The sequence below is a fragment of the Nocardia sp. NPDC056611 genome (genome assembly GCF_042792755.1).
GTDB lineage: Bacteria > Actinomycetota > Actinomycetes > Mycobacteriales > Mycobacteriaceae > Nocardia.
On sequence record NZ_JBHTVV010000004.1, the window covers coordinates 58,130 to 115,135 of the forward strand.

50 protein-coding genes and 1 riboswitch (2 of these 51 only partly in view) are annotated in these 57,006 nt (G+C 69.5%); of the genes, 19 read left to right on the forward strand and 31 right to left on the reverse strand.

Going from position 1 to position 57,006, the window contains the following annotated elements:
• The 6 genes from ACFRAQ_RS21700 to ACFRAQ_RS21725 all read right to left on the reverse strand — a co-directional run.
• On the reverse strand, positions 1 to 340 hold the start of the coding sequence (locus tag ACFRAQ_RS21700; RefSeq protein ID WP_379102346.1) for an enoyl-CoA hydratase family protein. It extends 455 nt beyond the left edge of the window; only the first 340 of its 795 coding nucleotides appear in the window; the start codon lies at positions 338 to 340; the stop codon falls past the left edge of the window.
• 83 nt (positions 341 to 423) lie between these two features.
• Positions 424 to 1,587: an acyl-CoA dehydrogenase family protein gene (locus ACFRAQ_RS21705; RefSeq protein ID WP_379102349.1), complete on the reverse strand. Its 1,164-nt coding sequence runs from the start codon at positions 1,585 to 1,587 to the stop codon at positions 424 to 426.
• Between the two features lie 3 nt (positions 1,588 to 1,590).
• The gene (locus ACFRAQ_RS21710; RefSeq protein WP_379102351.1) at positions 1,591 to 3,579 is read right to left on the reverse strand and encodes an acetyl/propionyl/methylcrotonyl-CoA carboxylase subunit alpha; all 1,989 of its coding nucleotides are present in this window, start codon (positions 3,577 to 3,579) and stop codon (positions 1,591 to 1,593) included.
• An 8-nt stretch (positions 3,580 to 3,587) separates the two neighbouring features.
• Entirely contained in the window at positions 3,588 to 5,192 is a 1,605-nt protein-coding gene (locus tag ACFRAQ_RS21715) for an acyl-CoA carboxylase subunit beta (protein WP_379102353.1), read from the reverse strand.
• Positions 5,189 to 6,337: an acyl-CoA dehydrogenase family protein gene (locus tag ACFRAQ_RS21720; protein ID WP_379103680.1), complete on the reverse strand. Its 1,149-nt coding sequence runs from the start codon at positions 6,335 to 6,337 to the stop codon at positions 5,189 to 5,191. The genes ACFRAQ_RS21715 and ACFRAQ_RS21720 overlap by 4 nt, the downstream gene beginning before the upstream one ends.
• An 82-nt stretch (positions 6,338 to 6,419) precedes the next feature.
• Positions 6,420 to 8,135, reverse strand: a complete 1,716-nt coding sequence (locus tag ACFRAQ_RS21725; protein WP_379102355.1) for an acyclic terpene utilization AtuA family protein — start codon at positions 8,133 to 8,135, stop codon at positions 6,420 to 6,422.
• A gap of 168 nt (positions 8,136 to 8,303) precedes the next feature.
• Between ACFRAQ_RS21725 and ACFRAQ_RS21730 the strand changes: the two genes are divergently transcribed.
• On the forward strand, positions 8,304 to 8,462 hold the full coding sequence (locus ACFRAQ_RS21730; RefSeq protein ID WP_357284743.1) for a hypothetical protein: 159 nt from the start codon (positions 8,304 to 8,306) through the stop codon (positions 8,460 to 8,462).
• An 18-nt stretch (positions 8,463 to 8,480) separates the two neighbouring features.
• Here the strand turns inward: ACFRAQ_RS21730 and ACFRAQ_RS21735 are convergent, their stop codons facing one another.
• From ACFRAQ_RS21735 to thiO, 6 genes are all read right to left on the reverse strand, one after another.
• The gene (locus ACFRAQ_RS21735; RefSeq protein ID WP_379103682.1) at positions 8,481 to 9,248 is read right to left on the reverse strand and encodes an adenylate/guanylate cyclase domain-containing protein; all 768 of its coding nucleotides are present in this window, start codon (positions 9,246 to 9,248) and stop codon (positions 8,481 to 8,483) included.
• 573 nt (positions 9,249 to 9,821) lie between these two features.
• On the reverse strand, positions 9,822 to 10,640 hold the full coding sequence (locus tag ACFRAQ_RS21740; protein ID WP_379102357.1) for an ABC transporter permease: 819 nt from the start codon (positions 10,638 to 10,640) through the stop codon (positions 9,822 to 9,824).
• Positions 10,640 to 11,584, reverse strand: coding sequence for an ABC transporter ATP-binding protein (locus ACFRAQ_RS21745; protein WP_379102359.1), 945 nt, complete (start codon positions 11,582 to 11,584; stop codon positions 10,640 to 10,642). The genes ACFRAQ_RS21740 and ACFRAQ_RS21745 overlap by 1 nt, the downstream gene beginning before the upstream one ends.
• Before the next feature lie 119 nt (positions 11,585 to 11,703).
• The gene (locus tag ACFRAQ_RS21750) at positions 11,704 to 12,468 is read right to left on the reverse strand and encodes a thiazole synthase (RefSeq protein ID WP_379102361.1); all 765 of its coding nucleotides are present in this window, start codon (positions 12,466 to 12,468) and stop codon (positions 11,704 to 11,706) included.
• Positions 12,461 to 12,673, reverse strand: coding sequence for a sulfur carrier protein ThiS (thiS, locus tag ACFRAQ_RS21755; protein WP_357284752.1), 213 nt, complete (start codon positions 12,671 to 12,673; stop codon positions 12,461 to 12,463). Before thiS ends, ACFRAQ_RS21750 begins: the two co-directional genes overlap by 8 nt.
• Positions 12,670 to 13,737 (reverse strand): glycine oxidase ThiO, encoded by a 1,068-nt coding sequence (gene thiO, locus ACFRAQ_RS21760; protein ID WP_379102363.1) that lies wholly within the window; start codon positions 13,735 to 13,737, stop codon positions 12,670 to 12,672. The genes thiS and thiO overlap by 4 nt, the downstream gene beginning before the upstream one ends.
• 154 nt (positions 13,738 to 13,891) lie before the next feature.
• Between thiO and thiE the strand changes: the two genes are divergently transcribed.
• Together thiE and ACFRAQ_RS21770 are read left to right on the forward strand one after the other, a co-directional pair.
• A complete protein-coding gene (gene thiE, locus ACFRAQ_RS21765) occupies positions 13,892 to 14,593 on the forward strand; it encodes a thiamine phosphate synthase (protein WP_379102365.1) in 702 nt (233 codons plus the stop codon).
• Between the two features lie 118 nt (positions 14,594 to 14,711).
• Positions 14,712 to 15,641: a hypothetical protein gene (locus ACFRAQ_RS21770; protein ID WP_379102367.1), complete on the forward strand. Its 930-nt coding sequence runs from the start codon at positions 14,712 to 14,714 to the stop codon at positions 15,639 to 15,641.
• An 88-nt stretch (positions 15,642 to 15,729) separates the two neighbouring features.
• Here ACFRAQ_RS21770 and ACFRAQ_RS21775 read toward each other — a convergent pair whose 3' ends face one another.
• Positions 15,730 to 15,930, reverse strand: a complete 201-nt coding sequence (locus ACFRAQ_RS21775; RefSeq protein ID WP_379102369.1) for a 4-oxalocrotonate tautomerase family protein — start codon at positions 15,928 to 15,930, stop codon at positions 15,730 to 15,732.
• An 88-nt stretch (positions 15,931 to 16,018) separates the two neighbouring features.
• Here ACFRAQ_RS21775 and ACFRAQ_RS21780 point away from each other — a divergent pair, with 88 nt between their 5' ends.
• Positions 16,019 to 16,468, forward strand: a complete 450-nt coding sequence (locus tag ACFRAQ_RS21780) for a winged helix-turn-helix transcriptional regulator (protein ID WP_379102371.1) — start codon at positions 16,019 to 16,021, stop codon at positions 16,466 to 16,468.
• A 7-nt stretch (positions 16,469 to 16,475) separates the two neighbouring features.
• Here ACFRAQ_RS21780 and ACFRAQ_RS21785 read toward each other — a convergent pair whose 3' ends face one another.
• Together ACFRAQ_RS21785 and ACFRAQ_RS21790 are read right to left on the reverse strand one after the other, a co-directional pair.
• A complete protein-coding gene (locus ACFRAQ_RS21785; RefSeq protein ID WP_379102374.1) occupies positions 16,476 to 18,659 on the reverse strand; it encodes a molybdopterin-dependent oxidoreductase in 2,184 nt (727 codons plus the stop codon).
• 4 nt (positions 18,660 to 18,663) lie between these two features.
• Complete coding sequence (locus ACFRAQ_RS21790; protein WP_379102376.1) at positions 18,664 to 19,338, reverse strand: NUDIX domain-containing protein; 675 nt, start codon at positions 19,336 to 19,338, stop codon at positions 18,664 to 18,666.
• A 133-nt stretch (positions 19,339 to 19,471) separates the two neighbouring features.
• Between ACFRAQ_RS21790 and ACFRAQ_RS21795 the strand changes: the two genes are divergently transcribed.
• The 3 genes from ACFRAQ_RS21795 to ACFRAQ_RS21805 are packed head-to-tail and all read left to right on the forward strand — an operon-like array spanning position 19,472 to position 24,269.
• On the forward strand, positions 19,472 to 20,803 hold the full coding sequence (locus ACFRAQ_RS21795) for a hypothetical protein (protein WP_379102378.1): 1,332 nt from the start codon (positions 19,472 to 19,474) through the stop codon (positions 20,801 to 20,803).
• Complete coding sequence (locus ACFRAQ_RS21800; RefSeq protein WP_379102380.1) at positions 20,800 to 21,786, forward strand: transporter substrate-binding domain-containing protein; 987 nt, start codon at positions 20,800 to 20,802, stop codon at positions 21,784 to 21,786. Before ACFRAQ_RS21795 ends, ACFRAQ_RS21800 begins: the two co-directional genes overlap by 4 nt.
• A 2-nt stretch (positions 21,787 to 21,788) precedes the next feature.
• Complete coding sequence (locus tag ACFRAQ_RS21805) at positions 21,789 to 24,269, forward strand: tetratricopeptide repeat protein (protein WP_379102382.1); 2,481 nt, start codon at positions 21,789 to 21,791, stop codon at positions 24,267 to 24,269.
• Positions 24,270 to 24,467: 198 nt separating this feature from the next.
• Here the strand turns inward: ACFRAQ_RS21805 and ACFRAQ_RS21810 are convergent, their stop codons facing one another.
• The 3 genes from ACFRAQ_RS21810 to fgd all read right to left on the reverse strand — a co-directional run bounded on the left by ACFRAQ_RS21810 (position 24,468) and on the right by fgd (position 28,869).
• Positions 24,468 to 25,664: an acetate kinase gene (locus tag ACFRAQ_RS21810; protein ID WP_379102384.1), complete on the reverse strand. Its 1,197-nt coding sequence runs from the start codon at positions 25,662 to 25,664 to the stop codon at positions 24,468 to 24,470.
• Positions 25,665 to 27,743, reverse strand: coding sequence for a phosphate acetyltransferase (gene pta, locus ACFRAQ_RS21815; protein ID WP_379102386.1), 2,079 nt, complete (start codon positions 27,741 to 27,743; stop codon positions 25,665 to 25,667).
• Positions 27,744 to 27,855: 112 nt separating this feature from the next.
• Positions 27,856 to 28,869 (reverse strand): glucose-6-phosphate dehydrogenase (coenzyme-F420), encoded by a 1,014-nt coding sequence (fgd, locus tag ACFRAQ_RS21820; protein ID WP_379102389.1) that lies wholly within the window; start codon positions 28,867 to 28,869, stop codon positions 27,856 to 27,858.
• Positions 28,870 to 29,062: 193 nt separating this feature from the next.
• Here fgd and ACFRAQ_RS21825 point away from each other — a divergent pair, with 193 nt between their 5' ends.
• Positions 29,063 to 29,821, forward strand: a complete 759-nt coding sequence (locus ACFRAQ_RS21825) for an HAD-IIA family hydrolase (protein ID WP_357094669.1) — start codon at positions 29,063 to 29,065, stop codon at positions 29,819 to 29,821.
• Here ACFRAQ_RS21825 and ACFRAQ_RS21830 read toward each other — a convergent pair whose 3' ends face one another.
• The 6 genes from ACFRAQ_RS21830 to ACFRAQ_RS21855 form a co-directional block, all read right to left on the reverse strand.
• Positions 29,822 to 30,283, reverse strand: a complete 462-nt coding sequence (locus tag ACFRAQ_RS21830) for a MarR family winged helix-turn-helix transcriptional regulator (protein ID WP_379102392.1) — start codon at positions 30,281 to 30,283, stop codon at positions 29,822 to 29,824.
• Entirely contained in the window at positions 30,280 to 30,921 is a 642-nt protein-coding gene (locus ACFRAQ_RS21835) for a type 1 glutamine amidotransferase family protein (RefSeq protein WP_379102394.1), read from the reverse strand. The genes ACFRAQ_RS21830 and ACFRAQ_RS21835 overlap by 4 nt, the downstream gene beginning before the upstream one ends.
• Positions 30,922 to 31,088: 167 nt before the next feature.
• Positions 31,089 to 32,849, reverse strand: coding sequence for a leucine-rich repeat domain-containing protein (locus tag ACFRAQ_RS21840; protein WP_379102396.1), 1,761 nt, complete (start codon positions 32,847 to 32,849; stop codon positions 31,089 to 31,091).
• Positions 32,850 to 33,013: 164 nt separating this feature from the next.
• Positions 33,014 to 34,228, reverse strand: a complete 1,215-nt coding sequence (locus ACFRAQ_RS21845; RefSeq protein ID WP_379102398.1) for an O-succinylhomoserine sulfhydrylase — start codon at positions 34,226 to 34,228, stop codon at positions 33,014 to 33,016.
• A complete protein-coding gene (locus ACFRAQ_RS21850) occupies positions 34,225 to 34,647 on the reverse strand; it encodes a rhodanese-like domain-containing protein (protein WP_379102400.1) in 423 nt (140 codons plus the stop codon). Before ACFRAQ_RS21850 ends, ACFRAQ_RS21845 begins: the two co-directional genes overlap by 4 nt.
• A gap of 14 nt (positions 34,648 to 34,661) precedes the next feature.
• Positions 34,662 to 34,777, reverse strand: a riboswitch (SAM riboswitch).
• 63 nt (positions 34,778 to 34,840) lie between these two features.
• Entirely contained in the window at positions 34,841 to 35,275 is a 435-nt protein-coding gene (locus ACFRAQ_RS21855; RefSeq protein WP_379102402.1) for a hypothetical protein, read from the reverse strand.
• Between the two features lie 222 nt (positions 35,276 to 35,497).
• Here ACFRAQ_RS21855 and ACFRAQ_RS21860 point away from each other — a divergent pair, with 222 nt between their 5' ends.
• The 3 genes from ACFRAQ_RS21860 (at position 35,498) to ACFRAQ_RS21870 (ending at position 39,045) form a co-directional block, all read left to right on the forward strand.
• A complete protein-coding gene (locus ACFRAQ_RS21860) occupies positions 35,498 to 36,889 on the forward strand; it encodes an FAD-dependent oxidoreductase (protein ID WP_379102404.1) in 1,392 nt (463 codons plus the stop codon).
• A gap of 91 nt (positions 36,890 to 36,980) precedes the next feature.
• Positions 36,981 to 37,847 carry an amidohydrolase family protein gene (locus ACFRAQ_RS21865; RefSeq protein ID WP_379102406.1) on the forward strand — a complete coding sequence of 289 codons (867 nt, stop codon included), beginning with the start codon at positions 36,981 to 36,983 and terminating at the stop codon, positions 37,845 to 37,847.
• 100 nt (positions 37,848 to 37,947) lie between these two features.
• Positions 37,948 to 39,045, forward strand: coding sequence for a CaiB/BaiF CoA transferase family protein (locus ACFRAQ_RS21870; protein ID WP_379102408.1), 1,098 nt, complete (start codon positions 37,948 to 37,950; stop codon positions 39,043 to 39,045).
• A gap of 84 nt (positions 39,046 to 39,129) precedes the next feature.
• On the opposite strand, the gene ACFRAQ_RS21875 is transcribed toward ACFRAQ_RS21870, so the two are convergent.
• Entirely contained in the window at positions 39,130 to 39,666 is a 537-nt protein-coding gene (locus tag ACFRAQ_RS21875) for a YceI family protein (RefSeq protein ID WP_379102410.1), read from the reverse strand.
• 94 nt (positions 39,667 to 39,760) lie between these two features.
• Here ACFRAQ_RS21875 and ACFRAQ_RS21880 point away from each other — a divergent pair, with 94 nt between their 5' ends.
• The 3 genes from ACFRAQ_RS21880 to ACFRAQ_RS21890 all read left to right on the forward strand — a co-directional run bounded on the left by ACFRAQ_RS21880 (position 39,761) and on the right by ACFRAQ_RS21890 (position 44,679).
• On the forward strand, positions 39,761 to 40,591 hold the full coding sequence (locus tag ACFRAQ_RS21880; RefSeq protein ID WP_379102412.1) for a helix-turn-helix domain-containing protein: 831 nt from the start codon (positions 39,761 to 39,763) through the stop codon (positions 40,589 to 40,591).
• 64 nt (positions 40,592 to 40,655) lie between these two features.
• Positions 40,656 to 43,268: a LuxR C-terminal-related transcriptional regulator gene (locus ACFRAQ_RS21885; protein WP_379102414.1), complete on the forward strand. Its 2,613-nt coding sequence runs from the start codon at positions 40,656 to 40,658 to the stop codon at positions 43,266 to 43,268.
• A gap of 334 nt (positions 43,269 to 43,602) precedes the next feature.
• Positions 43,603 to 44,679 carry a hypothetical protein gene (locus ACFRAQ_RS21890; RefSeq protein WP_379102416.1) on the forward strand — a complete coding sequence of 359 codons (1,077 nt, stop codon included), beginning with the start codon at positions 43,603 to 43,605 and terminating at the stop codon, positions 44,677 to 44,679.
• A gap of 63 nt (positions 44,680 to 44,742) precedes the next feature.
• Here ACFRAQ_RS21890 and ACFRAQ_RS21895 read toward each other — a convergent pair whose 3' ends face one another.
• Together ACFRAQ_RS21895 and ACFRAQ_RS21900 are read right to left on the reverse strand one after the other, a co-directional pair.
• On the reverse strand, positions 44,743 to 45,303 hold the full coding sequence (locus tag ACFRAQ_RS21895) for a methylated-DNA--[protein]-cysteine S-methyltransferase (RefSeq protein WP_379102419.1): 561 nt from the start codon (positions 45,301 to 45,303) through the stop codon (positions 44,743 to 44,745).
• A gap of 52 nt (positions 45,304 to 45,355) precedes the next feature.
• A complete protein-coding gene (locus ACFRAQ_RS21900) occupies positions 45,356 to 45,658 on the reverse strand; it encodes a hypothetical protein (protein ID WP_379102421.1) in 303 nt (100 codons plus the stop codon).
• Positions 45,659 to 45,720: 62 nt separating this feature from the next.
• Between ACFRAQ_RS21900 and ACFRAQ_RS21905 the strand changes: the two genes are divergently transcribed.
• Complete coding sequence (locus ACFRAQ_RS21905) at positions 45,721 to 47,214, forward strand: PLP-dependent aminotransferase family protein (protein ID WP_379102423.1); 1,494 nt, start codon at positions 45,721 to 45,723, stop codon at positions 47,212 to 47,214.
• A gap of 72 nt (positions 47,215 to 47,286) precedes the next feature.
• Here ACFRAQ_RS21905 and ACFRAQ_RS21910 read toward each other — a convergent pair whose 3' ends face one another.
• On the reverse strand, positions 47,287 to 48,576 hold the full coding sequence (locus ACFRAQ_RS21910; protein WP_357094375.1) for an adenylosuccinate synthase: 1,290 nt from the start codon (positions 48,574 to 48,576) through the stop codon (positions 47,287 to 47,289).
• Between the two features lie 296 nt (positions 48,577 to 48,872).
• On the opposite strand from ACFRAQ_RS21910, the gene ACFRAQ_RS21915 reads away from it, so the two are divergent.
• A complete protein-coding gene (locus tag ACFRAQ_RS21915) occupies positions 48,873 to 49,532 on the forward strand; it encodes a hypothetical protein (protein ID WP_379102426.1) in 660 nt (219 codons plus the stop codon).
• 78 nt (positions 49,533 to 49,610) lie between these two features.
• Positions 49,611 to 50,393 (forward strand): site-2 protease family protein, encoded by a 783-nt coding sequence (locus tag ACFRAQ_RS21920; RefSeq protein WP_379102428.1) that lies wholly within the window; start codon positions 49,611 to 49,613, stop codon positions 50,391 to 50,393.
• A gap of 1 nt (position 50,394) precedes the next feature.
• Here the strand turns inward: ACFRAQ_RS21920 and ACFRAQ_RS21925 are convergent, their stop codons facing one another.
• Both ACFRAQ_RS21925 and ACFRAQ_RS21930 read right to left on the reverse strand, forming a co-directional pair.
• Complete coding sequence (locus tag ACFRAQ_RS21925; RefSeq protein ID WP_379103684.1) at positions 50,395 to 51,489, reverse strand: aromatic acid exporter family protein; 1,095 nt, start codon at positions 51,487 to 51,489, stop codon at positions 50,395 to 50,397.
• A 58-nt stretch (positions 51,490 to 51,547) separates the two neighbouring features.
• Positions 51,548 to 51,991: a DUF3151 domain-containing protein gene (locus tag ACFRAQ_RS21930; protein WP_379102430.1), complete on the reverse strand. Its 444-nt coding sequence runs from the start codon at positions 51,989 to 51,991 to the stop codon at positions 51,548 to 51,550.
• 84 nt (positions 51,992 to 52,075) lie between these two features.
• Here ACFRAQ_RS21930 and ACFRAQ_RS21935 point away from each other — a divergent pair, with 84 nt between their 5' ends.
• A complete protein-coding gene (locus tag ACFRAQ_RS21935) occupies positions 52,076 to 54,589 on the forward strand; it encodes a hypothetical protein (protein WP_379102433.1) in 2,514 nt (837 codons plus the stop codon).
• 207 nt (positions 54,590 to 54,796) lie between these two features.
• Positions 54,797 to 55,933 carry a fused (3R)-hydroxyacyl-ACP dehydratase subunits HadA/HadB gene (locus ACFRAQ_RS21940; RefSeq protein ID WP_379102436.1) on the forward strand — a complete coding sequence of 379 codons (1,137 nt, stop codon included), beginning with the start codon at positions 54,797 to 54,799 and terminating at the stop codon, positions 55,931 to 55,933.
• Between the two features lie 120 nt (positions 55,934 to 56,053).
• Here ACFRAQ_RS21940 and ACFRAQ_RS21945 read toward each other — a convergent pair whose 3' ends face one another.
• A protein-coding gene (locus ACFRAQ_RS21945) for a DUF4185 domain-containing protein (protein ID WP_379102438.1) crosses the window boundary here: on the reverse strand, positions 56,054 to 57,006 show its 3' portion. Its footprint extends 514 nt past the window's final position; the window shows 953 of its 1,467 coding nt (coding positions 515-1,467); its start codon lies off the right edge, out of view; it ends in the stop codon at positions 56,054 to 56,056.

Consider the following 57,006-nt stretch of genomic DNA (forward strand, 5'->3'; position numbering starts at 1 on the left):
CGTTCACCTGCGCCACCACGGGTTTGGGCATGGCCAGGATATTGCGCAGCACCGAGATCATCCACTGCGTGCGGATCTCGGCGGCGGCCGCCGGATCGGCGTCCACCGCCTCCTTGAGATCGGCTCCGGCGCAGAAGGTATTGCCGGTGTGGGTGAGCACCACGCCGCGCACCGCGTCGTCGGCGGCGGCCCGTTCCAGGCCGGCGAGCAGTTCGGTCACCAGCCGCGAGGACAGGGCATTGCGATTGTGCGGCGAATCCAGGGTCAGTACCGCGAACCCGTCGCTCACCTCGTAGCGCACGAACGGCGCGTCCGCGGTGGCACCGGCTGTGTCGGTCATCGAATACTCCTGCTGCTGAGTGACTTACGGAAAAGCGGGACGAGTAGCGGTGGCCGCGCGCACACCGCCACTCGTCGCCGCGGTCAGTAGGACCGGGGCAGGCCCAGCGAGTGCTGCGACACGAAATTGAGGATCATCTCGCGGCTGACCGGCGCCACGCGTGCGATGCGGGAGGCGGCCAGCATGCCCGCCAGGCCCACATCGGCGGTCAGGCCGGAGCCGCCGTGGGTCTGGATGGCCTGGTCGAGCGCCTTGATACTGGCCTCGGCCGCAGCGTATTTCGCCATATTGGCGGCCTCGGCGGCGCCGAAGTCGTCACCGGCGTCGTAGAGGAACGCCGCCTTCTGCATCATCACCTTGGCGAGCTCGAGCTCGATCTTGACCTGGGCCAGCGGGTGCGAGATGCCCTGGTGCGCGCCGATCGGCACGCCCTTCCACACCGCGCGCTCCTTGGCGTAGGAGACCGCCCGGTCGATGGCGTAGCGGCCCATGCCGACCGCCATGGCCGCGCCCATGATGCGCTCCGGGTTCAGGCCCGCGAACAGCTGCGCGATGGCCGCGTCCTCCTGGCCGACCAGCGCGGTCGCCGGAAGCCGGACGTCGTCCAGGAACAGGGTGAACTGGTTGTCGGGCTCGATGATGTCCATCTCCTGCTTCGTCTTCACGAAGCCAGGAGCGTCGACCGGGACGATGAACAGGGCGGGCTGCAGGTTGCCGGTCTTGGCGTTCTCGGTGCGGGCCACGATGAGCACGGCCTCGGCCTGGTCGACGCCGGAGATGAAGATCTTGCGGCCGTTGAGGATCCAGTCCTCGCCGTCGCGGCGGGCCGTGGTGGTGATCTTGTGCGAGTTGGAGCCCGCGTCCGGCTCGGTGATGCCGAAGACCATCTTGCCGCTACCGTCGGCCAGCTTGGTCAGCCACTCCTGCTTCTGCGCCTCGGTGCCGTACTTGGTGATGATGGTGCCGCAGATGGCGGGCGAGACCACCATGAGCAGCAGGCCGCAGCCCTGCGCCGCCAATTCCTCCTGGACGAGGGCGAGTTCGTAGATGCCCGCGCCACCGCCGCCGTACTCCTCGGGCAGGTTCACACCCAGGAAGCCGAGCTTGCCGGCCTCGTCCCACAGCTCGTCGAACGGCTCACCCTTGCGGGCCTTGGGCCCGGCGTAGTCGCGGAAGTTGTACTTGGCGGCCAGCTTGGCCACCGCCTCCCGCAGCGCCTTCTGTTCGTCGGTCTCGATGAAACCCATTGCCTACTCCTGATCTTCGCTGTGGACGACGGCGAGCACCGTGCCGACTTCGACCTGCTGGCCGGCGGAAACGTTCAATTCGGTGAGCACGCCCGCGGCGGGGGCGGCGATAGTGTGCTCCATCTTCATGGCCTCCAGCCAGAGGATCGGCTGGCCCTTCTCGACCCGGTCACCCGCGGCCGCGCCCAGGCGGATGACCGCACCCGGCATCGGGGCCAGCAGCGAGCCCTCGGCCACCTGGTCGGCGGGATCCTCGAAGCGCGGCAGCCGGCGCACCGCCACCGGACCGAGCGGGGAGTCCACCGTCACCAGATCGCCGTAGCGGGCGACCTCGAAGCGGCGGCGCACCGGGCCGCGCTCGCCGGGCACCTGGAGGATCACCAGATCCGGTGTTGCCTCCAGCAATTCGAGGCCCTGGTGGCCCTCGGCCTCCAGGCCGGAGCGGGTGATCCGGTAGCGCACGTCGTGGCGGCCGGTCAGCCGGGACTCATAGGACTTGGACTGCGCCTGCGACGGCAGGTTGCGCCAGCCGCTGGGCAGACCGCCGCCGATCCGCGCCGTACGCCGGTTGGCGGCGGCGTCGGCGAGCGCCGCGGCCACGATGGACAGCTGCTCGTCCGCCTCGGAAACCAAGGGCGCGGACAGCTTCTCCAGATCGTGGGTGGCGAAGAAGGCGGTGTCGGTGTCGCCGGCCAGGAACGCCGGATGCCGCAGCACCCGCACCAGCAGATCGCGGTTGGTGACCAGGCCGTGGATCTTGGCCCGCTGCAAGGCGGAAGCCAGCAGGTGGGCGGCCTCGTCGCGGGTCTCGGCGAAGGAGATGACCTTCGACAGCATGGGGTCGTAGTGCACGCCCACCACCGAGCCGTCCACGATGCCGGTGTCCAGGCGCACGCCCGGCTCGGTCAGCACGGTGAATTCACCCAGGGTGCCGGGGATGTCGAGGCGGTGCACGGCGCCGGACTGCGGCTGCCAGTCGTGGGCCGGGTCCTCCGCGTAGAGCCGCACCTCGATGGAGTGGCCGCGCATCTCCGGCTGCCGAGCAGGCAACGGGCGACCGGCGGCCACCTGCAACTGCAGCCGCACCAGGTCCAGGCCGGTGACCTGCTCGGTGACCGGATGCTCCACCTGGAGACGGGTGTTCATCTCCAGGAAGAAGAAGTCGCCCTTCTCGTCGGCGAGGAATTCGACGGTGCCCGCGCCCTCGTAGCCGATGGCCTCCGACGCCAGCCGGGCCGCCTCGAACAGACGGGCCCGCATCCCGTCGATCTTCTCGACGAGCGGCGACGGGGCTTCCTCGACGACCTTCTGGTGACGGCGCTGGATCGAGCACTCGCGCTCGCCGACCGCCCACACGGTGCCGTGGGTGTCGGCCATGACCTGCACCTCGATGTGGCGGCCGGTCTCCAGGTAGCGCTCGCAGAAGACGGTCGGATCGCCGAAGGCGGACTGGGCTTCCCGCTGCGCCGCCTCGATCTGACCGGTCAGCTCGGACAACTCCCGCACCACACGCATACCGCGACCGCCACCACCGGCGGACGCCTTGATCAGCACGGGCAGCATGTCGGCGGTGACCTCGGCCGGATCCAGCTGCTTCAGCACGGGGACACCGGCGGCGTCCATCATCTTCTTGGACTCCACCTTGGAGCCCATCTGCTCGATGGCCGCGACCGGCGGGCCGATCCACGTCAGCCCGGCGGCCTGCACGGCCTTCGCGAATTCGGCGTTCTCGGAGAGGAATCCGTAGCCGGGGTGGATCGCGTCGGCACCGGCGGCCAGCGCGGCCTCGATGATCAGCTCACTGCGCAGGTAGGTCTCGCCAGGAGTGTTGCCCGGCAGCCGGATTGCCGCATCGGCCTCGGCGACGTGCGGCGAGTTGGCGTCCGCGTCCGAGTAGACCGCGGTCGTCGCGATACCCATGCGCCGGCAGGTCGCGAACACGCGCCGCGCGATCTCGCCACGATTGGCGACCAGAACGTTGGTGATTTCCATTTCTGGCCTCACATCCGGAAGACGCCGAAGCCCTCGGCGCCCTTGATCGGGGCATTGTGAATGGCGGACAACGCCATTCCCAACACCGTGCGGGTGTCGCGGGGGTCGATGACGCCGTCGTCGTAGAGGCGGCCCGACATGAACATGGGCAGCGATTCGGCCTCGATCTGCGCCTCGATCATGGCGCGCAGACCGGCGTCGGCCTCCTCGTTGAACGGGATGCCCCGCGCCTCGTTGGCCGCGCGACCCACGATCGAGATGACACCCGCCAGCTGCGCACCGCCCATGACGGCGGATTTGGCGCTCGGCCAGGCGAAGACGAAACGCGGGTCGTAGGCGCGACCGCACATGCCGTAGTGGCCCGCGCCGTAGGACGCGCCCATCAGCACCGAGATGTGCGGCACCTTCGAGTTCGAGACCGCGTTGATCATCATCGCGCCGTGCTTGATGATGCCCTTCTGCTCGTACTCCTTGCCGACCATGTAGCCGGTGGTGTTGTGCAGGAACAGCAGCGGCGTGTTCTTCTGATTGGCCAGCTGGATGAACTGGGTCGCCTTCTGCGACTCCTCGGAGAACAGCACGCCGCGCGCGTTGGCGAGAATGCCGACCGGGTAGCCGTGCAGCTCCGCCCAGCCGGTCACCAGGCTGGAACCGTAGAGCGGCTTGAACTCGTCGAAGTCCGAGCCGTCGACCACGCGGGCGATGACCTCGCGCGGGTCGAACGGGATCTTCAGGTCGGTCGGCACGATGCCGAGCAGTTCCTCCGGGTCGTGCAGCGGCTCGATCACCTCGGTGACCGGGCGCGCGGCCGGCCCCTGCTTCTGCCAGTTCAGGCGCTTGACGATGGAGCGGCCCAGGCGGATCGCGTCCTGCTCGTCCACGGCCAGGTAGTCGGCCAGACCCGACGTGCGGGCGTGCATCTCCGCGCCGCCGAGCGACTCGTCGTCGGACTCCTCACCGGTGGCCATCTTCACCAGCGGCGGACCGCCCAGGAACACCTTGGAGCGCTCCTTGATCATGACCGTGTAGTCGGACATGCCCGGGATGTACGCGCCACCGGCCGTCGAGTTGCCGAAAACCAGTGCGATGGTGGGGATACCGGCCGCCGACAGCCGGGTCAGGTCCCGGAACATGCGGCCGCCGGGGACGAAGACCTCTTTCTGCGTCGGCAGATCCGCGCCACCCGACTCCACCAGGCCGATCACCGGCAGCCGGTTCTCCAGCGCGATGTCGTTCATACGCAAGGTTTTCCGCAGCGTCCACGGGTTGGAGGTGCCGCCGCGCACGGTCGGATCCGGCGCGGTGATCATGCACTCGACGCCCTCGACCACGCCGATGCCGGCGATGACGCTCGCGCCCACATGGAAGTCGCTGCCCCAGGCGGCCAGCGGGGCCAGCTCCAGGAACGGCGAATCCTCGTCGATGAGCAGTTCGATGCGTTCGCGCGCGGTCAGCTTGCCGCGCTTGCGATGCCGCGCCATCTTGTCCGGGCCGCCGCCCGCGATGTTCTTGGCGTACTCGACCTCGACCTCGACGAGCTTGGCGGTCATCGCCTCGGCGGCCGCCTGGTAGTCCGCCGAATTCGGGTCCACGGATGTGCGCAGAATACTCAAGACTGGAACCCCAATCGCTTGGCCGCGAGGCTGGTCAGAATCTCATTGGTGCCGCCGCCGATGCCGAGGATGCGGACATCGCGGTAATGCCGCTCGACCTCGGACTCGCGCATGTAGCCGAGGCCGCCGAACAGCTGAACCGCCTGGTGGGCAACCCATTCGGCGGTCTCCACCGCGGTGTTCTTGGCGAAGCAGACCTCCGCGATCAGGTCGGTCTCCCCCTGCGCGGCGCGTTCGGCCAGCACGTGGGTGTAGACGCGGGCCACGTCGATGCGGCGGGCCATCTCCGACAGCGTGTTCTGCACCGCCTGGCGGCTGATCAGCGGGCGGCCGAAGGTCTCCCGGTCGCGGGTCCACCGCAGGGTCAGGTCCAGGCAGCGCTGCGCGTGCCCGTACGCCTGCACGGCCAGGCCCACCCGCTCGCTCACGAAAGCGTTTGCGATCTGCGCGAATCCGCTGTTCTCCGGACCGACCAGGTTCGAGGCGGGCACCCGCACGTCGACATACGACAGCTCGGCGGTGTCGGAGGCCAGCCAGCCCATCTTCTCCAGCTTGCGGCTGACCGTGAAACCAGGCGTGCCCTTCTCCACCGCCAGCAGCGACACACCCGCCGCGCCCGGACCGCCGGTGCGGACCGCGGTCACCACGTAGTCGGCGCGCACACCGGAGGTGATGAAGGTCTTGGAGCCGTTCACGATGTAGTCGTCGCCGTCGCGCACCGCGGCGGTGCGCAGGTGCCCGACATCGGAACCGCCGCCCGGCTCGGTGATGGCCAGCGAGCCGATCTTCTCCCCCGCCAGCGTCGGCCGCACCCAGCGCTCGATGTGCTCGGCATTGCCGGAGGCGATGATGTGCGGCACCGCGATACCGCAGGTGAACAGGGACGCGAACAGGCCGCCCGAGCAGCCCGCGTAGTGCATCTCCTCGGCCACGATGGCGGCGTCGATGGCGTCACCGCCGGAACCGCCCGCGGACTCGGGGAACTGGATGCCCAGCAGACCCAGCGCGCCCGCCTTCTTGTGCAGCTCGCGCGGAATCTCGCCGTCGCGCTCCCACTGATCCAGGTAGGGCAGCACCTCACGTTCGGCGAAACCACGCACGGTGGCGCGCAATTCGCGGCGCTCGGGCGTCTGCCACGGGTTCACATATTGGGCGCTCATACCGCCTCACTCCCCTTCGCACGGCCGGAATGCCGTGTGGTGTCCACTGATTCGTCCGTGTGCCCGCTCATGGCAGCAGCTCCACCGGGATGTCGAGATGCCGCGCGCGCAGCCATTCGCCCAGGCCCTTGGCCTGCGGATCGAAACGGGCCTGATACGCCACGCCCTCGCCCAGCAGGCCCTCGACGATGAAGTTCAGCGCCCGCAGATTCGGCAGCACGTGCCGGGTGACGGGCAGGTCGGCGGTCTCGGGCAGCAGGCGGCGCAGTTCCTCGACGGTCAGGGCGTGGACCAGCCAGCGCCACTGCTCGTCGGTGCGCACCCAGACGCCGATATTGGCATTGCCGCCCTTGTCGCCGCTGCGGGCCAGGGCGATCGAGCCCAAGGGGCCGCGCCGGGTCTCGCCGGACGGAAGCGGCTGCGGCAGTTCCGGTTCCGCGACCACGTCCAGCTCCAGGGTCTCCCCCGCCGGGGCGACCGCCACCTCGGAGCCGTCCGGCAGCACGGCGGTGTGCGGAATCTCCTTGGAGTCCACGTACCCCGGCTTGAACACGCCGTAGGGTCCGCCGTTGCCCGGAGGCGCCGTCAGCGAGAAGCCGGGGAAGCTGGCGAGCGCCAATTCCACCGCGACACTGGAGAACGCGCGACCCACCTTGTTCGGGTCGGGATCGCGCACGACACAGCGCAGCAGGGCGCTGGCCTGCTCCTCGGTGGCGGCGTCGGGGCGGTCCAGCCGCGCCAGCGTCCAGTCCAGTTCCGCGGGACGCACCGTCAGCCACGACTCCAGCTGACCCTGCGCCAGCGCCGCTTTGGCCTCGATGTCCAAACCGGTGAGGATGAACTGCATTTCATTGCGGAAGCCGCCGATGGTGTTGGTCGACACCTTGGTCTGCGGCGGCGGGGCCTCACCGGTCACGCCGCTGATCAGCACCCGATCCGGGGCCTCCTGGCTCACCTGGATGCTGTCCAGGCGGGTGGTGACGTCCGGGCCCGCGTAGCGCGCGCTCTGGATCTCGTACATGAGCTGCGCCTTCACCGTGTCCACGGTGACCGCGCCGCCGGTGCCCTCGTGCTTGGTGATGACACTGCTGCCGTCGCGGCGCACCTCGGCGATCGGGAAGCCGGGGCGGCCCAGATCCGCGATCTCGGTGAAGAAGGCGAAATTGCCGCCGGTGGCCTGGGTGCTGCACTCGATGACGTGACCCGCCACCACCGCGCCGGCCAGGGCGTCGTAATCGGTTCGGGCCCAGCCGAAGTGCGCGGCCGCCGGGCCGACCACCACGGAGGCGTCGGTGACCCGGCCGGTCACCACGATGTCCGCGCCCGCGGTCAGGCATTCGGCGATGCCCCACGCGCCCAGGTAGGCGTTGGCGGTCAACGGTGCGCCCAGGCCCAGTTCACCGGCGCGGGCGAGCAGATCGTCACCGGTCACATACGCGACCTTCGGTGCGAGACCGAGCTTTTCGGCGACCTCGCGCACCCGCTGCGCCAGGCCCGCCGGGTTGAGGCCGCCCGCGTTGGCGACGATCTTCACACCCGACTCCAGGGCCAGCCCGAGGCTGTCCTCCAGTTGCCGCACAAAGGTTTTGGCGTAGCCCAGGTTGGCGTCCTTCATCCGGTCGCGACCCAGGATGAGCATGGTGAGCTCGGCCAGATAGTCGCCGGTGAGCACGTCGAGCTGACCGCCCTCGAGCATCTCCCGCATGGCGCTCATGCGATCGCCGTAGAACCCGGAACAGTTGCCGATCCGGATGAGATCCGGAGTGTCGGCGAGCTGACTCATGAAGGGCCTCCCTGTGTGCGCCCGAAGCCGGCGCAGCCTCGGTGCTGCGGTCGGTTACAGGGTCACATCAGGGGCGGAAAAAATCAAGCCCGCGTGCTTGTTATTTACGGAAAGCCCCGGTCAGGGCCGGGTACCGGGGCGCCGGCAACCGTCAGGCAGACTGAACGGGTGTCCACAGACGTCAGCGCGCTCATCCTGCTCGCCCTCGCCGGATTCCTCTTCGGCGGCGCGTACTCGCTGTTCAAGACCTCGCGCCCACTGGCCGTGGCACTCGCCGTCTGTGGCGTGCTCGCAGCAGTGGGCGCGATCCTGTGGATGAGTAACTGAACCCTCGGGCTCTCGTCTTCACTCGGCTTCGAGGCGGAAGATGCGCAAGTCTTCGGGGACTCCACTGAGCGGGGCTGCGAAGAAGCTGCGGCGGTAGGGCTTCACGCCCAGGCCGAGTTCTTCCAGGGTCTCCGGCTGCAGAGCGTCCAGGGTGGCGCCCGAGAGCATGGTGTTGCCGTTGCCGCCCGCTTCCATGACGCGGGCCGCGATATTCACGTCGATGCCGAGCCAGTCGCCGCCGATCTCACGGGGGCTGCCGGTGTGCAGGCCCAGGCGCATCTGCGGGCGGTAGCCGTCCACCGACACGGCCGACAGGTTCTCCTTGGCGGCGATGGCGGCCCGCACGGCCCGGTCCGCGGACGGGAAGACGGCCATCACACCGTCGCCCATGCGCTTGACCACCTGACCGCCCCGATCCACGATCGGCGGCTCGATGGCCTTGGCCACCCGGCGCAGCAGGTCCAGGGTCACCTCGTCGCCCGCCGCCAGCGACCAGCTGGAGAAGGCCACCAGATCGGTGAACATGATGGTGATCTCGTCGCTGCCGCGGCCCTTGCCGACCCGCTCCAGCATGGCCTGCCAGACCTGCAGCGCGCCCAGCCCCAATTCGCGTGCGGCGCTGGGCGAATCGCCGACCAGCTTGTCCGCCGCGCGGGCCACCGCGCGCACCCCGCCCGGTCCGGAGACCGAGAGCGGATCGCCGAAACCCGGGTCGCCGGGCAGATTCTCGCGCGCCTTGCGGATCGCGCCGATGATGTCGCCGCGTTGATTGGCGGCATTGACCAGGGCCGAGAGCTGGCCCGGGAAGCGGCCGCGGCGACGCGGCTGCCCGTCGAGCTCGTCCGGGTCCTCCGGGTCCTCGGAAAGTTCTGCGGGGATCAGCGGGATGACCACATCCGGGTCGATACGCGGTTGGTCGCGCCCCCGGTTCCCGCCCGTGTCACGCGAGCGGTTGCGATCGGTCCCCAGTCCGTCCGTGCGGTTCGCGTCTTTGGCGCGGTCTCCGCCGTCGGAGGGTCGTTCGCTCACGCCCAGAGCGTATCCCAGCGTTCCGTCATGGGATGGATTAACGATTGCCACCGGACACCTCCCGATCGGTGCTAGCGGCCACATCGTTGGACCCGCCGAAGGTTTGAGTGTTTTGGTTGCTGAACCGATGCTACCGACCGTCCAGTGCAACGCGCCACACCACCACGGCTCGAATCAAACGTTAGCTGGACCACACTTTCGGCCCGATATGAACCACCCCGCCGAATGACATCGGCCCGATACGGAAACCGTATCGGGCCGATGCGCGCCGCCGTGCCGGGCAGTGGCCGGCGGCTCCCCGGGCAGGGTCTATATCACTCGTAACACGAGTCAGGCATCGCGTTTGTTCACCACGAAGAGCGCGGCTCCGAACACGACTGCGACGAAGGCCGCAAAGTAGATGAGACCACCCCAAGGACCCCAATGCCAATACTCGGATTTCTCGTCCACGGTTCCGAGGAACAGGCCCGCGTTCTGGAAGGGCAGCAGCACCTGGATTTCCCGGCCGACCTTGCCGAACGCACCGACCATCGGCTCCAGGATCACCGGCCACACGATCAGTAGCGAGAGCGCGCCCGCCGACTGCCGGATCAGGGTGCCGACGCCGACCGCCAGGAAGACGATGAGCAGGATGAAGATCGGGACGGCGTAGAAGACCCGCAGGTCGCCACTCGTGAGGCTGAGGTGGGCGCCCGCGTCGTGGGTCACCATGGCCTTGAAGATGAAGAAGCCGAGGAAGGTCAGCGCCACACTCAGCAAACCCATAGCAACACCAATGAGGCCCGCTTTGGTGAGCAGCACGGTGGTCCGGCTCGGGGTCGCCAGGAAGGTCGTCTTGATGGTGCCGAAGCGGTACTCACTGGTGACCGCCAGCGCCGCCAGGATCATCACCATCAGGTAGCCGAAGCCTGGCATACCCTGCGCCAGACCCGTGATACCCAGGCCCGCGATCGAGTTCTCCGCGTACGGCGCGTCCGAGGGATTCATCTTGCCCTCGGCCAGTTGGTCCTGGAACACCCGCCACGACGCGTTCAACGCCAGGCTGAACAGCGCCGCGATCCCCAGCGCGAACGCCGCCAGCAGCACCGTGCACCACACCGGCGACTTGGTCGAGGTCAGTTTGATTCGTTCCGCGGTGAGCACTCCCATCAGAGGCCACCTCCCATCACCTGATCGAAACCTTCGCCGTGGTACTGCACCGCGCCACCAGTCATGCGCATGAACGCCTCCTCCAGCGACGCGCGCTGCGGGGACAGCTCGTAGAGCGTGATGTCATTGGCCCCGGCCAGCTTTCCGACCGCGTCGCTGGTCACGCCCGCCACCATCAGCGCCGGGCCGTCCGCCTCCGCCCCGTCCTCGCGCACCGTCATGCCGTTCGAGGTGAGCAGGCTGCGCAGCTGATCCAGCTGCGGACTGCGCACGCGCACAGACTGTTCCGACGCCTTCTCGATGAAATCCTTGGTGGAGGTGTCGGAGATCAACCGCCCGCGGCCGATCACGATGAGATGCTCGGCGGTCTGCGCCATCTCGGAGAGCAGATGACTCGACACCAGCACGGTGCGGCCCTCCGACGCCAGCCGCTGCATGAAACGGCGGATCCAGAGGATGCCCTCCGGGTCCAGGCCGTTCACCGGCTCGTCGAACAGCAGCACCTGCGGGTCGCCGAGCAGCGCGCCCGCCAGACCCAGCCGCTGCGACATGCCCAGCGAGAAGCCGCCCGCGTTCTTCCCGGCCACCTCGTTGAGGCCGACCAGGCGCAGCACCTCCTCGACCCGGGACTGCGGAATGTCATTGGACGCGGCCATCCAGCGCAGATGCGAGCGCGCGGAACGATTGGGGTGCACCCACTTCGCGTCCAGCAGCGCGCCCACGGTGTCGAGGGGGCGTTTCAGGTCGTGGTACGGCTTGCCGTCGATGAGCGCGGTCCCGGAGGTCGGGGTGTCCAACCCCAGGATCATGCGCATGGTGGTCGACTTACCCGCCCCGTTCGGGCCGAGAAAGCCGGTCACCTGCCCCGGACGGACCGTGAACGACAGATCCGACACCGCGACGGTCTGGCCGTAATGTTTGGTCAGGCCTCTCAGTTCGATCATGCTGCCCAGTCTTCCCCATGTAGTGAGCGCGCACTATCGCCAAAAGGTCGCGCGTCGCTCATCCTCGGGGATGATTACGGCCCGGACCCGGCTCCGGGTTCAGGCCGCGGCCCGGGGAATCAGAAACCCGGCGAGGAAGCCTGCGCCCAGAAGCGTTTCGGGATGCGGCCCGCCTGGCGAGCCAGCCAACCGCCCTCCACCGCACGGGCCATGGCCGACGCCATCACCGCGGGCTGACGGGCGCGGGTGACCGCGGTCGCCAAAAGGACCGCCGAACAGCCCAGTTCCATGGCCAGGGCGGCATCGCTGGCGGTGCCGATGCCCGCGTCCAGGATCACCGGGACGCCCGCGGCGGCCACGATCATCTCGATATTGTGCGGATTGCCGATGCCCAGGCCGGTGCCGATCGGCGAACCCAGCGGCATGACCGCGGCGCAACCGACATCCTCGAGGCGCTTGGCCAGCACCGGGTCGTCGGTGGTGTAGGGCAGCACCGTGAAGCCGTCGTCCACCAATTGCTCTGCGGCGGACACCAATTCGATGGCATCCGGGAGCAGGGTGCGCTCGTCGGCGATGACTTCCAGCTTCACCCAATCGGTTTCGAGGGCCTCGCGGCCCAGCTGCGCGGTGAGCACGGCCTCGGCGGCGGTGCGGCAGCCCGCGGTGTTCGGCAGCGGGGCGATCTCCAGGCGCTTCAGCAGGTCGAGCACGCCGGTGCCGCCCGCGGCGTCCACGCGGCGCATGGCGACCGTGGTCAGCTCGGTGCCCGACGCCAGCAGCGCCTCCTCCAGCACGGCCAGGTTCTCCGCGCCGCCGGTGCCCATGATCAGGCGCGAACCGAACTCGCGGCCCGCGATGACCAGCGGCTCGATCGCGCTAGCCACCCTGCACCGCCGTCAGCACCTCGATCTCCCAGCCGCGGCCCACCGGCTCGTCCCAGCGGGACTTCGGAAAGACCGCGCCGTCGATCGCCAGCGCCACGCCCTGACACGGCAGGTTCAGGCGCTCCAGCAGCTCGCGAACGGTGAGCTCCTCCGGGAACACGTGGTCCTCACCATTGACGGTGACGCCGACCGGAATTGCGGTCATCGAACTCCTCCTGAGATGAAACGGTGCGGATCCGCGGCTCGCGCCTCGGGCAGCTCGGTGTCGGCGAGCAGGGCCAGCACGGCGTCCGCCGTGACCGGGGTGTCCAGGATGCCGTTGCGGCCGTGGCCCGCGGCCACGATCACCTTGTCGTCGAGGTATCCGATCAACGGCAGATTGTCCGGCGAGCCGGGACGCGAACCCGCGACGGCCTCGGCGAACTCGTATTCGCCCAGGCCCGGCAGGACGGCCTCGGCATCGGTGATCAGGTCCCGGACCCCGGCGACGGTGACGGCGTTGTCGAACCCGACTTCGTATTGTGTTGCACCCAGCACGATCCCGTCAGCCCTCGGCACAAGATATATAGGGCGGCCGTGCACGCGGGCCCGGATCACCCGGGTGGGCGGGCTGGGGGCGCTCGGGCGGCGGCGCAGGCGCAGGATCTCGCCCTTCACCGGACGCACCGGCAGGCCCGGCCACAGCTGGGCGGAGGCGGCGCCCGCGGACAGCACGACGCGATCGTGCGGCAGCGCCGCCACATCCTCGATCCGCTCCCGGCGGAACTCGACCCCGGCCTCGAGGCAGGCGAATTTCAGCGCGTTCACCAGGGCCCGGTTGTCGACGGCGGGTTCGGCGGCGGCCAGCAGTCCGGCCCGCACGCCGCGGCCCAGGCTCGGTTCGGCCGCCCGGACGCCCGCGCGATCCAGCAGGCTCAGCTCGTGGCCGCGGGCGTTCACCCAGTCGGCGATGGTGCGCAGGTCAGCGGCGTCGGCGGCGTCCAGGGCGACGGTGAGGGTGGCGTCGGCGACGAAGACATCGGTTCCCGTGACGGCCTTCAGATCACCCGCGAACCCGGGCCAGCGGACCAGCGAGGCGGCGCCGAACGCGAGGGCCGCGTCCTCCCCCGGCCAGCCCTCCGACAGCGGCGCGAGCATCCCGCCCGCGACCCAGGAGGATCCGGTACCCGAGGCCGGGTCGAAGAGGGTGACGGTCCAGCCCGCTCCGGCGGCCCGCCAGGCCACCGACAGTCCGATCACACCGCCGCCGACGACGGCCAGAGTCCGCATGTGAATCCACCTAACTCGTCCCCGCGTCGCCGGGGGACCCGCATATATCCGCTGCGAAACATCGGCCGCGAGGAAATGTCGCGAGCCGCCACACCGGGCGTTTTCCCTCGGGTCGTTTCGACCCGACAACCGTAGCGCGACTACCGTCACCCCTGTGCAACCCTCCCACCCGAACCGGCCCGCCACCCCACGGGAACGCCTCGCCACCGCGCGGCTCTACCTGTGCACCGACGCCCGCCGCGACCGGGGCGACCTGGCGGACTTCGCCGAAGCGGCCCTCGCCGGCGGCGTCGACATCATCCAGCTCCGCGACAAGGGTTCCGCCGGGGAGAAGCAGTTCGGCCCGCTCGAGGCGAAGGCCGAACTCGCCGCCCTCGCCGAACTGAAGGCGGTGGCCCGCCGCCACGGCGCCCTGGTCGCCTGCAATGACCGCGCCGACATCGCCCTCGCCGCCGGAGTCGACGTCCTCCACCTCGGCCAGGGCGACCTCCCGCCCTGGTACGCCCGCCAGATCCTGGGCCCCGACGTGGTCCTCGGCCGCTCCACCCACAACCGCGCCCAAGCCGGTCTGGCCGCCATCGACGAACACATCGACTACTTCTGCACCGGCCCCGTCTACGCCACCCCCACCAAACCCGGCCGCACCCCCGCCGGCCTCGACTTCGTCCGCTCCACCACGGACTCCCACCCCACCCGCCCCTGGTTCGCCATCGGCGGCATCGACGAGAACACCCTCCCCGAAGTCCTCGCCGCCGGCGCCACCCGAATCGTCGTCGTCCGAGCCATCACCGCCGCCGACAACCCCCAAGCCGCCGCCCGCGCCATCAAGCAACGCATCCTCGACAACGACCGCTGACCAGCGAATCATTGTGCACGGCAACCGAATAGCCGTTCTGACGCGCCCGGAGCGGGAGCATTCGGGCATGTCCCATGTATGCGGAACGCATGTTCGAACGAGCGGCTAGCTTCGCTGTGTGCCGTCCATTCGTCACGAGATCCCGCTGCAGCTGCTGCGCCACCGCCCCGAGGTCGCACCTCAGATCGCTCGGGCGGTGCTGGGTCTGCCGGTGCCGGATCTCCCCTGCTGGCGGCCGGGCCCCGAAACGGTGACGTTGCTGTCACCGGGCGAGTTGCACCTCGACATCGTGCTGGTCGGCGCGACAGCCGAGAAACCCGAGTTCGCGATTGTTCACGAGGTCCAGAATTCCTGCGGGACTTCAGAACTCGAACGCATCTCACTGAGCTGGCCCGCCTACGTCACCCATGTACGTCAACGCCTGGGTTGCCCGGTCGTCCTGCTGGCTTTCTGTCCCGACGAAAGAACCGCCCGGAAGGTGGCAGCCCCCGTCGAAACGGGCCACCCCGAATTCGTCTTCCGGCCACGCACCTATTGGCCGGGAATCCTGCCCGCGATCACCACGGTCGCCGAAGCCGACCGGTGGCCGGAGTTGGCGCTGCTCTCCGCACCAGGCCACCTGGGCGACGGCGAGCGCCGAAACGTGCTCGAGATGGCTCTCGAGGCCATGCAACGCCTCGAGCCGGACCTGCGTGTCCACTACCATGACTACATCAGCAAATGCGTACCGGTCAGGTACCGGAAGGAGTGGGAGGAGCTCGTGGCCATCGCGATCGAGAACTACCACTGGGAAAGTGACTTCGCCCGCGAACACCAGGCCATCGGCCGTGCTGAGGGCCGGGCCGAAGGCCAGGCTGAGGCACTGTCGGGTTCTGTCCTGCGGATTCTCGAACGCCGCGGGCTCGCAGTCGACGCCGCTGTCCGCAACCGAGTCACCAACTGCTCGGATCTCGCCCAATTGACGCGGTGGCTGGATCTGGCACTCGTCGTGGATTCCGCCGCAAAGATCCTCGACCCCGAGGCCGACTCATCGGGCGAATCGGCATAACGCTCACCGGATCGAGACTCCTCAGCTCGCGGGCCTTCGATCTCCGCGAGACCTGTCGGGTTGGCCTACCGGAATTGACCGGGGGCGCTCATCCGAGGGCGGATTTCAGTTGCGCCCACGTCTTTCCGGCCACCATGAAGTGGTCGTCGGGCATTTCGTCGAGCATCACCCAGACGTGAGCGGGGTCGTAGCCGAGGTTCTCGGCGACTACCCGGCTCACTTCCCGCATGGTGCGGGCGAGGGCCTCGGGCGTCTGTCCCCGCACCGTCTTGATCGTGACCATCGGCATGTGAATCCTCCAGCTCTTTCTGAGTCTCAAATCGAGATTCAGCTTGCCGAGGCTGAGTCTCAAAGTCAAACCCTGCTACGGTGGAGGCATGTCGGACAGGCCGGGGCTGCGGATTCCGCTCGACGAGTGCGGGCTGGCACGCACCGCCGCGGTACTCGGCGACCGGTGGACACTGCTCGTTTTGCGGGAAGCGCACTACGGCATTACTCGATTCGACGATATGCGGGCAGACCTCGACATACCGCGAAACGCGTTGAGCACGCGACTGAAGACGCTGGTCGACACGGGGCTGCTGGCTAAGAGTTCCTACCGGGAACCCGGCGCTCGCACACGCGACGAATACGTGCTCACCGCCATGGGTCGCGAACTGCTTCCCGCCCTGATCGCCCTGATGCAGTGGGGCGACAGACATCTGAGCGATGAGGACGGGCCGCTGGAATTCCGCCACGCCGGGTGCGACGGCATCGTCACCGCCCAATTGACCTGTGAGTGCGGCCAATCGGTGCAACCCGCCGAGCTGACACCGCGGGTTCGGTAGCCGGCCCTCACCCCACCGGGTCCAGGCGGATCGGGACGCCGTTCAAATTGGACATACCCGCCAGGTGTTCGACATCGGCGAGATCGGTGGACATCAGGTCGTTGACGTTCGCGCCACCGGCCGCGTTAGCACGATGCCAGCCGCCATCATGACCCCAGCCGTGGGGGATGGCCACGGTGCCTTCGGTCAGATCGTCCGTGAGGCGGGCCGTCACCTCGATCGAGCCGTGTGCGGAGGTGACCAGGCAGCGGTCGCCGTCGGAAATTCCGGCTACCGCGGCGTCTTTGGGGTTGATGCGGGCGGCGTGTTCGCGGTCGCCTCGCATGAGGGGTTCGACGTTGTGCATCCAGGAGTTGTGGGACTTGAGTTCGCGGAGGCCGATCACGCGCAGGGGGTAGGTGGGGTCGGCGGGGCGGGCGGTGAGGGTGCGGAGTTCGATGATGATCTCGTCGGGGTCGAGGCGGACGCGGCCGCCTTTGTGGCGCACGATGTTTCGCAAGACGCCCGTGGCGATGGTGTCGGCCAGGACCACGCCGTGGGGGTGGCGGCGCAGCATGCGCAGGCTGAGACCCTCTCGCCGGAGGCCGAAACGGTCGCCGTAGGGACCGGAACGCAGAGCGAGATCGGCGAGGAGCGGCGGGGTCGGGCGGGCCGACGCCAACCGGGGGACGCGGCGGCGCAGGGAACTCAGCGCGCGGCCGAGCGGGCGGGCGGGGCCTACGGCGAAGGGCTGCACGCCGATTCGGGTGGCGATGGCGTCGATGATCCGCCATTCCTCGCGGGCCTCGCCGTAGGGTTCGACGACGCGCTCGGTGTACTGGGTGTACGGGGTCGGGGAGAGCGCGGCGAACGGGAGCGGGATGTCGTCGCGTTCGAGGAAGGTGGTCGCGGGGAGGATGTAGTCGGCGATGCGGTTGGTGTCGTTGATGTAGAGGTCGATGGAGACGAACAGGTCCAGTTCCGGGAGGGCCGAGGCCAGTTCGCGGCCGTTCGGGACCGAGGAGACCGGGTTGCCCGCGGACGTGAACAGAGCGCGCAGGCGGCCCGGGCCCGGCGTGGTGATCTCCTTGGCCATGATGGCGGCGGGGAACGTGCCCAGGACGTCGGGGAATCCGCCGACCCGGGAGTGGTTGCGGCCGTAGCCCGCGAAACCCAGGCGGGCGCTCAGTTCGGAGACCGCCACCAGCTCCTTGCCGAAGACACTGCCGCCCGGCTGGTCGAGATTGCCGGTGACCAGGGCGAGCGCGTCGACGAGGAAGGCCACCAGGGTGGCGTGGCGGCCCAGGCAGGTGCCGGTGCGGCCGTAGACGGCGGCGGAGTCGGCGCGAGCCAGATCACGGGCCAGGGCGCGAACCAGATCGGGGTCCAAGCCGGTGATCCCGGCGGTCGCCTCGGGCGTGAAACGGCTGACGGCGGAGCGCAATTCGCGGACGCCGCGCGCCTGACGGCGCAGGGCCTGCTCGTCCTGGAGCCCCTCCTCGAAGATCACCTGGAGCAGCGCCGCCAGCAGCCAGGCATCCCCGTCGGGCCGGATGCCGACGTGCTCGAAGAGTTTCGCCGTCTCGGTCCTCCGCGGATCGACCACCACCACCCGGCCGCCACGCTTGGTGATCCCGGTCAGCTTGTCGCGGACCCGTGGCACGCTCATCGCGCTGCCGTGCGAGACAAGGGGATTCGCGCCCAGCATGAGCAGGAAGTCGGTGCGGTCCAGATCGGGGACCGGCACCGAGGTCGCGGATCCGTAGAGCAGTTCGCTGGCCACGAAACGGTTGTTGATGTCCTGCGAGCCCGCCGAATACACGTGCTTCAGCCCGGCGGCCAGCTGGAAACCCACCATCCACAAGGTGTGCGAGTAGGAGAAGGTGGACGGATTGCCGAAATACCATCCGAGACTGTCGATTCCGTGCTCGCCGATCAGCGCGCGCAGCCGCTCGCCGATCTCGTCGAGCGCGGTATCCCAGGACACCCGCTCGAACTCGCCGGCGGCCGTGCGCCGCAGCGGATGCAGCACCCGGTCCGGGTCGTTCTGAATCTCGGTGAACGCGATGCCCTTGGGGCAGGCGTTGCCGCGGGACAGCGGATGATCCTTGTCGGCGCGCAATCGCACCAGCCTGCCGTCCTCGACGGTGGCGATCAGGCCGCAGAGCGGCTCACAGATACGGCAGTACGTGGGGACCTCGCGCGCGCTCACGCCCTCAAGACAACACCTGATCCAGAGTGAGGAACAACACATTTCCGGCCAAATCGGTCTGTTCCAGGCCGGGTGCGGCGGACCCGATCCGGGCGGTGCGGCCGGTCTCGTCGCCGGTGGAGTGCAGCCACAGGAAACCCAATTCGGCCAGATCCAGGGTGCGCGGCAACGCGGCCGCCACCGCGCCGTGGTCGGTGATCCCGGCCAGGCTGACCCGGGTCGGGGTGGCGCGCAGGGTCGGCCAGGCGGCGGCGAATCCGGGGTGCAGGGGCCGGTCCACGACCTCGTCCTCGGGCACCCACACCAGATCCTGGCTCTCCAGATTGCCGCGGGTGCGCAGCCGGTCGGCGGCGTCGGCGATGACCGTGGTGTAGGTCCAGCCGCTGGGTGCGGTGGCGGTCACCCGGGAACCGCGCACCCGGATCGAGCCGGACGCGATGCCCGCCTCCTCCTCGGCCTCGCGGACCGCGGCGTGGACGCTGGTCTCGTGCGAGTCGCGGGCGCCGCCGGGCAGCGCCCAGGTGCCGCCCTGATGGGTCCAGGCGGCGCGGTGATGCAGCAGTACTGCCGAACCGCCATCGGCCAGCGGGGCACGCAGCAACAATCCAGCAGCCCCGAAACGACCCCATTGGCGGGTGCCGTCCGCGCTCTCCGCCCACCCGTCGCCGTCACCACGCATCTTCGCAATCCCATCGTCCGACCGCGCCGAGAACTCCCGCGGGGATTCCCGCGTCACGGCGGCGGTACGTCCACAATAAGCTCATCCGGCAGGAACAAGTCGGTCGTTCGATTTCGGTCAGTGGGAGGTGAGGATGGCTCGAGCCCAGGAGTTGAGGCTGGACGAGCTTTCCCCGCGCGCCGCCGCGGCAGCGTGGCGCGAACGGTTCGCTACCACTGAACTGCGCGCCTTCGCCGAATCGTCGCCCGCCAAGCTGATCGCGGTCGGGCTGGTGCTGCTCGCGCTGTGCGCGTCCGCGGGCATCGTCACCGCCACCGCGGTGACCGATCGGCAACACGCGCTCGACGTCCTGCTCGACCAGTCCGAACCCGACGCCTACTCGGCGCAGCGGCTCTACACCTCGCTGTCGGTGGTCGACGCCTCCGCGGGCACCGCCTTCATTTCCGGTGGGCTGGAACCGAAGCCGGTTCGCGACCGCTACAACCAGGCCGTCGGCCAGGCCGCCGCGGAACTGGTGGTGCAGTCCACCGGCGGCGACGCCGACACCGACGCGCAATTGCGCACCGGCATCGCGACCGGTCTGCCGGTCTACACCGGCATCGTCGAGACCGCGCGGGCCAACAATCGCAGTGGGCAGCCGGTCGGCGCGGCCTACCTGAGCGAGGCCTCCAACCTCATGCAGAAGTCCGTGCTGCCGATGGCGCAGGAACTGCAGGAGCATCGGGCCGCCGCCATCACCGAAACCCAGCGCAATCATGTGCGACCGCCGTGGCCCGCCATCCTGCTGCCGCTGCTGGCGGTGGCGGCGCTGATCGCGGCCCAGCTGTTCCTGTTCCGGCGCTGGCACCGGGTGCTGAACTTCGGACTGCTGCTGGCCACCGCGACCATGGTGGTGCTGCTGTCCTGGACGGTGATCGCGGGCTTCATCTCCGCGGTCGACACCACCCACGCCCGCGACAAGGGCAGCGTGCCGACGGCCGCCCTCACCGAGAGCCGCATCCTCGCCCAGCAGGCCCGCACCGCGGAAACCCTGAAACTGGTGCGCCGCGACACCAGCGCCGACTACGACCGCACCTACGACCAGGCCATCGAGAAGCTGCGGAACATCCTGTCCGGCTATCGATCCGACGCGCCGGGCAGTGGTGACGTGAAGACCGCGGCGGCCGCCCTGGACCGCTGGCGGGCCGCCCACCAGCGAATGAACGACGCCCTCTCGAAGGGCGATTTCATCGGCGCGGCCGCGGTGGCCACCGGGCCGGGCGCGGCCGAGGCCACCGCCCAGACCGACGCCCTGGACCGCGCGCTCGGCGACGGCATCGCCGATACCCGGAACCGGTTGCGCGCCGACACATCCCACGCCGCCCGCACCCTGGATCTGCTCGGCCCCGGCGCGCTGGTGCTCAGCACCGCCGCCGCCGTGCTGATCGCCGTCGGGCTCTGGCCGCGACTGCGGGAGTACCGATGACCAGCCGACCGGTCCGTTCCCTGGCCTTGGCGGCCCTGGCCGCGACCGTGGCCTGCACCGCCGCCTGCGGGGACAACAGTCCGCCCCCGCCCGCGCCCTCGACCCGCGTCCCCAGCTACGTCGAACCGCCGCTGCCCTCCGGCGCGGTCGCGGCCCAGCCGCAGGCCACACCGCCGCCCGAGGTGACCGACTGCGGCGACCCCACCGCCAGCCTGCGCCCCACCGGCGTGCGCAGCGGGCCGACGCTCGACGCCATCCGGGCCCGGGGGCGGCTGTTGGTCGGTTTGGATCCGGGCAGCAACCTGTTCAGCTTCCGCGACCCGACCACCGGGGCGCTGGCGGGCTTCGACGTGGAGATCGCCCGGGAACTGGCCCGCGACCTGCTCGGCGATCCGGGTGCCATCGAATACCGGATCCTCGGCTCCGCCGACCGCGAGAAGGCGCTGCAGGAACACACCGTCGATGTCGTGGTCAAGACGATGACCATCAATTGCGCACGGCGGCAACGGGTCACGTTCTCCACCTCCTATCTGCAGGCGCATCAGCGCGTGCTGACGGTGCGCAATTCCGGGATCAACGGACTGACCGATCTGGCCGGGAAGCGGCTGTGCGTGGTCAGCGGCACCACCTCCCTCGACCTGGTGCGGCGCACCCAGCCCGCCGTCTCCATCCTCACCGTTCCCAGCTGGGCCGACTGTCTGGTGGTGCTGCAGCAGCGGCAGGTCGACGCGGTCAGCACCGACGACACCGTGCTGGCCGGGCTGGCCCAGCAGGATCCGGCCATCGAGGTGGTCGGGCCCAACCTGAGCACCGAGCAGTACGGCATCGGAATCTCGCAGGGCTCCGACGATCTGGTGCGCTTCGTCAACGGCACGCTGGAACGCATTCGCGCCGACGGCACCTGGAACCGGCTCTACCGCCGCTGGCTCAGCGCCGAACTCGGCGACGCCGCCATCCCGCCGCCCCCGAGGTATCAGGACTGACGATGAGCACTCCGTCCGATCCGCAGCACCCCGACCGCGGCGACGCCGAAGGCGTCCCGACCCATGCCACCAACGCCGAGGGCGTCCCGACCCACGCCACCAACGTCGGACCGCACTGGCCCGCCCGCACCGAGATCACCACTCGGCAGGCGCCCCCGCGCGGCGAACGCGCACGCCACGCCGCCGAGCCGGACGAACCCGCCGCGACCCAGGCCGCCCCGCGCACCGAGATGACCCAGCGCGCACCCCGCATCGAGGACGAACCGGAAGTCGCACCGGCGGAGGCGGTTCCGGTCTCCGAGGGCGAACCGCGCACCCCCACCCGGCCGTCCCAGCGCACCGCGCGCATGGCCCGCCCGCGCCCGGTGGTGCGGCGGCTCGGCGCGGGCCTGGTGCCGATCCCCACCGTGGAGCCGGTGGATCCGGAGCAGGCGGTGCTCGACGATCCCGTGGTCGCCGAGGGCCGCCGATTCTGCTGGCGCTGCGGCAAACCCGTCGGCCGGGCCACCCCGACGCTGCCGTCCACCACGGCGGGTGACTGCCAAACCTGCGGCGCCCCCTACGATTTCCGGCCCTCCCTCTACCCCGGCGACCGGGTGGCGGGCCAGTACGAGATCCAGGGCTGTATCGCGCACGGCGGCCTGGGCTGGATCTACCTCGCCATCGACCGCAATGTCAGCGACCGCTGGGTGGTGCTCAAGGGCCTGTTGCACGCCGGTGACGCCGAAGCGCAGGCGGTCGCGCTGGCCGAACGGCAGTTCCTCGCGGAAGTGGTGCACCCGAGCATCGTGAAGATCCACAACTTCGTGGAGCATCCGGGCCCGGACGGGACGCCGATCGGCTACATCGTGATGGAGTACGTGGGCGGGCATTCGCTGCGCCACCTGCTCGACCACTACGCGCCCGCCCGCATGCCGGTCTCGGTGGCCATCGCCTACCTGCTGGAAATCCTTCCGGCCCTGGACTATCTGCATTCGGTGGGGCTGGCCTACAACGACCTCAAGCCCGACAACATCATGATCACCACCGACCGGGTGGAGCTCATCGACCTGGGCGCGGTCACCCAGTTCGAGGCGTACGGAAACCTGTACGGCACCAGGGGATTCCAGGCCCCCGAGATCGCGCACACCGGGCCCACCGTGGCCTCCGACATCTACACCGTCGGACGCGCGCTCGCCGTGCTCACCCTGCACCTGCCGATGGAGCGCGGCGCCTACGTCGACGGCATCCCGGATCCCAAGGACGAGCCGATACTGGCCCAGCATCCGTTCCTCTGCCGGCTGCTGCTGCGCGCCACCGATCCCGATCCGGACCGCCGCTTCCCGTCCGCGCGGGTCCTGGCCGCCCAGCTCACCGGCGTACTGCGCGAGATCCTGGCCGCCGAGACCGGCAACGAGCACCCGCAGCTGTCGACCCTGTTCAGCCCGCCGCGCACCAGCTTCGGCACCGGCGAAATCATCGCGCAGACCGACGGCATCATCGACGGCATCAGCCGCGGCACCCTGCTGCAACCCGGTGACGTGGTGGCCGCGCTGCCGGTGCCCATCATCGATCCGGGCGACCCGTCCGCGCCGCTGCTGGCCGGCGCGGCTCACCCCGAACCCCGGCACTCGCTCGAGGAACTGCGGCACGCCCGCCAGCGCGGGGCCGCCGAACCCGGTGGCGCGCCCGAGACCCTCGAACTGGAGGTCACCCTCGCCGAGGCCCGCGCGCACCTGGACCTGAACGAGCCCGCGGCCGCGCGCATGCTGCTGGCCCGCCTCACCGACGAACCCGAGCCGCCCGCGTGGGACTGGCGGATCGACTGGTATCTCGGGCTCACCGAACTGCTGGAACTGGAGTACGAGCGCGCCTTCGCCCGCTTCGACGCGGTGCTGGAGGCGCTGCCCGGTGAGATCGCGCCCAAGCTGGCGCTCGCCGCCACCGCGGAACTCATTCTCCAGCACTGGGATTCGCCGGACCCCGAGGAATGGCGCTCCTACGCCGAGAACTACTACGCCACCGTGTGGCGCACCGACCGGGGCGTGGTGAGCGCCGCGTTCGGCCTGGCCCGGCAGCTCGCGGCGGCCGGGAACATCACCGCCGCGGTGCACGCGCTCGACCAGGTGCCGCCCGCCTCCCGGCATTACGCGGAAGCCCGGATGACGGCCATCCTCATGCTGCTGACCTGCGCTCCGGCCGCGGAACTGGACGAATCGACCCTACAGGTGGCGGCGGCGCGCGTGCAGGACCTGCCGCCGGGCGAGGGGCGCGCGGCGCAACTGCGGATCCTGTCGATGGGCATCGCGCTGGGCTGGGTGCAGGCGGGAAACAAGCCGAAGTCGGCCCGCTCCACGCTGTTCGGGTCGCCGTTCACCGAACGGGATCTGCGGCGCGGCATCGAGACGGGGCTGCGTGGGCTGGCCCGGTCCGCGCCCGAACGGAATCATCGGTACGCGCTGGTGGACCTGGCCAACGCGGTGCGCGCCAAATCCTGGTTCTGACAGCCGGTCTCAGGGAATCCGGAGGAGCCCCGTGTCGCCCGCGGCGGTCTCGAGGGCAGCCTGAGACCACGTGACCGGCGAGGGATTTTCGGCCACCACCGCGGTTGTGCGTGGTGCGACACGGGTTCCGGTGGACCGGCGGGAACCAGTCCGGGCACCACTGTGCCGACCGCATCATGATGATTTCGTGAAGCAGCCTCAGCCGACCAATCGCGCGGCCGCGCGGGCGATGGCGAGCTCCTCGTTGGTCGGCACCACCAGCACCGAGATCTCCGAGTCGTCGGACGAAATGCGACGTGCGGTCCGGTCTTCGGCGGTGTTCCGGTCGGCGTCGATCCGGATGCCGTAGCGCTCCAGTCCGGCCAGCGCCTCCGCGCGCACCCGCGCGTCGTTCTCGCCGACCCCCGCGGTGAACGTGATCGCGTCCACCCGGCCCAGCTCGATCAGATACGCGCCGATGTAGCGCCGCAACCGGTGGATGTAGACATCGAACGCGAGTTTCGCGGTGGGATGGCCGGTTTCGATGAGACGGCCGAGCTCGCGGAAGTCATTGACGCCGGACAGGCCCTTGATCCCCGAGTACCGGTTCAGCAGGGCGTCCACATCGTCGACATCCATGCCCGCGGTGCGGATCAGGTGGAAGATGATGCCCGGATCCAGATCCCCGGATCGGGTACCCATGACCAGGCCCTCCAGCGGCGTCAGGCCCATGGTGGTGTCCACCGCCTGCCCCGCGCGGATGGCGGAGGCGGACGCGCCGTTGCCCAGGTGCAGCACGATCTGGTTCAGCTCGGCGCGATCCTTGCCGAGGAACTCCGCCGCCTGCCCGGACACGTAGTCGTGCGAGGTGCCGTGGAACCCGTACTTGCGGACCCCGTGCGCCGCGGCGGTTTCCGCGTCGATGGCGTAGGTCTTGGCGGCGGCGGGCAGATTGTGGAAGAAGGCGGTGTCGAACACCGCGACCTGCGGCACCCGCGGCAGCAGCGCCCGCGCGGACTCGATGCCGATCACGTTCGGCGGATTGTGCAGGGGCGCCAGGGAGGACAGGTCGGTGATGGCCTGCACGACGTCGTCGGTGATGAGCGTCGGCTCGTAGAACACCTCGCCGCCGTGCACCACCCGGTGCCCGACCGCGCCCAGATCGGCGTGCGCCAGATCCTGGCCGCTCGCGATGAACAGGTCGAACACCACCTGCAAGCCCTGCGCGTGATCGGCGATCGAGCCCTGGTATTCGAAAGTCTTCTCGCCCGTGTGGTGTTCGACGGTCACCACGTCCGGTTCGACCGCCTCGCCGATGCGCTGCACCATGCCGTGCGCGCACACGTCGGCCGTGGCGGGCTCCAGCAGCTGGTACTTGATCGACGAGGAACCCGAATTGATCACCAGGACCTTCATCTACGCCTCCTGCTGCGCCTGAATCGCGGTGATCGCGACCGTGTTCACGATGTCGGCGACCAGCGCGCCCCGCGACAGATCATTGACCGGCTTGTTCAAACCCTGCAACACCGGGCCGATCGCCACCGCGCCCGCACTGCGCTGCACGGCCTTGTAGGTGTTGTTGCCGGTATTGAGGTCCGGGAAGATGAAGACCGTCGCCTGCCCGGCCACCGCGGAATTCGGCAGCTTGGTCTTGGCCACCGTGGGCTCGATCGCCGCGTCGTACTGGATCGGGCCCTCCACCAACAGCTCCGGCGCGCGATCGTGCACGAACTTGGTGGCGTCCCGCACCTTGTCGACATCCGCGCCGGTGCCCGACTCGCCCGTCGAATAGGACAGCATGGCCACGCGCGGGTCGATGCCGAACTGGGCGGCGGTCCGCGCCGACGAGATGGCGATATCGGCCAGCTGATCCGAGGTCGGGTCCGGCACCACCGCGCAGTCGCCATACACCAGCACCCGGTCCGCCAGGCACATGAGGAACACGCTCGACACCGTGGACACGCCCGGCTCGGTCTTGATGATCTCGAACGACGGGCGGATGGTGTGCGCGGTGGTGTGCGCCGCGCCCGACACCATGCCGTCCGCGACCCCCATGTGCACCATCATGGTGCCGAAATACGAGATGTCGCCGATGTATTCGCGAGCCCGGTCCACCGTCATGCCCTTGTGGGCGCGCAGGCGGGCGTACTCCTCGGCGAATTCGTCACGCAGCGGACAGGTCTGGGGATCGAGCACCTCCGCGGCGTCGATGTTCACGCCCAGTTCGGCGGCGCGGCCGCGCACCGCGGCCTCGTCGCCCAGAATCGTCAGATCGGCGATCTTGCGCTGCAGCACCCGGCCGGCCGCGCGCAGGATGCGGTCGTCGTCGCCCTCCGGCAGCACGATGCGCTTGCGGTCGTTGCGGGCGCGCTCGATCAGCTGGTACTCGAACATCTGCGGGGTGACGATGTTCGGAATGGGAACCTCGATCTGCCGCAACAGCTCCCGCGGATCGACCCGCTCCTCCATGACGGCCAGGGCGGTGTCCACCTTGCGCATGCTCGACAGCGACACCCGGCCCCGGGTCAGCGCGGTGGCCTTGGCGGTCTCGTAGGTGCCGAGCTCGGTCGCCAGAATCGGCAGCCGGGGCTTGAGACCCGCCATCAGCCGGGCGATGGGGGGCTGGGGGCGGATACCGCCGTTCATGATGATACCGGCCAGCGACGGAAAACCTTCCGCCTCATGAGCATTCACCAGGGCCAGCAGCACGTCGGAGCGGTCACCGGGGGCGATGACGGCGACACCGTCGGTGAGGCGTTCCAGAATGTGCTCGGCCGTCATGCCGCCCACCATCACGTGCAGCGCCTCGCGGTGCATGAGTTCCGGGTCGCCACTGTAGATCTCGCCACCGATGGCCTCGCGCAACTCCTCCATGGTGGGCGCCTGCAGCAGCGGCACCTCCGGCAGCGTCCAGGACGGCACCGCGCACACCTTGGCCAGGGCCTCGGCGTCGGCCTCCAGCTGCTCGGGCAGGCAGCGGTTGGCGATCACGGCCGCCAGCTTGGCGTGCTCGGCCACCAGCTCATTGCGGCACAGCTCCACCAACTGGCCCAATTCGTCCGGGGTGCGGCCGATTCCGCAGACCACCAGTAGAACGGGCGCGCCGAGATTCACCGCGATCCGGGCATTGAAACGCAGTTCGCTCGGACTGGCCACATCGGTGTAGTCCGAGCCGAGGACGAGCACGGCGTCGCACTGCTTGGCGACCGCGTGATACCGCATGACGATCTCGCTGATCGCGGCGTCGGGGTCTTCGTGCACCTGCTCGTAGGTGACGCCGATGGCCTGGTCGTAGTCGACGTCGGAGGTGGAGTATTCGAGCAGCAGCTCGAGAATGTAGTCCCGTCCCGTCGCGGACCGGGTGATCGGCCGGAACACGCCCACCCGCGGGGTGGTGGCGGCCAGGGCCTGGAGGACCCCGAGCGCGACCGTGGACTTTCCGGTGTCGCCCTCGGGGGACGCGATGTACACACTGGAGACCGGTGTGGCAGCCATGGCCGAAAGCCTACCGACCGTTATGGGCTGTTTTCCGCAGGGACGGGGATCACTTCGGATGCCCGTCCCCGATGGAGACCGTCCTGACGCCCAGTGCGAAGCGGAGGGGCGATCAAACACCCAGAGCGCGGAGGCGCGGGGCCAGGTCGCGTTCGAAGAGGTCGAGGAAGCGGCGCTGGTCGTGGCCCGGGGCGTGGAAGACCAGGTGGTTCAGGCCGGCGTCGAGGTAGGGCTTGATCTGCTCGACGGCCTGGTCCGGGTCGCTGGCCACGATCCAGCGCTTGGCGATCTGCTCGATCGGCAGGGCGTCGGCGGCGGCCTCCATCTCCATCGGGTCGGTGATGGAGTGCTTCTGCTCCGCGGTCAGGGACAGCGGGGCCCAGAAGCGCGTGTTCTCCAGCGCCAGAGCGGGATCGGTGTCGTAGGAGATCTTGATCTCGATCATGCGGTCGATGTCGTCGACCGCACGGCCCGCCTTGGCCGCGCCCTCCGCGACGGCGGGCATCAGCTTCTCGGTGTAGAGGTCCATGCCCTTGCCCGAGGTGCAGATGAAACCGTCACCCGCGCGACCCGCGTACCGGGCCACCAGCGGGCCGCCCGCCGCGATGTACACCGGGATGCCACCCTTGGGCACGTCGTAGATGGAGGCGCCGACGGTCTTGTAGTACTGGCCGTCGAAGTCCACGCGGTCGCCGGTCCACAGCGCGCGCATCAGCTCCACCGACTCGCGCAGACGGGCGAACCGCTCCTTGAACTCCGGCCACTCGCCCTGGAAACCGGTCGCGATCTCGTTGAGCGCCTCACCCGAGCCGACACCCAGCATGATGCGATCCGGGTACAGGCAGCCCAGGGTGGCGAACGCCTGCGCGATCACCGCCGGGTTGTAGCGGAAGGTCGGGGTCAGCACCGAGGTGCCGAGCTGAATCCGGTTGGTGCGCTCCCCCACCGCGGCCAGGAAGGCCAGCGAGAACGGGGCGTGCCCGCCATTGTGCCGCCACGGCTGGAAATGGTCGGAGACCGTCGCGCTGTCGAGGCCGTGCTCCTCCGCCGCCACCGCGAGCTCCACCAGCTCCCGCGGGCCGAACTGTTCGGCGGACGCCTTGTAACCGAGCTTGAGGTCCTTCACCTGGGCACTCCTGTCGCCATGCTGCGCTCGCACCGGTCGACGCGAACGGCCTACTTCGCACCCTAGTCAGCACCGGACGACGGTGCGGCAGCGGTCACACCGCAGGAATATATGAGCTTTCGATCCGCGGATAGCGGAGAATATGCACGTGACCAACGCGAGCCAAGAACCGATCCTCTCTTACCTGACCGATATGGACGGCGTCCTGGTCCACGAGAACCACCTGGTGCCCGGAGCCGACGAGTTCCTCGCCGAACTGCGCGATAACCAGATCCCGTTCCTGGTGCTCACCAACAACAGCATCTACACCGCGCGCGACCTGCAGGCCCGGCTCCAGCACACCGGCCTCGACATCCCCGTCGAATCCATCTGGACCTCCGCCCTGGCCACCGCCACCTTCCTCAAGGACCAGCGGCCCGACGGCACCGCCTATGTGGTCGGCGAATCCGGGCTCACCACCGCGCTGCACGAAATCGGTTACGTCCTCACCGATTCCAACCCCGACTACGTGGTGCTCGGCGAAACCCGCACCTACTCGTTCGAGGCCATCACCACCGCCATCCGCCTGATCGCGGCGGGTGCGCGCTTCATCGCCACCAATCCCGACGCCACCGGGCCCTCGCGCGAGGGCATCCTCCCGGCCACCGGTTCGGTCGCGGCGCTGATCACCCAGGCCACCGGTAAGAAGCCGTACTACGTGGGCAAACCCAACCCGCTGATGATGCGCTCGGCGCTGCGCCGGCTGGGCGCGCACTCGCAGTCCACCGTCATGATCGGCGACCGCATGGACACCGACGTCATCTCCGGCCTGGAGGCGGGCATGCGGACCATCCTGGTCACCACCGGCATCTCGACGCCTGCCCTGGTCGAGCAGTTCCCGTACCGCCCGACCGCCATCCTGCCGTCGGTCGCCTCGCTGGTCGGCAAGACCAAGGACCCGTTCGCGCTGTAGTCAGGCGGCGCCCGTCGCGTCGTCCTCGAGCACGTCGAGGGCGGCCGACAGGGTCGTCAGCGCGTCCACCACCCGCTCCAGCTCGGCCTTGCCCAGGTGCGCGACAAGGCGTTTCGCCATCGCCGCGTGCTGGGGGTCGATCGCGCGGACCGCGTCGTGACCGGACTCGGTGATGGCCACCAGCTTGGCGCGCCGATGCGCCGGATTCGGCTTGTACTCGACGAATCCCTTGCCCTCCAGCACATCCGCGATGCGCTGCACGCTCTGCCGGGTGATGCCCATCTCCCGGGCGATGCCCGCCACCGGCAGCGGCTGGCGCAGGATCGCGCCGAGCACCTGCCACCACGCCACCGTGATCCCGGACGGCCGCGCCAATTCCTCGGCGATACCGAGGAATTGGCCGTTCAGCTTGAACGACGTGACCGCCGCCGTCGCGAACAGTTCCTGCCCGGTACGCGTCACCGCGCCGCCGCCTGCTGCTGCTGCTCGTACTCGTAGAGCGTGCAAAAGCCCGCGGGATCGTTGTTTCCGTACAGCTTGTACCAAGCCTCCAGGACGTGCGGCTCGAAAATGTCGAGGCGAGCGAGGATCTCACGCGCGAACTCGACCGGGCTGGTGCCGGACGCGGTGATCACATCGCCCCCGGTGACGGCCGGCGCCTGGACGAAGTGCTCGCCGCCCGCATAGCCGGAGTAGGCGAGGTATTCGGCGGCATTGCTGGTGTGCGGCCGGTCATCGAGCAACCCCTCCTGCGCCAGCGCGAAGGTTCCACCGCAGATCGCCGCCACCGGCACCCCGGCCGTCACGAACTCGCGGGCCTTGCGCGCGAAAGCGGCGGGCGTCTCGGGATCCAGCTCGGTCTCCAGACCCGGCAGGATCAGCATCGCGCTGTCGCCCGGCTTCAGATCCTCGAGGACCAGGTCGGGCAGGATGCGCATGCCGCCCATGGAAGTGATCGGTTCGGCACCGATGGCGACGGTCTTGACCTGCCATGTTCCCGGGTCACGGTGCCAGAGCGCCCGGTTGATGTGTGCGGTCGCGTGGCCGACCTCCCAGTCCGAGAAGGTGTCGTAGACGGCCATGTGAACTGTTTTCATCATGACAGCATGCTGTCATATTTGACAGCATGCTGTCAATGACCGCGAGAATCGCCATCATGCGAGGACACGAATGCTGGAGCCGCTCGCGTTCGTCCAATCATCGCTTTCTGAACACCCCTGCGGCACGGATGGGGGACAGGCGGCAGCCGGCTCGGGCCCGGTGGACCCTACGACCCGAAGTCGATCCGGGCGCTCGGGTGTGCGGCGGTGATCCGGTCGCGGACCTCTCGGGGGAACCGGTTGCCGTTGAGGTCGACGGTCTCGAGGTCGGGGAGCGTGTCGAAATCGGGCGGCAGGTCTTCGAGGCCGTTGAAGGCCAGGCGGACGGTCCGCAGCCGGCGGAACGTCCCGATCCCGGCGAAGTGCTCGGGCCGGAGCCGGCGGCGCTTGCCGTCCCGGCGCCACCTGTCGATCCGGAGTTCCTCCAGACCGGTCAGTTCCATCGCGAACAACTCCCGGAGGAAGACGTGCCCGGGCTCCGGGCCGCGGCTGCTCTGCCCGCTGAAGCCGAGGACCCGCAGCGCGGGCAGGCGGCCGAGGTCCGGCAGCGGGTCGCGCAGCAGGCCGAGGCTGCCGCCGAGGTCGAGGTCCACCAGCCGGGTCAAGTGGAGCAGGCTGTCGGGGACGGTGTCGAAGTTGTTGCAGCTCAGATCGAGCCGGCGCAGGTTCGGGAAGGTGGTGACCACCTCGGGGAAGGTCAGCAGGTACCGGGCGGGGCTGCCGGACATCGACACCTCCTCGACGCCGGTCAGGCCGCGCGCGGAGTCGGGGAACACGACGTTGGTGCCGTCGGCGACCAGCTTCCGTAGCCCGACCAGGCCGCCGAAGGTGTCCGGCAGGACGAACCGCGTCGACTCGGGCGGCATCCGTCCCGGCTCGTACTCCGCGTCGGTGCGGACGGACAGCGAGGAGATGTCGAGTTCCTCCAGCGCGGACAGCCGGCCGACGGCGGCGGGCAGGGTGAACTCGACCTCGTTCTCGTCCAGGGACGAGTTGCCGGCGACCCGCAGCACCCGCAGCCCGGCCAGGTCGCCGATCGATCCGGGCAGGGCGGTCAACTCGCAGTCGCGCACCGACAGGTGCTCCAGTCCGGTGAGCGTCCCGATCTCCTCGGGCAGCTCGCGGATCGGATTGCGGTCCAGGATCAGGGTGCGCAGCCACGGCATCCGCAGCACCTCGGCGGGGAACGCCTTCAGCTTGCGCCCGGTCAGGTCGAGATGGTCGGTCCGGTCGGCCAAGGCCCGGGACAGCTGGTCGTCCAGCGCCGCGGCCGCCGACTCACGCGCCGACCGGGCCCCGGGCCGCAGGACGGGCAGCCCGGCCCGCAGCCGGTTCAGGAACGCGTCGACGGCCAGGCGACCCTCGTCGTCGACGACCTCGGGCGCGAACGCCTCACCGAGGCCGTTCCCGGCGACGAAGTCGACGTCCCGATCGCAGACGCCCAGGTTGTCCACCCAGCGCGCGCCCGGGGCCGTCAGCGCCATGTGGTGGTCGAAGTCGATCACCCAGGGGGTGTCGACCACCCCGGCCGCCAGGGAGCCGTGGTTGTAATAGCCGTACACCATGTGAGTGAAGGCGCCGTCATGGATGCAGATCGCGGCGTCGCCGCCTTCCAGCGTCTCGGCCCGGGTGTGGCCACCGACGTAGAGCCCGGGCCAGTCCTCGTAGAGCGCGATCGGGCCGTTGACCGTCAGATCACCGGTCACCACGATCAACTCGACATCGCTGTCGCCGTCGGCGTCCACACCGCGCAGCTCGGCGACGGCGGACAGGAAATCCCCGTCGAGGGTGAGGTCACCGTCGAAGAACAGCACCGTGGGATCGTCGGGCTCGTCTCCCGCTCCCTCGAGCTCGGCGGACAGCACGCCGCCCAGGCGGGCGTCCACGTCGGCGTAGGACAAGAGGTCGGGCATGGAAAAGGTCGACATGCGGGAGAGCATATGTTCGCGGCTCGGCTGCGTAGCTCGCTCGACGAGCCGCCGTCACGGGGGCGTTCGAGCCGGGCCCGCGCGGCAGCGGCGACGCCCCCGGAGCGGTCATCGAAAAAGGCCGGAACCCAGCGGGTTCCGGCCCTTGTCGGAGAGTCTTCGGGTCAGCTGAGCGCGTGATCCAGATCGTTGAGGAGATCCTCCGCGTCCTCCAGGCCGATGGAGATGCGCAGCACGCCATCGGTAATGCCCACGGCCGCACGGCCTTCCGGACCCATCGCGCGGTGGGTGGTGGTGGCCGGGTGGGTGATCAGCGTCTTCGCGTCACCGAGGTTGTTGGAGATGTCGATGATCCGGAGCCGGTTCAGCACCTCGAACGCGCGCTTCTTGGCCTCGTTGTCGCCGGCCTTCAGCTCGAAGGTGATCACCGTGCCGCCGCCCGACATCTGGCGCTTGGCCAGCTCGTACTGCGGATGCGAGGACAGGAACGGGTACTTCACCCACGCCACCGCCGGATGCGACTCCAGGAACCGGGCGATCTTCAACGCCGAGTCCACCGACTGGCGCAGGCGCAGCGGCATCGTCTCCAGGCCCTTGAGCAGGGTCCAGGCATTGAAGGGGCTCAGCGCCGGACCGGTGTGGCGCATCAGGTTCTTCACCGGGCCGTCGATGTAGTCCTGCGGTCCCAGGATCGCGCCGCCGAGCACCCGGCCCTGGCCGTCGATGTGCTTGGTGCCCGAGTAGACGGTGATGTCCGCGCCCAGATCGAAGCCGCGCTGCAGCAACGGGGTGGCGAAGACGTTGTCCAGCACCACCTTCGCGCCCGCCGCGTGCGCCAGATCCGAGACCGCGCGCACATCGGTGAGGGTCTGCATCGGGTTCGAGGGGGTCTCGAAGAAGACGGCCTGGGTGGGAACGGACAGCGCCTGCTCCCACTGGTTCAGGTCCTCGCCGTCGACGAACACCGTCTCCACGCCCCAGCGCGGCAGGATCTCGTTGGCCACCACGAAGCAGGAGCCGAACAGGCTGCGCGCCGCGACCAGCCGGTCACCGGCCGACAGCAGCGCGCCCAGCGCGGTGAACACCGCCGACATGCCCGACGCGGTCGCGAAACAGGCCTCCGCGCCGTCGATCAGGCGCAGCCGCTCCTCGAACATGGCGACCGTCGGGTTGCCGTAGCGCGAGTACACGAAGTGCTCGATATCGCCGGTGAAGGAGGCCTCGGCCGCCTCGGCGCTCTCGTAGACGAAACCCGAATTGAGGAACAGCGCCTCGGAGGTCTCGTCGAAGCCGGAACGCCGGGTGCCGCCGCGCACCGCCTGGGTGGCGGGGCCGACGCCCTCGGGGAGCGGTTTCTCGAAGGAGCCGCCGGTGATCATGACTGCCTCCACGGAAGTCCGTCGGCGCGCCAGCCGGTGCTGCCGCGGTGGCCCTGGCCGTCGAGCGCACCCTCGAAGCCGTCGACCACATTGAACGAGGGGGTGATGCCGAGCGTGGTGGCGGCGGTCGCCGCGCCGATCGAACGCTGGCCGGAGCGGCAGATGAAGATGACAGGCGCGTCCGAGTCCGAGGTCCGGTCGGCCAGCGATTGCTTCAGCAGGTCGGCGAACCGGGCATTGGGGGTGCCGGTGACGTCGACCCACTCGATCAGCGCGGTCGGACGGCCGATGCCGCTGGTGTCGGGCACGCCGACGAACCGCCACTCGGCCTCGGTGCGCACGTCCACCAGGACCGCATCGGGGTTGTCGCGCAACAACTCCCACGCCTGCTTCGGCGTGATGTCACCTGCGTAGCTCACTTGTACCTCCTGAGAATCCGCACTTGCCGCACCGCTGTCCGATGCGAGGCCAGGTCGTCACCCGGAGCACCCCACCGCGGAGGAGGGTTGCCGACCAGCCAGCCGGGGCTTGGCGCTGGTACTCATGACCTGGGATTGAGATTGCCGAAGAACCGTCCCCACTGTCAAACCCCGGCGGAGCATTCGGCCGTTGTCACGAATTACAGACCAACCAGCGGGAATTCTCTTTGGCGAAGTGCCACGTCGACGTCGACGGCGCCCCGGCGACGGTGAACGTGACCTGCGCGGTGGCCTGGTCGCCCGTGACGGACGCGTCGGTCAGCTTGTCGAAGGCGATCGAGCCGCCGGTCGCGGTGGCCGCCTTCAGCGGCGAGGCGTTCTCGTCGAATCCCTTGCAGGACAGCACCGGGTCGTACTTCCCGGTGTCGTTGCGGGCCATCACGAACTTGGTCGCCGCCAGCGAGAGCCGATCGGAATCTGTGACATTCTTCTCAACCGGCGACACGACCGACGCGACCACGATTCCCAGGATCACCGCCGCGATGATTCCCGCCGCCACCAGGAACGGCCACATGCTGCGGGTCTCGTTCTGGTCGATCCGGATCGGGGTCTCCTCGGCGTCGCTCATGGGTAGATCATGCCTGGTCCCCTTGTGCGGGCCGCCGCGTGCCATCGATAGAATCAGCAGAATTTCCCGCCCCAGCGCGGGAATAGCAAGACTACGCAGCAACGCTGCAGCGTCGGGGGCCAACGGAGGCCGCCGAGGTCAGAGCGTCAACTTAGCCTAAGCTAAGAACGACGGCTGAGTTTTGACGGCAAGTTAGTTTCGACCCAAAGGGTGCGCGGAAGAATGACCGAACAGAGTGCAGGGACCCGCCCGCTACGCATTGCGATCGTGGGCGCCGGACCGGCCGGCATCTACGCCGCCGACGCGTTGATGAAGTCCGACGCGGACGTGAGCATCGATCTCTACGAGCGCATGCCCGCGCCCTTCGGCCTGATCCGCTACGGCGTCGCGCCGGACCACCCGCGCATCAAGGGCATCATCACCGCGCTGCACAAGGTGCTCGACAAGCCGCAGGTCCGCCTGCTCGGCAATATCGACTACGGCGTCGACATCACCCTCGAGGACCTGCAGCAGTTCTACGACGCGGTCATCTTCTCCACCGGCGCCAACGCCGACCGCGCGCTGGGCGTGCCGGGCATCGACCTGGACGGCTCCTACGGCGCCGCGGACTTCGTGTCCTGGTACGACGGCCACCCCGACGTCGCCCGCACCTGGCCGCTGGAGGCGGAGAAGGTCGCCGTCCTCGGCGTCGGCAACGTCGCCCTCGACGTGGCGCGCGTGCTCGCCAAGACCGGCGACGAGCTGCTGCCGACCGAGATCCCGCCGAACGTCTACGAGGGCCTCAAGGCCAACAAGGCGCTCGAGGTGCACGTGTTCGGCCGCCGCGGTCCCGCGCAGGCCAAGTTCACCCCGCTCGAGCTGCGCGAGCTCGACCACTCGCCGACCATCGAGGTCATCGTCGACCCCGAGGACATCGACTACGACGAGGGTTCGGAAGCGGCGCGCCGTCATTCGAAGCAGGTCGACATGATCTGCAACACCCTCGAACAGTGGGCCATCCGCGACGTCGGCAACCGCCCGCACAAGCTGTTCCTGCACTTCTTCGAGAACCCCTCGGAGATCTTGGGTGAGGACGGCAAGGTCGTGGGCCTGCGCACCGAGCGCACCCAGCTCGACGGCACCGGAAACTGCAAGGGCACCGGCGAATTCAAGGACTGGGACATCCAGGCCGTGTACCGCGCGGTGGGCTACCTGTCGCAGAACATCCCGGCCCTGCCCTTCGACGACCAGGCCGGCACCGTGCCCAACGAGGCCGGTCGCGTGATCATCGACGAGGACGCCGACGGCGCGGCTCGCTACATGCCCGCTACCTACGTCACCGGCTGGATCAAGCGCGGCCCGGTCGGCCTGATCGGCCACACCAAGGGCGACGCCAACGAGACCATCGCCTGCCTGCTCGACGACGCCGCCAACTTCGCCCCGGCCGCCAAGCCGGAGCTCGAGGCCGTCACCGAGTTCCTCGAGGGCAAGGGCATCCCGTTCACCACCTGGGCCGGCTGGTACCGCCTGGACGCGCACGAGCGCGCCCTCGGCGAGCCGCAGGGCCGCGAGCGGGTCAAGGTCGTCGAGCGCGACGAGATGCTGGCCGCCTCCGAGCCCGACAAGGCCTCCTGAGCGGTACTCGACCCGACGTCCTGACCAGCGTGAATCCGCCTGCCGGACAAGGTTGTCCACACTTGTCACCGTTCTGAGGCATGCTGATCACGTGTTCGATGCCCATCTCCACATCTTCGATCCGCGGTTCCCGCTGGTCGAGAACGAGGGCTACCTGCCCGACCCGTACACCATCGCCGACTATCGCAAGCGCATGTCCCGCTTCGATATCGACGGTGGCGCGGTGGTCAGCGGGTCCTTCCAGGGCACCGATCAGAGCTATCTGCTGGCCGCCCTCGCCGAACTCGGCGAGGGCTGGGTCGGCGTCACCAATCTCCACGTCGACGCGAGCGACGCCGAGATCCTCGCGCTGAGCAAGGCCGGGGTGCGGGCCATCCGGTTCAACCTCAAGCGGGCGGGCGGCGACATCGTCGGGCTCACCATGCTGGCCCTGCGCGCCTACGAACTCGCCGGTTGGCATGTCGAGCTCTACATCGACGGGTCCATGCTGGGCTCGCTGGAACCGGTCATCACCAAACTGCCCAAGCTGTCCATCGACCACCTGGGCATGTCCGACGACTGCCTGCCGTACCTGCTCAACCTGGTCGACCGGGGAGCCAAGGTGAAGGCCTCCGGCTTCGGGCGGGTGGCCATGAATGTCGGCTCGGCTCTGCGCAAGATCCACACCGTCAACCCCGAAGCACTCATGTTCGGCACCGATCTGCCGGGCACCCGGGCCGGCCGGCCCTTCCGCGACGCCGACATCTCCCTGCTCGCCGACTCGGTGGGCTCGGATCTGCACAAGGTTCTGGAAGACAATGCCCGCTCCTTCTACGGCCTGCCCGCCAAGGTGCGCGACTTCGAGGACCCGGCGTCGAACCGCTCGACCGGGGAACCGCCGACGCTGCGGCTGCCGCGCTCCGAACTGCCCGCTCCCCAGCACCCGGCCACGCTCCCGCTGCCCCGCATCGATCGATAGGCCGCGCCCTCCGCGCTTCCGAACCTTCGCGTTATTGTCATAGCGTCAACACCGGCGGGTGAGCCGGTGCGCAGCATTCGACGACGAACCGAGGTAGGGCGTGAGCACTCCATCCACCGCCAAGCAGGGCCCGCTCGCGGGCATCCGGGTTGTTGAACTGGCCGGCATCGGCCCCGGTCCGCACGCGGCACTGCTGCTCGCCGACCTCGGCGCCGACGTGGTCCGGGTCCAGCGGCCCGGCATGCTGCCCGGCTTCATGGAACGCCCGCAGTGGCGCGGCCGCACCATCGTCGAGGCCAACCTCAAGGATCCGGCCGACATCGAGAAGGTGCTCGGCCTCATCGACAAGGCCGACGTGCTGCTCGAGGGCTTCCGCCCCGGCGTCACCGAGCGCATGGGCCTGGGCCCCGAGGCCGCGCTGGAACGCAACCCGCGCCTGGTCTACGGCCGCATGACCGGCTGGGGCCAGTACGGCCCGATGGCCGACCGCGCGGGCCACGACATCAACTACATCTCCCTCACCGGCGTGCTGAACGCCATCGGCCGCAAGGGCGAGCGGCCGGTCCCGCCGCTGAACATGGTCGGCGACTTCGGCGGCGGTTCCATGTTCCTGGTCTTCGGCATCCTGGCCGCGCTGGTGGAACGTCAGAACTCCGGCAAGGGCCAGGTCATCGACGCCGCCATGATCGACGGCGCGCTCGCGCTGTCGCACATGATCTGGGGCATGAAGGGCGTCGGCCTGTGGTCGGACGAGCGCGGCACCAACCTGCTCGACACCGGCATGGCGTTCTACGACACCTACGAGACCTCCGACGGCAAGTACATGGCCGTCGGCTGCATCGAGCCGCAGTTCTACGCCGAGCTGCTGCGGGGCCTGGAGATCTCGCCCGAGGGCCTGCCCAACCAGCTCGACCCCAACGGCCAGGACCAGCTCCGCAAGCTGTTCACCGAGAAGTTCAAGACCAAGACCCGCGACGAGTGGTGGGCGATCTTCGAGCACACCGACGCCTGCACCACCCCGGTGCTGACCTTCACCGAGGCCGAGCGGAACCCGCACATCCAGGCCCGCACCGGCCTGGTCGAGATCGACGGCGTCGTCCAGCACGCCCCGGCGCCGCGCTTCTCGCGCACTCCGGCCGCCGTTCCGACGCCGCCGCCGAACGAGGGCACCCCGATCGAGAACGTCTGGGCCGACTGACCTGCCCGTAGACGGCCGAACGCCCCCGGTGGAATTCCACCGGGGGCGTTGACTTTTCCGATGCGGCGTTGTGTGGCTCGGGAATTACGGGGCGACCAGCTGGATGTCCAGCTCGATGGCGATCTTGTCGCTCAGCATGGCGTTCGGCATGCCCGGCGCGACGTCGAAATCGCTGCGCTTGATGGAGCCGGTGGCGTTGAAGCCCGCGTGCTCCTTGTTGTCCTGCGGGAAGACCTGCACGCCGCCCCACTCGACCGCGAGGGTGACCGGCTTGGTGATGCCGCCGATGGTGGCCTCACCGGTGACCACGAACTCCTCCGAGAGGGCGATCGGCTCGGGGATGCGGAAGGTCAGGTGCGGGCGGTTGGCGACATCCAGGATGTCGGCGCTGCGGACGTGGCCGTCGCGCATCTCGTTGCCGGTGTCGAAGGAGTCGAAGTAGATGGTGGCCTCGATGGCGGCCTCGCCGGCCTCGTTGACCACGAAGCCGGTCTCGAAGCGGTTGAAGCGGCCGCGGACCTTGGAGATGCCCAGGTGCTTCACGGTGAAGTTGACCGAGGAGTGGGCGGCGTCCAGGGTCCAGGAGCCGGGGGCGAGGGTGGTCTGCTCGGAAGTCGTCATGTCACCTACCGTAAGTGGACTCCGGTCCGCTTATCCACACCGTGGTTATCCGGGGACTGGCAGGGCTGGGATAACGGGACACGGACCAGGCAGTATGGAAAGGGTGTCCCGTTCCGAATTCGCCGAGTTCCTGATCGCCCGACGCGCCCAGCTGCAGCCCGAGGACGTCGGCCTGCCCAGCGGCCGCCGCCGGCGCACACCCGGCCTGCGCCGCGAGGAGGTGGCCGCGCTCGCCGGAGTCAGCGCAGACTACCTGGCCCGGCTGGAACAGGGACGCGACACCAACCCCTCCACCGCCGTGCTCGCCGCGCTCGCGGATGCCTTGCGGCTCAACGAAGTCGAGAAACACCACTTCGGCAAGCTGGCCCTGAGCCTGGAACAGAAGACCTCCTGCCCGGCCGCCGGACAGGCCCGCGAACAGGTCTCCGACACCATCCAGGCCGTCATCGACGCCCTGCAGCCCACCCCCGCCTTCGTGCTCGGCCGCTGGCTGAACCTGCTGTCCTGGAACCCGTCCTTCCGCGACTTCACCGAACCGCTCGGCATGTTCGACACCGAGGCGCACCACAACTTCGCGATCTACGTCTTCGACCATCCGGCCGCCCGGAAAACCTTCCTGAACTGGCCCGACGTCGCCGACATGGCCACCTCGGCGCTGCGGGCCGCCGCCACCCGGTTCCCCGACGACCCATCGGTCGCCGGGACCATCGAGACCCTGAGCCGCAATCCCGAATTCGAGCGGCGCTGGCGCGAGCACCGGCTCACCGACTTCCGTTCCGTCGTGGTGCGCCTGCAGCACCCGCTGCGCGGCGAGGTGGAGGTCGAAGTGGAGACCCTGGATCCGGCCGCAGACCAGACGGTCATGATCTGGCTGGTCGACCGGCGACACGCCCGAACTCCCGGATTGCGGCTGGTCAACGAATAAAAACCGCAGCTCGCAGGCCCGCGTTCCGACCGCCGGGGCGGGCCCGGCGAACTACAGTTGATCCATGGCTCGGAATTGGCCGATGGTCGAACGGGAGAACGAGCTCGAATCGATCAGGTCGGCGCTCACCGGCGGCGACTTCGTCGGTGTGGTGCTCACGGGTGACGCGGGGGTCGGGAAAACCACGCTGGCGCGGATGGCCACCGCCTCCGCGGGAACTGTCCGCTGGGTGGCCGGCACCGAATCCGCCCGCAGCATTCCGCTCGGGGTCTTCGCGCACATGGTGGGGGTGTACACCGCCCACGACCCGGTGACCTTCATGGCCGCCGCCCGCGAGGCGCTGCTCGCCGACGGGCACACCATCATCGGCGTCGACGACGCCCATCTGCTCGACCAGCTCTCCGCGACCCTGCTGCTGCAGCTGGCCATCGACAAGGCCGCCCACATCGTGGCCACCGTGCGCAGCGGGGTGCAGGTGCCCGACGCCATCACCTCGCTGTGGAAGGACGGACACCTGCTGCGCATCGACCTCAAGCCGTTCACCCAGCGGCAGAGCGTCGAACTCGTGGAAGCCATGCTGGGCGGGCAGCTGGAGGGCTTCACCGCCAACCTGATGTGGGAATCCTCCGGCGGCAACGCGCTTTTCCTGCGCCACCTCGTCGACGGCGCGCTCGAGGCGGGCACGCTGCGGCAGGTCAACGGGGTGTGGCAGCTGCGCGGGCGGGCCGCCGTCACCTCGGAACTGGCGGCGCTGCTGGAGGATCGGGTGGAACAGCTGCCCGAATCGGTGCTGCGGGTGCTGGAACTGCTCACCTTCTGCGAACCCATCGACCTGGACGTGTTAGCCGAGATCGCGGGCGAGGAAGCCGTCGAATCGGCCGAAACCCGCGGGCTCATCAGGATTGTCGAGAACGGGCACCAGCTGCTGGTGCGCTACAACCATCCGCTGTTCGGTGAGGTGATCCGGCGGCGGCTGGGCATCGCGTCGGCGCGGCGGCTGCGCGGGCGGCTGTACTCCTCGCTCAAGGACCGGCCCGTCAACTCCGCCTCCGAACGCATCCGGCTCGCCGAATTGGCCTTGGACAGCGATAAATCCGCGGACCTGGAGCTGTTCCAGGCCGCGGCCGCCGACGCCATCAGCCTGGCGAATCTGCCGCTGGGAGAACGGTTCGCGCGCGCCGCGGTGGAACGACAGGGCGGCGTCGAAGCCGCCGATCTGCTCGCCCGCGCCCTGCTCTGGCAGGGGCATCGCATCGAGGCCGAACGCACCCTCGCCGGATTCGACCCCGACCAGCTCACCGAGGTCCAGCTGGCGCGCTGGGGCAGCACCCGGGTCGCGAATCTGCTGTGGTCCATGGGCGACGCCGACCGCGCCGACGAGGTGCTGGCCTCGGTGCGCAAGCGGGTCAGCCACCCGAAAATCATTGCGGCACTGGACGGCCTGGCCTCCGCGTGCGCGGTCAACGAGAACCGGATCGAGGAGGCGTTCACCCTCGCCGAATCGGTCATGTCCACGCCCGAGGCGCCGCCGTGGGCGGTGTACTGGGCCGCGTTCGGCGGCGGGCTCGCGCTGGCGCTCATGGGGCGCGGCGAGGCGGCCCGGCAGTACGCCGCCCGCGGGCACGCCGTGGAACCGCACATCGACGGCTTGAACCGGTTCATGTTCACGCACGCGGAAGTCCTGGCGCTCACCTTCACCGGCGAACTCGAAGCCGCACGGGGGTGCGCCAACCGGCCCTACCCGTTCTCCTCCGCCGGGCAATACCTGGCCTGGGGCCTGGCCAAGATTCTGCAGGGCACCGTGGATGTGGCGCAGGGCAAGTTCCCCCAGGGCATCGACAATCTCGAGCAGGCCCTCGCCGCGCTCACCACCGAGGGCGCGGCGGCCTGGATGTTCCCGGCCCAGCTGCGCCTCGCGGAGGCCTATTCGGCGCTCGGGCGGTCCGCCGACGCCGCGGAAGCCATTGCGGCGGCGTCCTTCCGGGGCGGTCGGCACAGCGCGGTGTACGAGGCGCTGCTGGATTTGGCGCGCGCGATGCAGGCCGCCGCCGAAGGCACCGCGACACCCGCGGTCCGGCTCGCCATCGGCGCCGCCGACCTGGCCGCGCGATCGCATCAACACGCGGTCGAAGCGATGGCGCTACACACCGCCGCCCGCTTCGGCGATGCCACGGTGGCAGGCCGGCTCGCCGATCTGGCGGCGCGCATCGACGGGCGGCTGGTGCAGGTGCAGGCCCGGCACGCGGTCGCGGTCGCCGCCCACGACGGGCACGGATTGGACACCGCCGCAGCGGAATTCGAGTCCATCGGGGCGATGCTGTCGGCCGCCGACGCCGCCGCGCAGGCCGCGTCCGCGCACGAGCGGGCCGGGGATCGCCGCCGCCTGCTGGAATCCGCGGCCACCGCCAACCGGCTCGCCGCCGCCTGCGGCGGAGCCTCCACCCCGGCGCTGCGGCAATCCGCGCAGCCGTTGCCGCTCACCGCGCGGGAACGGGAGATCGCGAATCTGGTCGCGGCCGGGCTGTCGAACCGGCAGATCGCGGATCGGCTGACCGTCTCGGTGCGCACGGTCGAGGGGCATCTGTACCGGGCGTGCATCAAGCTCGATGTCACCGATCGCGAGGCGCTGGCCGATCTCATGCGGGGCGGGACATCTTCCGGCAGCACCGTGAACTGACCCGACGTCGAGTTGTTCGCACCGCTTACCAGCAAAATATGCGATATCTCCCGCCACCCACGGTCATGTCACCGGGCCGGCAATTGAGGCTGGAGCCAACAGCTCTCCATCAGTCACCTTTTCCGCGCAGCGTGATGGTCACAACCTGAGGGCCAGAAACTTCGCACCCCCGATCCGGTGCTGTGACGTGCGTAAACGCGGTCACACCGGACCGGCGGCAACGCTCCGGCAGCGGCGGTCGCGAATCACCGGCATCGATGGACGGTCCGCCGGACCGGTGAAACGAAATACGTTCGGAAAGTTGGTGTTTCGCGTGCGTGGACGAAATCGTGAAATGAACTGCAGCGTCGCCCGGCGCGCGCTCGTGGTCGGCGCCATTCCGCTGGCACTGGCCGTGGCCTGCTCGAACGCCGGTGAACCGGCCCAGGTGGCCGACGGCACCGCCACCCAGGCTTCCGTGCCCCTGACGGGCAGCACCGGCACACCGGGCGGCAACAGCTCCCCGCACAACACCGCCCGGCCCGGAACCGCCGACCCGGACCCGCAGGGCATCGACGCCGCCGGCCCCGGCCTCCTCCCCTCACCCCGCACCGCCGCCGCCCAGCCGGGCGTAGCGCTCCCCACCGGCGACCAGGACCACCCCATCCGCGTGACGACCGTGCAGCCCGGCGTCACCATCCCCCGCCCCCAGCCCGCGTCGCCGCAGGCACCGTCCCAGCTCGCGGACTACCCGGTCCCCGCCAACTTCCGCCCCGTCCCCAACACCCGGGACGCGGCCCCGGCCCTGGACGTCCAATCCCTGCACGCCCCCACCGTCGTCACGCCGGTCCTCCCCATCGCCCCGCCCCCGCGCACCGTCCGAATCGGCGACTTCACCACCCCCGCCCCGGACGAACTCCCCGACACCGTCCTCAACGGCGTCAACGGCGTCGCCGCCGAAGCCGAAGCGAGCCTCGCCACCGGCCTCAACTCCATCGGCGTCAACCCGTCCCGCTCCGACAAGATCGCCGCGGGCACGCTGGCGGGCGCGGCGGCCGGCGCCACGGGTGGAGCTGTCGCGCTCGGCGTCCCCGCAGCGGTCGCGGGCGGCGTTCCCGGTGCCGCCGCCGGTGCGCTGATCGGTCTCGGCGCCGGCGCGGCCGTCGGCACGGTGGTCGCGGGTGGTCTCACCACGGGCGCCTTGGGCCTCGCGGCGGCCACCGGCGGCGCGGGCGCGGTGGTAGCCGCCGTGCAGAGTGCGGCCGCCGCACCCGAGGTGGCCGGTTTCGCGGGCGGTGGCGCGCTCATCGGCGCGGCCGTCGGCGGCGCCGCGGGCGCGGCGGCGGTAGGGATTCCGGCCGCCGTGGTCGGAGGTATCGCCGGTGGCGTCGGCGGCGCTGCCGTCGGCGGCTTCCTGGGTGGTGCGCTCTGACAGCGGATTTCGCGGAGCCGCCCGCACCGACCTGCCCGGTGCGGGCGTTCTCGCTGTCCAGCGTCAGAAGAGGGTGGGTTCGCCGAAGCCGGGGGTGCGCTCTATTTCGAGGAGGCGCTGTTTGGTGGTGACGCCGCCGGGGGCGGAGAAGCCGTGGAGGGCGTGGTCGGCGGCGAGGACCCGGTGGCAGGGGATGATCAGCGGGATGGGGTTGCGGCCGAGGGATTGGCCTACGGCCTGGGCGCCGCCGGGGGCGCCGATGCGGTTGGCGACCGCGCCGTAATTGAGGGTGTGGCCGGGGTCGATGGCTCGGGTGACCTCGTAGACGGCTCGGTCGAAGTCGTTGAAGAGGGTGGCGTCCACGGGGATCCAGCGGAGGTCGTCGAGGTCGCCGGTCAGGTGGGCCTGGATGCGGGCGATGGCCTCGGCCATCTCGGGGGTGGGGGCGCCCTCGTGGAGGTCGGCGCGGCGGTGGCGGCGCAGGATGTGGGTGCGGGTGGCCGCCGGGTCGCGGTCGGGGAGGGCGAAACGCAGGACGCCGGTGGCGCTCCAGGCGATGGCGCAGACGCCGATCGCGGTATCGAAGAGCGCCGCCGACGCCTGGGGGCGGACCGGGGCGGACATAAGGGCAGTGTGCACGATGGCACCGACAGAACGCAGATTCAAGGCCAGTTCGCTAGAACTGGACTGACTCGTTGCGGCAGGGGATGGCGGACAGGGCCGCTGCGGCCGAGGCGCCGCGGCCCGACCTCCGGCGCGCGGGCTCCGAGGGCGCGTCGGGACGCAGGGAGGCGATGGCGGCGAGATCCGAATACTGGCGGGCCGCTTCATATTCGCCGACCGACCAGTCCGACATGGGGGCATGCGGACGATACCGCTCCAGCAGCACACCCCAGCGCTCGCCGGGTGCGGGCGCGAACCGGTACACGAGACCGGCGAACGCGGCGACAATCACGAAGGAACCGAGTAGTGCGACCATGATCCCATGGTGGACCGGCCCTGGACTTGAAGAAAATATCCAGTACCTGGATACTGGCCTGTATGGCGACACGAGTGATCGGCGCGGCCAGCCTCACACGCGACCTGGGCCGGTGGCGTAACGACGAACCGGGCGCGGCCGCCGACAACGGCAAACGGTCCGCGCGGCCCGCGTACGTGGCCCTGGCCGAGAGCATCCGCCTGCTCATCCACGACGGCCGCGCCCCGCTGGGCGTGGCCCTGCCCAGCGAACGCGACCTGTCCACCAGCCTCGCGGTCAGCCGCACCACCGTCACCTCCGCGTATTCGCTACTGCGCGAACACGGTTACCTGATCAGCCGTCAGGGTTCGCGCAGCACGGTGGCGCTGCCGCCGACCGTGGTGCACGACGGCGCGAAGCCGGCCCGCAGCATCCTGGCCATGATGGCGCAGCCGGAACTGCCGACCATCGACATGACCTACGCGTCCATGGCCGCCCCGCCGCAGATGACCGAGGCGTACTCCTTTGCCCTGCAAGGTCTTCCGACCTATCTGGGCACGCACGGCATGGACCCGGTGGGCGTGCTCATGCTGCGCGAGGCGCTGGCCCGCCGCTACACCGAACGCGGCCTGCCCACCGAACCGGACCAGATCCTCATCACCCTGGGCGCGCAGCACGGCCTGCGCCTGCTGCTCAATGTGCTCACCACCCCGGCCGAGCGGGTGCTGATCGAGCACCCCACCTACCCGAACGCCATCGAGGCGATTCGCGATGTGGGCGCACGCCCGGTGCCGGTGCCGATGCGCCCGGACGGCTGGGATCTGGACGGGATCCGCAGTGCCGCACGGCAAACCGCCGCCAGCATGGCGTACCTGATCCCCGACTTCAACAACCCCACCGGGCATCTGCTGGACGCGGAGGGCCGCGCCGAACTGGCCGCCATCGCCCGGGAGACCCGTATGACGGTGATCGTGGACGAGTCGATGGGCGACCTGAACCTGTCCGGTGTCGAATCCCCGCCGCCCGCAGCGGCTTTCGCCCGCGGCTCGGAGATCGTCACCATCGGTTCGGCCTCGAAGTCGTTCTGGGGCGGTCTGCGGGTCGGCTGGGTCCGCGCCAATCAGCCGTTGATCACCAAACTGCTGGGCACCCGCTCCACCGTCGACCTCGGCACCCCGGTGATGGACCAGCTGGCCACCGTCCATCTGCTTCGCAACGAGGACGAGATCCTCACCACCCGCCGGGCGCAACTCCGCTCCCGCCGCGCGGTCCTGCTGGAAACCCTCGCCGAGGAACTCCCCGACTGGCGGGTCACCCCCGGCGCGGGCGGCATGTCCCTGTGGGCTCAGCTCCCCGCTCCGGTCTCGACGGCGCTCGCCGCCACCGCGCCCAACCACGGCGTATTGCTCGCCGCCGGACCACGTTTCGGCGTCCAGGGCGCGTTCGAGCGGTTCATCCGCCTCCCCTTCACTCACGAGGAGGCCGATATCCGCGTCGCGGTGAAGTCGATCGCCGCGGCCTATCAGGGCCTCACCCCGCACGCGGCCGACCCGCTGGCTCCCCTCATCACCTACTGATACCGCCGGAAACACTTCGCCCCCGCCGCATTCGATGCGGCGGGGGCGAAGTCGCTTCACAGCTCGGGCGTGTCAGCCCAGGATGTCGTGGCGGACGATGGTCTGATCGCGGCCCGGGCCGACGCCGATGCACGAGACCCGCGCGCCGGACAGCTCTTCCAGGCGCTTCACGTACGCCTGCGCGTTGGCCGGGAGCTCCTCGAAGGTGCGGCAGCCGGAGATGTCCTCCCACCAGCCGGGCATCTCCTCGTAGATGGGCTTGGCGTGGTGGAAGTCGGTCTGGGTGGTGGGCATCTGCTCGACGCGCTCGCCGTCGATCTCGTAGGCGACGCAGATCGGGACGGTGTCCAGGCTGGAGAGCACGTCCAGCTTGGTGAGGAAGTAGTCGGTGATGCCGTTGACGCGCGTGGCGTAGCGGGCGATCACGGCGTCGAACCAGCCGGTGCGGCGGGCGCGGCCGGTGGTGACGCCGACCTCGCCGCCGGTCTTGGCCAGGTAGGTGCCGGACTCGTCGAAGAGTTCGGTCGGGAACGGGCCGGAGCCGACGCGGGTGGTGTACGCCTTCAGGATGCCGAGCACCGTGGTGATCTTGTTGGGACCGACGCCCGCGCCCACGGCCGCGCCGCCCGCGGTCGGGTTGGACGAGGTCACGTACGGGTAGGTGCCGTGGTCGACGTCGAGCAGGGTGCCCTGCGAGCCTTCCAGCAGCACGATCTCGTCGCGCTCCAGCGCCTCGTTGAGCAGCAGGCGCGAGTCGGCGATGCGGTGCTTGAAGCCCTCGGCCTTCTCCAGCACCTCGTCCACCACCTGCTGCGGGTCCAGCGCGCGGCGGTTGTAGATCTTGACCAGCACCTGGTTCTTGAATTCCAGTGCGGCCTCGACCTTCTGGGTGAGGATCTTCTCGTCCAGCACGTCGGCCACGCGGACGCCGACGCGGGCGACCTTGTCCTGGTAGCAGGGGCCGATGCCGCGGCCGGTGGTGCCGATCTTCTTGTTGCCGAGGAAGCGTTCGGTGACCTTATCGATGGCCACGTGGTACGGCATGATCAAGTGCGCGTCGGCCGAGAGCAGCAGGCGGGAGGTGTCCACGCCGCGCTCTTCCAGACCGGCGAGTTCGGCCAGCAGCACGCCCGGATCCACGACGACGCCGTTGCCGATGACGTTGGTCACATCGGGGGTGAGAATGCCGGACGGGATCAGGTGCAGCGCGAAGCTCTCACCGTTCGGCAGTACCACGGTGTGCCCCGCGTTGTTGCCGCCCTGGTATCGAACTACCCACTGGACTCGGTCACCGAGCAGATCGGTGGCTTTGCCCTTGCCTTCGTCGCCCCACTGGGCGCCGATCAGCACGATTGCCGGCATGCGAGTGTCTCCTACGGGTTCGACGCGCAGCACCCATGTTGCTGCAGCTACCCGCCATCAGAAGGCGGTGGCCGTGGGCACACTTTACTGGATGACCACATACGTCCAGGTGCACGCCCCGGCTCTGTGTGCACCCGACACGACCCTGAGTGAACCAGACATAACGGATGCGCACTGAGGACAGCAGGGCAAATGAGACAGGGCTATGGTGGCACGGGGAGAGGGACCGGCGGGGGTTCCATCGGGACGCAGCGAGGCGGATAGGTGTTGGCAGGCCAGAGGAGGGTGTTCGGCAGTTGAGTACCCATGTTCTCCGCTGCGACGGCGCTCCCGTTCCCATCGCGCTCGCTTCTCTGTCCCTCACGCAGACCGCCGCCATTCCCGACACCGGGACCCTGGACGAGCTGCTGCCGGTGATGGCCGCGGACAGTCTGCCGCGCCTCATCGTGCTCGGTGAGGACGCCGGACTGGCCGCAGTGCTCACCCATCTCATGCGCACCGAACGTCTCGGCGTGGAGATCGGCTACGTGCCCATCGACCGCACCTACGGCTCCCGCGCCTACGAGACCGGCACCGGGTCCGCCGCCGCCAAGCGCGCGCTCGAGGGCCGGGCCGTCGAGACCCCGCTGATTCGCGACGACACCGGCAAGGTGCTCATCGGCCGCGCCACCATCGTCGGCGAGGACGGCGCGAAACTCGAGGGCGAGGCCTACGTCGACGACACCCGGTTGTTCACCGGAAAGGTCGCGGCCCTGCATGTTTCGCCCATGCTGGAGATGCCGGGCCTGCACGCCAGCGTGCACCGCGGACTGCGCAAGAAGCGCTGGGTCGCCGGGCGCGCCATGCAGCTCGGCACGCCGGGCGCGCTGGTCACCCGGGACGGGATCACCGCCGACCGGGTGGTGAAGCGCTCCACGTTCTATCGACACCACGAGCCTTGGCTGCTGGTTCGCTGATTCACCCCCAAAGGCCGATTCACCCCCAGAATGGGTGTCGGCACAGCGACAACGAGCCGGGCCGGTTGGGAGTGACAGGTGGATGACACGCGCGCGGTGAGACGGGCCTCCGGAGCGATCCGGCCCAGCCCCGTGTTCCTGGCGGTGGTGGCGGTCGCGGTACTGGGCGGGGTGCTCGCCTGGAACGCCGACCTCGATTCGCGCCAAGCCCAATTCGGAGTGTTCATCCTGGTGGTGGCCGGGTGGATCGTGACGGTCTGCCTGCACGAGTTCGCGCACGCGTTCGTGGCGTGGCGGGCCGGGGACCGGGAAGTGGAGATGCGCGGGTATCTCACGCTGAACCCGCTCAAGTACAGCCATCCGCTGCTGTCGATCGGGTTGCCGGTGGTGTTCATCGCGCTCGGCGGGTTCGCGCTGCCGGGTGGCGCGGTGTACGTGCATTCGCACAATTTCAGTCCGCGCACGCAGCGGATGATCAGTGGCGCGGGGCCCGCGGTGAACGCGCTGTGCGCGGTGGCGCTGCTGGTGATCGTGTCACTGTGGGGCAGTCTGCATTCGAATACGGCGTTCTGGTTCGGGCTGAGTTTCCTTGCCTTCCTCCAGATTTCGGCGACGGTCCTGAATCTGCTGCCGATTCCCGGCACCGACGGGTACGGGATCCTGGAGCCGTCGCTGAGCTATCAGACCCGGCGGTCGCTGGATCAGATCAAGCCGTACGGCCTGCTGATCCTGTTCGCGCTGCTGTTCACGCCGCAGCTGAACCGGTTGTTCTTCGACGGGGTGAACGCGCTGTTCGAGCTGTCCGGGCTGCCGGGCTGGTGGTGGTCGATGGGCAGCCGGTTGACGCGCTTCTGGCTCTGAGTCAGTCGATCGGCGTGACGTAGGGGTGCGCGACGGTCGGGGGCAGCAGCGCCATGGCCGACAGCCGCCGCACGCCGCACACCTGCATGAGATCCACCACGATGGACCGTAATTGGGCGAACACCACGTGCGCGGACAGGCCCGCACCGTCGACCAGATCCTTGGTCGCGCCCTTGCCGACCGAGCGCAGCACGCGGGTCGCCTCGGCGGGATCGGGCTTCTCGTCCGGGTCGGCGAGCATCATGCGGCGCACCACGTCGATCGCCTGGCCGAGCTTCTCGACCTCCATGATGAGACCCGGGTCGAGCACCTCGTCGTCGCGGACCGAGGTGAGGGCCCGGCGCAGCAGCACCCGAGTGTTGCGGACCGCGTTGTCGAGCGGATCCGCGGCGTCGCGCAACCGGCTCAGGCGGGTGCGAGAGTTCCAGTACAGCGGGGAGATTCGAATGATCTCCCGACTGCCCTCGAGCGTGTTGCGCAGGGCGTCGATCGCGCCCTGTGTACCGCGCACCGCCTCCAGCGCCGCCTTGATCTTGGCGGCGTCGTGTTCGAGCAGGCCGTCCGCGCATTCGGTGAGGGCGGCGCCCATCACCTCCAGGATTCCGGCCGCCTGCTCCCGGGCGCGGCGGACCGGGTGCAGCGGAATGGCCGCCACCACCACGATGCCGACCAGTCCGCCTACCAGGGCGTCGATCATGCGCAGCGACGCGCCGCCCTGGCCGGGCGGGTAGAGGGTCGCCACCAGCACCGCGGAACTGGCCGCCTGCATGGTGATGACGGGACCGCCGTCGAGGAAGACGGCGGTGCACATGGCCAGCACCACCAGCAGCATGATCTGCCAGCCGCCGGTGCCGACCCGGGACACGAACAGGTCCCCGATGCCGATGCCGACGGCCACGCCCACGATGAGCTCGATCGAGCGGCGCAGCCGGGCCCCGAACGAGACGCCGATGGAGATCATGGCCGCCATCGGCGCGAAGAACGGGTGTTCGTGCCCGATCACATTGTGGGCGATGAACCAGGCCACGCCCGCGCCGATGGCGCACTGCACGATCGGCAGCAGTGACGAGCGGACCCGCCCGGCGGCCTTGCGCATGCGGGTGACGCCGCTCTCGCGGGCGGCGTCGATGGTTTCGCCTAGGCCACCGCTCAATTCAGTCGAGGCCGAGCTCGGCTGCGGCGCGCGGGTCGCAGTCCTCGAGCAGGTCCAGGCAGCGCGCGTACTCGTCGGTCTCGCCGATGGCCCGGGCGGCCTTGGCGAGCGCGCCCACGCTGCGCAGGAAGCCCTGGTTGGGTTCGTGGCTCCACGGCACCGGGCCGAAGCCCTTCCAGCCGTTGCGGCGCAACAGGTCCAGGCCGCGGTGGTAGCCGGTGCGCGCGAAGGCGTAGGCGGAGATGATGTCGAGGTTGACGTCGCCGTCGGCGGCGGCGCCCCGCTCCAGGGCGGCTTCGGCCAGGTGGGCCCAGGCGATGGAGGCGGTCGGGTGGGCCGCGGCGACCAGCACCGGGTCCTGTTTCTGGAGCAGCGCGTCCTCCGCGTCGATGTTTTCCGGAAGGAGGACCGGCTGCGGTCCGAGCAGATCGCCGAAGGAGGTCATGCCGATCATTCTGCACCGGTACCCGGAATGCTCAGTAGGCTGACCTTCGAATCACAGTTCCGCCGATTACGAGGGGTGCAGCGCGTGTCCGACCCGAAAGACGACCAGCAGCAGCAGGGCCCTGCCAACCAGGCATCGGGTCCCGCCGCAGGCGACACGGACACCAGCGCCACCCCCGACCGCCCGGCGAGCCCGGCCGACCAGTCCGCTCCGGCGGCCGCGAACGGCACGAGCACGCCCGCGACCTCCGACGCCGCACCCCCGACCGCCGCCACCGAAGCCATCCCCAACCCCAACGCGCGGACCGAGGAAATCCGCACCGGCGCACCTCGACCCGGCACCCCCAAGACCCCGCAGGCCAAGTCCGGCCCCGCCGGTTTCGCCACCATCCACTACGAAACCTCCAAGCCCGCAGGCACTCCGGGCGCGAACCGCGTCCGGCCCCCGGCCGCGAACCGAGGCCAGTCCCCCGCCGACCAGGCGGGCGCGGGCCGAGTGCAGCCGCCCGCCGGAGCGCAGGGCGCGCCGGCTGGACCGCTGGGTGGATCTGCCGGACCGCAGGGCACGTCAGCTGGGGCTCAGGGCGCAGCCGCCGGACAGCAGGGCGGGCCCGGCGGATCGCAAGGCGCACCGGGCGGACTACCGGGCACGCCTGCCGGAGCGCAGGGTGGGCCCGGCGGACAGCCGTCGGCCGCGCGCCAGGGCTCGGGTGAGTTCAAGCCGCAGAGCACGCCGAGCGGGCAGCCCTCGCCGGGCGGGTCGGGCGTACAGCCGGGTGCGACCGCGCAGTCCGGCGCTGCCGCACCGGGTTCCGGGAACGCCGCGGGTGGACGCCCCTCGGAGGGCGCGCAATCCGGACCGGGCGGGCAGTCCCAGACTCCCGAGCCCCAGGAACGCCAGGGTTCCGCGGCGTCCGACGGACAGCCCGCGACCGGCGAAAAGCCCAGCGGCGCTGGACAATCCGATGCGAGCGCGCAGCCGGCCGGCCGTGGTCAGGGTCCGGGAGCGCCATCGCCCGCCGATGACGCTCCGACCCAGTTCATTCCGATTCAGCGGCCCGCCGGCGAGAAGGCGGGCGGTGGCGCGCAGGGCGCCGACGCGCAGGCCGATGCCACCACCCAGATGATCAAGATTCAGCGGCCCGGACAGGATGCGAGTGGTCCGGCGGCCGGGAAGCCCGGCGAGCAGGGGCAATCCGGCTCCGCGGATTCCGGGAAGAGCGTCGCGGGCGGCGCGGCCGTCGGCGCGGCTGCTGCGGCCTCGAGCGAAGCTGCCGGTAAGGGCGGGGCTGCGGGGAAGACCGCGCCGGAGGATGTTCCGACGCAGGGGATGCCCGCCGCATCGGCCGATGACGACGAGAAGTCGGGCGATGACGCCGCGGCCGGCGAGAAGTCCGGTGGCACCGGTGATTCCGGGACCCCTGCCGATGCGAAGGACGGCGGGTCCGGGGCCGAGGGCTCCGGAGACGCGGCGACCGTGGTGATCAAGCGGGTGCCGAATCCGGCCGATGACGCCACGACGGCGCTGCCGGTGGTGTCGGGTGAGGCCGGGACCGAGAAGATTCGGGTGTCGGGGCCGCAGGGTCGTGCGGTCAGCAAGCCGCCGCAGACGCCCCGGGTGAACGCGGGGCCGCGGAATGTCGGGCCGAAGGGGACCGCTCCGGACGCGCCCGTCGAGGAGACGCGGCCGTCGCCGCCGCGGCCGCCGATGGCTCCTCCGATGGGCCCGCGTCGGCCCGCGACCGCGCCGTCTCCGGCGGACACCCAGTCGACCATGCCGGGTCAGCCGATCGGCGGTCCGCGGATCGCGGCGCCGCAGCGGGTCGGGGCGGGTGCGCCGCAGGGACCCCGCGGACCGCAGGGACCGAACGCGCCCAAGGGTCCGCAGGGACCGGGTGGGCCGCAGGGACCCCAGGCGCTGAACGGCCCGAACGCACCGCAGGGCCCGGGTGCGCAGGGACCGAACTCTCCGCACGGGCCGAATGCGCCGCAGGGCCAGCCGGGTTCGGGTGCTCCGCAGGGACCGGGTGGCCAGCCGGGTCTCGGTGCGCCGCCGCCCGGGATCGGCGGATCGCCGGGTGTGCCCGGGATCGGCGGGCTGGCGCAGCCGCAGCGGGTTCCGGCGGCCGAGCCGGTCGACGGCTCCGCGAAGTCCGGTGGCGGGTCGAAGAAGCTGTGGATCGGCGTGGCCGCGGCGGTGGTCGCGGTGGTCGCGATCGTCGGTGTGGTGCTCGGCGTGAAGAAGCACAATGACGACAATTCGCCGGAAGCGCTGGTGCAGCAGACGATCACGTCGTACACCGATGCCCTGGACAGCGGGAACCTGGACACGCTGCGGGCGGTGACCTGCGGTGCGCAGCACGACTTCTATCAGAAGATCTCGGCCGACCAGTTCGCGAGCGTGTACAAGACCTCCCAGGAGCAGAAGAGCATCCCGCAGGTGAAGAGCGTGGACGCCATCCAGATCACCGGTGACGCCGCGTTGGCGCAGGCGACGGTCTTCACCGCGGCGGATCCGGCGAAGCTCTCCTCGCGGACCTTCGACCTGCGCAACGAGGGCGGTTCGTGGAAGGTGTGTGAGCCCAAGAACGCGCACTGACCGGGGCGAAAACCGGTATCGACAGCTTCGGCGAAATGGCCTGACACGTTCTCGCTCGTGCTCGCGATGAACATCACATACACCTGGTCAATAGACCTGCACGTCGGTAGGGTGTCTGGGTTGTCTGGGCTGGCCATTTCGGCATTCCGGCACTTCAGCGGTGTTGTACACCGTCCATAAAGTTACGAATGCAGGAGCTGAGTACGGATGCCGGATACGGCTGAGCACATCGTGCCGGATACGGCAGAGACCCTGGCGGTTCTGGAGGCGGAGACCATCGTGGAGCCGGCCAAGGCCACCGCCGCCGAACTGGTCGGCCGTCACTTCCGGGTGCGCGATCACTACGACGTGGGCCGCGAGAAGATCCGCGAATTCGCCCGCGCCGTGCGCAACGACCACGCCGCCCACCACCGCGAGACCGATGCCGCCGAGCTCGGTTACGGCGGCCTGCTGGCCTCGCCGACCTTCGCCTCGGTAATCGGCGCGGCCACCACCCGCTCGCTGATCGGCTCGGTGCTCACCGAGTACGACGTCTCGCAGATCCTCCAGACCGACCAGGTCTTCGAGTACCACCGCCCGATCCTGGCCGGGGACCGGCTGGGCGTGGACGTGGTGGTGGAGAACATCCGCGGCTTCGGCGACAACGACTTCATCACCGTCAAGGTCACCCTGACCGATGCCGACGTGCGGCCGGTGCTGGTCGCCACCACCACCATCGTGGCCCGCAAGGGCGTCGAGATCGACCCGGTCGCGGTCGAGACGGTGTCGGGCGTGGTCATGCACGGCCATGTCGTCGAGCCCGGCCAGTTCGACACCGACCCGAACGGCCTGATCCTGTTGGCCCCGGAGGAGGTGGCCGAGCCCGCCGCCCCCGCCGCGCCGCTGCCGGTCAACACCGTCCCGACCGCCGCGGGCGTGGCCGCGGGCACCGAACTGCCCGCCGCGAAGGTGCCGGTCACCCGGGGCGATCTGGTCAACTACGCCGGCGTCTCCGGCGACCCGAACCCGATCCACTTCAGCGACACCGCCGCCACCCTGGTCGGCCTGCCCACCGTGGTGGCGCACGGCATGCTCACCATGGGCCTGACCGCCGGCTACCTGGTGGACTGGCTGGGCGACCCCTCGGCGCTGGGCAAGTTCAGCGTCCGCTTCTCCGGTTTCGTGCCGGTGGAGCCGACCGCCCCGACCTTCGTCGAGTTCACCGGCAAGGTGAAGTCGGTGGACGCGGCCACCGGTGCGGCGACCGTCGTGCTGGGCGCGACCTCGGAGGGCAAGAAGCTCTTCGGCCGCGCCATCGCCGAGGTTCGGCTGTCCCGCCTCCCCGAGACTTCAGCGCGCGGCTGAGAGCCGTCGACCGTCCCACATGCGGACCGCCGGTCAGGTACCGAACCAATTGTGGACGTCCCCCTGGAGTTACCCCAATCGCAGCGAAATCAGTTGTCGCGATCGGGGAACGCCTGAAGGTCAGTTCAGTGTGGCGTGCATCAGGTAGACGTTGTAGTCGTTCCAGGTCGACATGGTGAAGTACAGGTCCTGACCGGTCGACCACGGGTGGATGAAACCGCCGTACAGTTCCGGGAACTGCAGCGCGCTCACCGTGACCGCGCTGTCGGACCACGCGCCCTGCGGTGAATCCGATTCCCGCACAACCAGAGCCGCCTTCGCGGTGTCCAGGTAGCTCATCTGCCACACCTTGCGGTTCTCGTCGTAGCGGACCGACAGTTCTCCCGCGGGCGCGTCGACGACCGGTGTGGCGCTGACGCTTCCGTTCACGGCGGGCGCCCAGGAGCCGTTCTGCCAGTACTGGTAGGCGGTCGGGTTGAGCACCTGCTCCTTCGGCACCCGCGCCAGCCCGACCCCGCCCAACCGGGTGTTCGGGATGCCGAACATGTACACCCAGTCGCCCTGCGGCACCATCGACGCGACCTGGAAGCTGGAGACGCCGAAGATGTTCTCCCACTTGGCGTACGGGTCCTTGGTCCAGTGTTCGCCGTGGTCGTCGGAGTAGGCGAGCCCGCCGTAGTTGGTGAACCAGGTGCCCGGCAGGCTGTTCCAGGTGCGGATCGACATGTAGCTCATGTACTGCCGGTCGCCGAGCGCGAACCCCGAGGTGGGGATGGTGGTGATCTCGATATTGTCCAGCTTGCGGCTGCTCAGCAGTTCCACGGCGTGGCAGCGGTCGTCGGTGACCATGCGGTCGAAGACGACGCCGTTGGCGAGGTCGCGATTCTTGCTGAACGCCAGCAGGTTCGAGCGCCAGTCCTCGCCCATGCCGCCGGGCGGATGGAATTCCCGGCCGACGGTGTCGCCGAACGCGATGGCGATCTCGTCGGGCGCGCTCTGCCACATGATGCCGAGGTCGGTGCCCTGCACCTGCCAGCGCTTGTCGGTGCGGTTGGTCGAGTTGGCGCCGGTCA

Excerpts from the sequence above, each read along its gene's own strand:
- ACFRAQ_RS21705 (WP_379102349.1), bottom strand. The coding sequence starts at position 1,587 with ATGGGTTTCATCGAGACCGACGAACAGAAGGCGCTGCGGGAGGCGGTG.
- ACFRAQ_RS21710 (WP_379102351.1), bottom strand. The coding sequence starts at position 3,579 with ATGGAAATCACCAACGTTCTGGTCGCCAATCGTGGCGAGATCGCGCGG.
- ACFRAQ_RS21725 (WP_379102355.1), bottom strand. The coding sequence starts at position 8,135 with ATGAGTCAGCTCGCCGACACTCCGGATCTCATCCGGATCGGCAACTGT.
- ACFRAQ_RS21740 (WP_379102357.1), bottom strand. The coding sequence starts at position 10,640 with ATGGGAGTGCTCACCGCGGAACGAATCAAACTGACCTCGACCAAGTCG.
- ACFRAQ_RS21745 (WP_379102359.1), bottom strand. The coding sequence starts at position 11,584 with ATGATCGAACTGAGAGGCCTGACCAAACATTACGGCCAGACCGTCGCG.
- thiS (WP_357284752.1), bottom strand. The coding sequence starts at position 12,673 with ATGACCGCAATTCCGGTCGGCGTCACCGTCAATGGTGAGGACCACGTG.
- thiO (WP_379102363.1), bottom strand. The coding sequence starts at position 13,737 with ATGCGGACTCTGGCCGTCGTCGGCGGCGGTGTGATCGGACTGTCGGTG.
- ACFRAQ_RS21775 (WP_379102369.1), bottom strand. The coding sequence starts at position 15,930 with ATGCCGATGGTCACGATCAAGACGGTGCGGGGACAGACGCCCGAGGCC.
- ACFRAQ_RS21780 (WP_379102371.1), top strand. The coding sequence starts at position 16,019 with ATGTCGGACAGGCCGGGGCTGCGGATTCCGCTCGACGAGTGCGGGCTG.
- ACFRAQ_RS21790 (WP_379102376.1), bottom strand. The coding sequence starts at position 19,338 with ATGCGTGGTGACGGCGACGGGTGGGCGGAGAGCGCGGACGGCACCCGC.
- ACFRAQ_RS21795 (WP_379102378.1), top strand. The coding sequence starts at position 19,472 with ATGGCTCGAGCCCAGGAGTTGAGGCTGGACGAGCTTTCCCCGCGCGCC.
- ACFRAQ_RS21800 (WP_379102380.1), top strand. The coding sequence starts at position 20,800 with ATGACCAGCCGACCGGTCCGTTCCCTGGCCTTGGCGGCCCTGGCCGCG.
- ACFRAQ_RS21805 (WP_379102382.1), top strand. The coding sequence starts at position 21,789 with ATGAGCACTCCGTCCGATCCGCAGCACCCCGACCGCGGCGACGCCGAA.
- ACFRAQ_RS21810 (WP_379102384.1), bottom strand. The coding sequence starts at position 25,664 with ATGAAGGTCCTGGTGATCAATTCGGGTTCCTCGTCGATCAAGTACCAG.
- pta (WP_379102386.1), bottom strand. The coding sequence starts at position 27,743 with ATGGCTGCCACACCGGTCTCCAGTGTGTACATCGCGTCCCCCGAGGGC.
- ACFRAQ_RS21825 (WP_357094669.1), top strand. The coding sequence starts at position 29,063 with ATGGACGGCGTCCTGGTCCACGAGAACCACCTGGTGCCCGGAGCCGAC.
- ACFRAQ_RS21835 (WP_379102394.1), bottom strand. The coding sequence starts at position 30,921 with ATGATGAAAACAGTTCACATGGCCGTCTACGACACCTTCTCGGACTGG.
- ACFRAQ_RS21840 (WP_379102396.1), bottom strand. The coding sequence starts at position 32,849 with ATGTCGACCTTTTCCATGCCCGACCTCTTGTCCTACGCCGACGTGGAC.
- ACFRAQ_RS21845 (WP_379102398.1), bottom strand. The coding sequence starts at position 34,228 with ATGATCACCGGCGGCTCCTTCGAGAAACCGCTCCCCGAGGGCGTCGGC.
- ACFRAQ_RS21855 (WP_379102402.1), bottom strand. The coding sequence starts at position 35,275 with ATGAGCGACGCCGAGGAGACCCCGATCCGGATCGACCAGAACGAGACC.
- ACFRAQ_RS21860 (WP_379102404.1), top strand. The coding sequence starts at position 35,498 with ATGACCGAACAGAGTGCAGGGACCCGCCCGCTACGCATTGCGATCGTG.
- ACFRAQ_RS21875 (WP_379102410.1), bottom strand. The coding sequence starts at position 39,666 with ATGACGACTTCCGAGCAGACCACCCTCGCCCCCGGCTCCTGGACCCTG.
- ACFRAQ_RS21880 (WP_379102412.1), top strand. The coding sequence starts at position 39,761 with ATGGAAAGGGTGTCCCGTTCCGAATTCGCCGAGTTCCTGATCGCCCGA.
- ACFRAQ_RS21885 (WP_379102414.1), top strand. The coding sequence starts at position 40,656 with ATGGCTCGGAATTGGCCGATGGTCGAACGGGAGAACGAGCTCGAATCG.
- ACFRAQ_RS21890 (WP_379102416.1), top strand. The coding sequence starts at position 43,603 with ATGAACTGCAGCGTCGCCCGGCGCGCGCTCGTGGTCGGCGCCATTCCG.
- ACFRAQ_RS21895 (WP_379102419.1), bottom strand. The coding sequence starts at position 45,303 with ATGTCCGCCCCGGTCCGCCCCCAGGCGTCGGCGGCGCTCTTCGATACC.
- ACFRAQ_RS21900 (WP_379102421.1), bottom strand. The coding sequence starts at position 45,658 with ATGGTCGCACTACTCGGTTCCTTCGTGATTGTCGCCGCGTTCGCCGGT.
- ACFRAQ_RS21905 (WP_379102423.1), top strand. The coding sequence starts at position 45,721 with ATGGCGACACGAGTGATCGGCGCGGCCAGCCTCACACGCGACCTGGGC.
- ACFRAQ_RS21910 (WP_357094375.1), bottom strand. The coding sequence starts at position 48,576 with ATGCCGGCAATCGTGCTGATCGGCGCCCAGTGGGGCGACGAAGGCAAG.
- ACFRAQ_RS21925 (WP_379103684.1), bottom strand. The coding sequence starts at position 51,489 with ATGCGCAAGGCCGCCGGGCGGGTCCGCTCGTCACTGCTGCCGATCGTG.
- ACFRAQ_RS21930 (WP_379102430.1), bottom strand. The coding sequence starts at position 51,991 with ATGACCTCCTTCGGCGATCTGCTCGGACCGCAGCCGGTCCTCCTTCCG.
- ACFRAQ_RS21940 (WP_379102436.1), top strand. The coding sequence starts at position 54,797 with ATGCCGGATACGGCTGAGCACATCGTGCCGGATACGGCAGAGACCCTG.